This window comes from Streptomyces uncialis, assembly GCF_001905345.1.
GTDB lineage: Bacteria > Actinomycetota > Actinomycetes > Streptomycetales > Streptomycetaceae > Streptomyces > Streptomyces uncialis.
The window spans coordinates 346,029-403,699 of the sequence record NZ_LFBV01000006.1; the positions used below are offsets into that span (position 1 = coordinate 346,029).

Annotated in this window: 46 protein-coding genes and 1 pseudogene (2 of these 47 cut by a window edge); 16 read left to right on the forward strand and 31 right to left on the reverse strand. The window is 71.5% G+C overall.

What is annotated here, in order from left to right:
* The 12 genes from AB852_RS24020 to AB852_RS24075 all read right to left on the reverse strand — a co-directional run.
* Nucleotides 1-1,112, reverse strand: partial view of an ATP-binding protein gene (locus tag AB852_RS24020; RefSeq protein WP_178391096.1) — the 5' portion only. It extends 646 nt beyond the left edge of the window; 1,112 of the gene's 1,758 nt are visible here — the first part of the coding sequence; it begins with the start codon at nt 1,110-1,112; its stop codon lies beyond the left edge, outside the window.
* A 627-nt stretch (nt 1,113-1,739) separates the two neighbouring features.
* Complete coding sequence (locus tag AB852_RS24025; protein ID WP_073792246.1) at nt 1,740-4,562, reverse strand: DEAD/DEAH box helicase; 2,823 nt, start codon at nt 4,560-4,562, stop codon at nt 1,740-1,742.
* A gap of 402 nt (nt 4,563-4,964) precedes the next feature.
* Entirely contained in the window at nt 4,965-5,924 is a 960-nt protein-coding gene (tatC, locus tag AB852_RS24030) for a twin-arginine translocase subunit TatC (protein ID WP_073792247.1), read from the reverse strand.
* 48 nt (nt 5,925-5,972) lie between these two features.
* Nucleotides 5,973-6,260, reverse strand: coding sequence for a Sec-independent protein translocase subunit TatA (tatA, locus tag AB852_RS24035; protein WP_073792248.1), 288 nt, complete (start codon nt 6,258-6,260; stop codon nt 5,973-5,975).
* 326 nt (nt 6,261-6,586) lie between these two features.
* Complete coding sequence (locus AB852_RS24040) at nt 6,587-6,787, reverse strand: hypothetical protein (RefSeq protein WP_073792249.1); 201 nt, start codon at nt 6,785-6,787, stop codon at nt 6,587-6,589.
* Nucleotides 6,788-6,797: 10 nt separating this feature from the next.
* The gene (locus tag AB852_RS24045; protein ID WP_073792401.1) at nt 6,798-7,061 is read right to left on the reverse strand and encodes a CpXC domain-containing protein; all 264 of its coding nucleotides are present in this window, start codon (nt 7,059-7,061) and stop codon (nt 6,798-6,800) included.
* A gap of 89 nt (nt 7,062-7,150) precedes the next feature.
* Nucleotides 7,151-8,122 (reverse strand): helix-turn-helix transcriptional regulator, encoded by a 972-nt coding sequence (locus tag AB852_RS24050; RefSeq protein ID WP_107499335.1) that lies wholly within the window; start codon nt 8,120-8,122, stop codon nt 7,151-7,153.
* 71 nt (nt 8,123-8,193) lie between these two features.
* Nucleotides 8,194-9,171, reverse strand: coding sequence for a helix-turn-helix transcriptional regulator (locus tag AB852_RS24055; protein WP_073792251.1), 978 nt, complete (start codon nt 9,169-9,171; stop codon nt 8,194-8,196).
* A gap of 134 nt (nt 9,172-9,305) precedes the next feature.
* Nucleotides 9,306-9,677, reverse strand: coding sequence for an FKBP-type peptidyl-prolyl cis-trans isomerase (locus AB852_RS24060; protein ID WP_073792252.1), 372 nt, complete (start codon nt 9,675-9,677; stop codon nt 9,306-9,308).
* Nucleotides 9,678-9,734: 57 nt separating this feature from the next.
* Entirely contained in the window at nt 9,735-10,733 is a 999-nt protein-coding gene (locus tag AB852_RS24065; RefSeq protein ID WP_073792253.1) for an FKBP-type peptidyl-prolyl cis-trans isomerase, read from the reverse strand.
* A gap of 218 nt (nt 10,734-10,951) precedes the next feature.
* On the reverse strand, nt 10,952-12,313 hold the full coding sequence (pafA, locus tag AB852_RS24070; protein WP_073792254.1) for a Pup--protein ligase: 1,362 nt from the start codon (nt 12,311-12,313) through the stop codon (nt 10,952-10,954).
* A 9-nt stretch (nt 12,314-12,322) separates the two neighbouring features.
* Nucleotides 12,323-13,582 carry an MFS transporter gene (locus AB852_RS24075; protein ID WP_073792255.1) on the reverse strand — a complete coding sequence of 420 codons (1,260 nt, stop codon included), beginning with the start codon at nt 13,580-13,582 and terminating at the stop codon, nt 12,323-12,325.
* Nucleotides 13,583-13,900: 318 nt separating this feature from the next.
* Here AB852_RS24075 and AB852_RS24080 point away from each other — a divergent pair, with 318 nt between their 5' ends.
* On the forward strand, nt 13,901-14,884 hold the full coding sequence (locus AB852_RS24080) for a LacI family DNA-binding transcriptional regulator (RefSeq protein WP_073792402.1): 984 nt from the start codon (nt 13,901-13,903) through the stop codon (nt 14,882-14,884).
* A 142-nt stretch (nt 14,885-15,026) separates the two neighbouring features.
* On the opposite strand, the gene prcA is transcribed toward AB852_RS24080, so the two are convergent.
* The 6 genes and pseudogenes from prcA to arc all read right to left on the reverse strand — a co-directional run bounded on the left by prcA (nt 15,027) and on the right by arc (nt 21,016).
* The gene (gene prcA, locus AB852_RS24085) at nt 15,027-15,845 is read right to left on the reverse strand and encodes a proteasome subunit alpha (protein WP_073792256.1); all 819 of its coding nucleotides are present in this window, start codon (nt 15,843-15,845) and stop codon (nt 15,027-15,029) included.
* Between the two features lie 51 nt (nt 15,846-15,896).
* On the reverse strand, nt 15,897-16,742 hold the full coding sequence (prcB, locus tag AB852_RS38770; RefSeq protein ID WP_073792403.1) for a proteasome subunit beta: 846 nt from the start codon (nt 16,740-16,742) through the stop codon (nt 15,897-15,899).
* A pseudogene (locus AB852_RS38775) lies at nt 16,694-16,880 on the reverse strand (endonuclease domain-containing protein); the annotation flags it as partial. The gene prcB and the pseudogene AB852_RS38775, both read right to left, overlap by 49 nt.
* Before the next feature lie 259 nt (nt 16,881-17,139).
* Nucleotides 17,140-17,358 carry a ubiquitin-like protein Pup gene (locus AB852_RS24100; protein ID WP_073792257.1) on the reverse strand — a complete coding sequence of 73 codons (219 nt, stop codon included), beginning with the start codon at nt 17,356-17,358 and terminating at the stop codon, nt 17,140-17,142.
* Nucleotides 17,359-17,506: 148 nt separating this feature from the next.
* The gene (gene dop / locus AB852_RS24105) at nt 17,507-19,018 is read right to left on the reverse strand and encodes a depupylase/deamidase Dop (protein ID WP_342634489.1); all 1,512 of its coding nucleotides are present in this window, start codon (nt 19,016-19,018) and stop codon (nt 17,507-17,509) included.
* 231 nt (nt 19,019-19,249) lie between these two features.
* The gene (arc, locus tag AB852_RS24110; protein WP_073792259.1) at nt 19,250-21,016 is read right to left on the reverse strand and encodes a proteasome ATPase; all 1,767 of its coding nucleotides are present in this window, start codon (nt 21,014-21,016) and stop codon (nt 19,250-19,252) included.
* Between the two features lie 483 nt (nt 21,017-21,499).
* Here arc and AB852_RS24120 point away from each other — a divergent pair, with 483 nt between their 5' ends.
* Nucleotides 21,500-21,808, forward strand: coding sequence for a ferredoxin (locus tag AB852_RS24120; protein WP_073792260.1), 309 nt, complete (start codon nt 21,500-21,502; stop codon nt 21,806-21,808).
* Nucleotides 21,809-21,868: 60 nt separating this feature from the next.
* On the opposite strand, the gene AB852_RS24125 is transcribed toward AB852_RS24120, so the two are convergent.
* From AB852_RS24125 to AB852_RS24135, 3 genes are all read right to left on the reverse strand, one after another.
* Nucleotides 21,869-22,450: a hypothetical protein gene (locus AB852_RS24125; RefSeq protein ID WP_073792261.1), complete on the reverse strand. Its 582-nt coding sequence runs from the start codon at nt 22,448-22,450 to the stop codon at nt 21,869-21,871.
* A gap of 348 nt (nt 22,451-22,798) precedes the next feature.
* Nucleotides 22,799-23,701 carry a tRNA (adenine-N1)-methyltransferase gene (locus AB852_RS24130; protein ID WP_073792262.1) on the reverse strand — a complete coding sequence of 301 codons (903 nt, stop codon included), beginning with the start codon at nt 23,699-23,701 and terminating at the stop codon, nt 22,799-22,801.
* A gap of 82 nt (nt 23,702-23,783) precedes the next feature.
* Nucleotides 23,784-25,595 (reverse strand): site-2 protease family protein, encoded by a 1,812-nt coding sequence (locus AB852_RS24135; protein WP_073792263.1) that lies wholly within the window; start codon nt 25,593-25,595, stop codon nt 23,784-23,786.
* Between the two features lie 108 nt (nt 25,596-25,703).
* Here AB852_RS24135 and AB852_RS24140 point away from each other — a divergent pair, with 108 nt between their 5' ends.
* Complete coding sequence (locus tag AB852_RS24140) at nt 25,704-26,666, forward strand: RecB family exonuclease (protein ID WP_073792264.1); 963 nt, start codon at nt 25,704-25,706, stop codon at nt 26,664-26,666.
* A gap of 14 nt (nt 26,667-26,680) precedes the next feature.
* The gene (locus tag AB852_RS24145; RefSeq protein WP_073792265.1) at nt 26,681-27,352 is read left to right on the forward strand and encodes a response regulator; all 672 of its coding nucleotides are present in this window, start codon (nt 26,681-26,683) and stop codon (nt 27,350-27,352) included.
* Nucleotides 27,353-27,447: 95 nt separating this feature from the next.
* On the opposite strand, the gene AB852_RS24150 is transcribed toward AB852_RS24145, so the two are convergent.
* The 4 genes from AB852_RS24150 to metH all read right to left on the reverse strand — a co-directional run bounded on the left by AB852_RS24150 (nt 27,448) and on the right by metH (nt 35,609).
* Nucleotides 27,448-29,028 (reverse strand): ABC transporter substrate-binding protein, encoded by a 1,581-nt coding sequence (locus AB852_RS24150; protein ID WP_073792266.1) that lies wholly within the window; start codon nt 29,026-29,028, stop codon nt 27,448-27,450.
* Between the two features lie 26 nt (nt 29,029-29,054).
* On the reverse strand, nt 29,055-30,659 hold the full coding sequence (locus AB852_RS24155) for an ABC transporter substrate-binding protein (RefSeq protein ID WP_073792267.1): 1,605 nt from the start codon (nt 30,657-30,659) through the stop codon (nt 29,055-29,057).
* A gap of 475 nt (nt 30,660-31,134) precedes the next feature.
* Complete coding sequence (locus tag AB852_RS24160; protein WP_073792268.1) at nt 31,135-31,833, reverse strand: HAD family hydrolase; 699 nt, start codon at nt 31,831-31,833, stop codon at nt 31,135-31,137.
* A gap of 254 nt (nt 31,834-32,087) precedes the next feature.
* The gene (gene metH, locus AB852_RS24165; RefSeq protein WP_073792269.1) at nt 32,088-35,609 is read right to left on the reverse strand and encodes a methionine synthase; all 3,522 of its coding nucleotides are present in this window, start codon (nt 35,607-35,609) and stop codon (nt 32,088-32,090) included.
* 476 nt (nt 35,610-36,085) lie between these two features.
* Between metH and AB852_RS24170 the strand changes: the two genes are divergently transcribed.
* The 9 genes from AB852_RS24170 (at nt 36,086) to AB852_RS24210 (ending at nt 47,075) form a co-directional block, all read left to right on the forward strand.
* A complete protein-coding gene (locus AB852_RS24170) occupies nt 36,086-36,853 on the forward strand; it encodes an IclR family transcriptional regulator (protein ID WP_073792270.1) in 768 nt (255 codons plus the stop codon).
* A 526-nt stretch (nt 36,854-37,379) separates the two neighbouring features.
* On the forward strand, nt 37,380-38,150 hold the full coding sequence (locus AB852_RS24175) for an MIP/aquaporin family protein (RefSeq protein ID WP_073792271.1): 771 nt from the start codon (nt 37,380-37,382) through the stop codon (nt 38,148-38,150).
* 93 nt (nt 38,151-38,243) lie between these two features.
* Nucleotides 38,244-39,827 carry a glycerol kinase GlpK gene (gene glpK, locus AB852_RS24180; protein WP_073792272.1) on the forward strand — a complete coding sequence of 528 codons (1,584 nt, stop codon included), beginning with the start codon at nt 38,244-38,246 and terminating at the stop codon, nt 39,825-39,827.
* Between the two features lie 66 nt (nt 39,828-39,893).
* Nucleotides 39,894-41,513 (forward strand): glycerol-3-phosphate dehydrogenase/oxidase, encoded by a 1,620-nt coding sequence (locus AB852_RS24185; protein WP_073792273.1) that lies wholly within the window; start codon nt 39,894-39,896, stop codon nt 41,511-41,513.
* 161 nt (nt 41,514-41,674) lie between these two features.
* The gene (locus AB852_RS24190; RefSeq protein WP_073792274.1) at nt 41,675-42,733 is read left to right on the forward strand and encodes an LLM class flavin-dependent oxidoreductase; all 1,059 of its coding nucleotides are present in this window, start codon (nt 41,675-41,677) and stop codon (nt 42,731-42,733) included.
* A 101-nt stretch (nt 42,734-42,834) separates the two neighbouring features.
* Nucleotides 42,835-43,539, forward strand: a complete 705-nt coding sequence (locus tag AB852_RS24195; RefSeq protein ID WP_073792275.1) for a FadR/GntR family transcriptional regulator — start codon at nt 42,835-42,837, stop codon at nt 43,537-43,539.
* A gap of 106 nt (nt 43,540-43,645) precedes the next feature.
* Complete coding sequence (locus AB852_RS24200; RefSeq protein WP_073792276.1) at nt 43,646-44,986, forward strand: PAC2 family protein; 1,341 nt, start codon at nt 43,646-43,648, stop codon at nt 44,984-44,986.
* Between the two features lie 406 nt (nt 44,987-45,392).
* On the forward strand, nt 45,393-45,743 hold the full coding sequence (locus tag AB852_RS24205) for a YciI family protein (protein WP_073792277.1): 351 nt from the start codon (nt 45,393-45,395) through the stop codon (nt 45,741-45,743).
* A 3-nt stretch (nt 45,744-45,746) separates the two neighbouring features.
* Nucleotides 45,747-47,075 carry an RNA polymerase sigma factor gene (locus tag AB852_RS24210; protein WP_073792278.1) on the forward strand — a complete coding sequence of 443 codons (1,329 nt, stop codon included), beginning with the start codon at nt 45,747-45,749 and terminating at the stop codon, nt 47,073-47,075.
* Between the two features lie 497 nt (nt 47,076-47,572).
* Here AB852_RS24210 and mshC read toward each other — a convergent pair whose 3' ends face one another.
* The 4 genes from mshC to AB852_RS24230 all read right to left on the reverse strand — a co-directional run bounded on the left by mshC (nt 47,573) and on the right by AB852_RS24230 (nt 51,079).
* A complete protein-coding gene (gene mshC / locus AB852_RS24215; protein WP_073792279.1) occupies nt 47,573-48,802 on the reverse strand; it encodes a cysteine--1-D-myo-inosityl 2-amino-2-deoxy-alpha-D-glucopyranoside ligase in 1,230 nt (409 codons plus the stop codon).
* A gap of 49 nt (nt 48,803-48,851) precedes the next feature.
* Nucleotides 48,852-49,724 carry an SCO1664 family protein gene (locus AB852_RS24220; RefSeq protein ID WP_107499328.1) on the reverse strand — a complete coding sequence of 291 codons (873 nt, stop codon included), beginning with the start codon at nt 49,722-49,724 and terminating at the stop codon, nt 48,852-48,854.
* On the reverse strand, nt 49,688-50,278 hold the full coding sequence (locus AB852_RS24225) for a DUF3090 domain-containing protein (protein WP_073792281.1): 591 nt from the start codon (nt 50,276-50,278) through the stop codon (nt 49,688-49,690). The genes AB852_RS24220 and AB852_RS24225 overlap by 37 nt, the downstream gene beginning before the upstream one ends.
* Nucleotides 50,279-50,371: 93 nt before the next feature.
* Complete coding sequence (locus tag AB852_RS24230) at nt 50,372-51,079, reverse strand: histidine phosphatase family protein (protein WP_073792282.1); 708 nt, start codon at nt 51,077-51,079, stop codon at nt 50,372-50,374.
* Nucleotides 51,080-51,136: 57 nt separating this feature from the next.
* On the opposite strand from AB852_RS24230, the gene corA reads away from it, so the two are divergent.
* On the forward strand, nt 51,137-52,135 hold the full coding sequence (gene corA / locus AB852_RS24235; protein WP_073792283.1) for a magnesium/cobalt transporter CorA: 999 nt from the start codon (nt 51,137-51,139) through the stop codon (nt 52,133-52,135).
* Nucleotides 52,136-52,301: 166 nt separating this feature from the next.
* Here the strand turns inward: corA and AB852_RS24240 are convergent, their stop codons facing one another.
* Together AB852_RS24240 and AB852_RS24245 are read right to left on the reverse strand one after the other, a co-directional pair.
* Nucleotides 52,302-53,090 carry a ferritin-like domain-containing protein gene (locus AB852_RS24240; RefSeq protein WP_073792284.1) on the reverse strand — a complete coding sequence of 263 codons (789 nt, stop codon included), beginning with the start codon at nt 53,088-53,090 and terminating at the stop codon, nt 52,302-52,304.
* A 218-nt stretch (nt 53,091-53,308) separates the two neighbouring features.
* Nucleotides 53,309-54,364, reverse strand: a complete 1,056-nt coding sequence (locus AB852_RS24245) for an LLM class F420-dependent oxidoreductase (protein WP_073792285.1) — start codon at nt 54,362-54,364, stop codon at nt 53,309-53,311.
* A gap of 207 nt (nt 54,365-54,571) precedes the next feature.
* Between AB852_RS24245 and AB852_RS24250 the strand changes: the two genes are divergently transcribed.
* Together AB852_RS24250 and AB852_RS24255 are read left to right on the forward strand one after the other, a co-directional pair.
* Nucleotides 54,572-55,555: an aldo/keto reductase gene (locus AB852_RS24250; RefSeq protein WP_073792286.1), complete on the forward strand. Its 984-nt coding sequence runs from the start codon at nt 54,572-54,574 to the stop codon at nt 55,553-55,555.
* A protein-coding gene (locus AB852_RS24255; protein WP_073792287.1) for a helix-hairpin-helix domain-containing protein crosses the window boundary here: on the forward strand, nt 55,552-57,671 show its 5' portion. 454 nt of this gene lie beyond the right edge of the window; the window shows 2,120 of its 2,574 coding nt (coding positions 1-2,120); it begins with the start codon at nt 55,552-55,554; its stop codon lies off the right edge, out of view. The genes AB852_RS24250 and AB852_RS24255 overlap by 4 nt, the downstream gene beginning before the upstream one ends.

Genomic DNA, 57,671 nt, shown 5'->3' on the forward strand with positions numbered 1-57,671 from the left:
ACGAGTACGGCGCGGACACCGCCGTACGCGGACTGCCGCAGCGAGACCTGCATATGGAACATCTGCGAGAGCCTGCCGACGACGGCCATCCCGAGGCGGGGCGTCTCGCCGAGGTCCTTGAGGTCGATACCGGCCTGCGCCTGGGCGACCATCCGCTCGGCCCGCAGCCGGGCCTCCTCGCTGAGGCTGACCCCGCCGTCCTCGATCTCGATGGCGATACCGGTCTGCACCTCGACGGCGGTGACATGCACCCGTGTGTGGGGCGGCGAGTAGCGGGTGGCGTTGTCGAGGAGTTCGGCGGCGGCGTGGATCAGGGGCTCCACATGGGTGCCCTTGATGGCGACCTTGGCGATGGAATGCAGGTCCACGCGCCGGTATTCCAGGATGCGGGACATGGCGCCGCGCAGCACGCTGAACAGCGGTACGGGCTTGGGCCACAGACGTCCCGGCCGGGCGCCGCCGAGTACCGCGATGGAGTCGGCGAGACGGCCGATCAGCGCGGTGCCGTGGTCGATGCGGAGCAGGTCGTCGAAGACCTCGGGGTTGCGCCCATGGTCCTCCTCCATCTCCCGCAGTTCGGCGGCCTGCTGATGGACGATGGCCTGGACCCGGCGGGCGATGTTGACGAAGGCACGCTGGGTCGCCTCCCGCATGGCCTCCTCGTTGTCGACGATCGTCAGGACGTCCTTGAGCAGGGTGCGCTGGGCGTCGGGGAGGTCGCGGTAGGCGGGGTCGGCGTCGACGACCGCGCGCATCACCTCGGCGGGCGACTCGCCCTGACGCAGCCGGAACAGCGCGTCGGGCAGGAGCTGGCTGCCGAGGTGGATCAGTTCGGCGTCATGGGCGGCGATCCGCCCTTCCAGACAGTCGATCTGGCGGGCGTGCTCGACACGCTGGGCCTCCAGCCGCCGTCCGCGCCGTACGGTCTCGGCGCCGATCGCGGCCACCAGCACGGTGCCGATCACCCCGCACAGGACGACGACCAGCCGGGCCGGTTCCGTGACCGCGGCCACACAGCCCCCGGTCACCGCGGCCATCAGGACGGTCGGCAGCACCTGGACGCGGAGACGCGGGACTTCTCGGCCACCGGGAGGCGCTTGAACACTCACCATGTATGCCCTCTAAGACAGTCGACTCGTGGAGTTGTCGGGGATTGCGGGGAACTTCGCGGTTTCGTAGCGGTCAGGGATGTTTCCAGTGTGATTTCCGGGTGCTGGACGTGCGGGAGCGTCCGGGATGATTCCCACCAACGGGAAGCCCGGGAACAAACGCCCGATTTCGTCTCAACTCAGCGCGCTGCGGGCGAGCTTAGTCCGGCCGCATCTTCGCTGTGTCATATTCCGCAAGCACCTGAAACCAGGCCGCCCACCCCGCTAGACTCGCCTCTTTTACACACAGGGCCATCACACACACACGCCGAGTGATCACCCGCACCCGACGAACAACGCACCGGGGCACCCCCAGGGGCGCGGGGAACCGCGCGACGAAGGCGACCCGCACCCGAGGAGCAACGAACCGGCGCAGCATCCAGGGGCGCGAGGAACCCCGCACCCACGGACCACCCACACAGGAACAAGCACGCCCAGGCATGGAACCCCGAAGGCGCAAGCGAAGGCGACCCGCAGGCGACGGACCCACCCACCAACGCCGAACCCCCGGAACGCAAAAGGTGGCCCGCCCGCCCCGCACAAGGGGACGACCGGGCCACCGACACCGTGGGGTGACCCCACGGCAGGGGGTCACCCCACCGACGAGTACGCCACCACACCCCGCAACAGGCCGTCCACGGCCTTCCGCGCGTTCCGGGCGACCGTCGTGGACCCCTCCGTACCGCTCACGGGAGCGGCCGCGGAGATCTGCCCGAGGACGTCGATCACCTGCTTGCACCACCGGACGAAGTCCCCCGCGGGCATGTCGGCCTCGCGCAGCACCTCGTCCAGCCCCTTGTCGGAGGCCCACATGTACGCGGCCCAGGCGAACCCGAGATCCGGCTCGCGCTGACCCACGCCCTCCGTCTGGTTGATCTTGAAGTCCTCCTCCAGGGCGTCGAGCCTGCCCCAGATGCGGACCATCTCGCCGAGTGCCTCCTTGGCCTTCCCGGAGGGCACCTTGGGCGCCAGCGCGTCGTCCCCCGACCGGGACTCGTAGACCAGGGCGGACGCGCACGCGGCCAGCTCCGCCGGGGAGAGGCCCTCCCAGACCCCGGCCCGCAGGCACTCACTGGCGAGCAGATCGAGTTCGCCGTAGAGCCGGGCGAGCCGCTTGCCGTTCTCGGTGACCTCGTCGCCCCGCAGATAGTCCAGCTCGGTGAGCAGCTTGACGATCCGGTCGAAGGTACGGGCGATGGTGTTGGTGCGACCCTCGATCTTGCGCTCCAGCTGGGTGGTGTCCCGCACCAGCCGGTGGTAGCGCTCGGCCCACCGCGCGTGGTCCTCGCGGTCGGAGCAGCCGTGGCACGGGTGCGCGCGGATCTCCGTGCGCAGCCGGGCGATCTCGCGGTCGTCCGCGGCGGCGGCACGCTGCTTGTGGTGCCGGTCCGGCACGATGTGCCCCGCCTTGCTGCGCAGCGCGGACGCCAGGTCGCGACGGGACTGGGGCGAGCGGGCGTTGAACGACTTCGGGATGCGCATCCGCTCCAGCGGCTCGACCGGTACCGGGAAGTCCATCGCGGCGAGCCGCTTGACCTGCCGCTCCGCGGTGAGGACCAGCGGGCGGGGACCGTCCTGGTGGTCGAAGCCGCGGTGGCCGTGGGAACGCCCGGCCGGCAGCCCCGGGTCCAGGACCAGGGCGAGACCCGCGTACTTGCCGGTCGGCACATGGATGACATCGCCCGGCTTGAGCTTCTCCAGCGCCCCGGCCGCGGCGGCCCGCCGCTGGGAGACCCCGTGCCGGGCCAGCTCCGTCTCCCGGTCCCCCAGCTGGCGGCGCAGCCGGGCGTACTCCTCGAAGTCGCCGAGGTGGCAGGTCATGGAGGCCTTGTAGCCCTCCAGCCCTTCCTCGTTGCGCTGCACCTGGCGGGAGATCCCGACCACCGAGCGGTCGGCCTGGAACTGCGCGAACGACGTCTCCAGGAGCTCCCGCGAACGGTGCCGGCCGAACTGGTCGACGAGGTTGACGGCCATGTTGTACGAGGGGCGGAAGCTGGAGCGCAGCGGATACGTACGGGTACCGGCGAGACCGGCGAGGTGCTCGGGGTTCATCCCGCGCTGCCACAGGACGACGGCGTGGCCCTCGATGTCGATACCGCGGCGGCCGGCGCGGCCGGTGAGCTGGGTGTACTCGCCGGGGGTGATGTCGGCGTGCTGCTCACCGTTCCACTTGACGAGCTTCTCCAGCACGACGGACCGGGCGGGCATGTTGATGCCGAGGGCGAGGGTCTCCGTGGCGAAGACGGCCTTGACCAGGCCCCGGACGAAGAGTTCCTCCACGACCTCCTTGAAGGTCGGGAGCATGCCGGCGTGATGCGCCGCGATGCCCCGCTCCAGGCCCTCCAGCCACTCGAAGTAGCCGAGGACATGGAGATCCTCGTCGGGGATGGAGGAGGTGCGGGCCTCGACGATCTCCCGGACCTTCGCACGGGCCTCGTCGTCGTTGAGCCGCAGTCCCGCGTGGAGGCACTGCTGGACGGCGGCCTCGCAGCCCGCGCGGCTGAAGATGAAGGTGATGGCGGGCAGCAGTCCGCCGGCGTCGAGGCGTTCGATGACCTCGGGGCGGCCGGGTGTCCAGACCCGGGAGCGCTGCCGGCGGTCGCGCTCGCGGTCGGCCTCGCGGATGTTCTTCCCACGGCGTTTGTCGCGGCCCCAGGTGGGTCGGGCCGACTCCATCCGCGCCATCCGGGTCAGATCGGGGTTGACGGCCCGCTTGCGGCCCTCGCCCTCCTCGAAGAGGTCGTACATCCGGCGCCCCGCGAGCACATGCTGGAACAGGGGTACGGGGCGGTGCTCGGAGACGATCACCTCGGTGTCACCGCGGACCGTGTCCAGCCAGTCGCCGAACTCCTCGGCGTTGGACACCGTCGCCGACAGGGAGACCAGGGTCACCGACGGGGGGAGATGGATGATCACTTCCTCCCAGACCGCGCCCCGGAAGCGGTCGGAGAGGTAGTGCACCTCGTCCATGACCACATAGCCGAGGCCCAGCAGGGACTGCGAACCCGCGTACAGCATGTTCCGCAGCACCTCGGTGGTCATCACGACCACCGGCGCGTCGGAGTTGACGCTGTTGTCACCGGTGAGCAGACCGACCTTGTCGGCGCCGTAGCGCTTGGCGAGGTCGCTGTACTTCTGGTTGGACAGTGCCTTGATGGGCGTGGTGTAGAAGCATTTCTTGCCCTGCGCGAGGGCGAGGTGCACGGCGAACTCGCCGACGATCGTCTTGCCTGAGCCGGTGGGCGCCGCGACAAGCACGCCCTTGCCCGCTTCAAGTGCCTTGCACGCCTCTGTCTGGAACGGGTCCAGATCGAATTCGTACATGTCACGGAAGGCGGCGAGCGCGGTGGCCTGCTCGGCGGCGCGCAGTCGTGCCGCCGCGTACCGCTCGGCCGGGGAGAGATCCTCTGTCATCGTGCTTTCGAGATTACCCGCCACCTCTGACAGAGGGCGATCATTATCGGGAAAGCGGTATCCGCGCTGGTCAGCGCGGCGGCCCCAGCGGCCCCCGGGGCCACCGGCGCCACCCTGGACGCCCCGGAAACCCGCGCGGACGGCCTCCCGGGCACGCCGAGGAGCGTCCGCGCGGTCGCGCCGACGGGGTCCGTACCCATGACGGTCCGTACCCGGGACGCGGTGCCACCGAACACGGTGGCCGGAAGACGGTGGCCCCGGAACGCGGAAGCGGCCGGTCGCGCCGTACGGGCGCCCCGGCCGCGTCACGCGGTGGGATCGGCGAGCGGAGTGGTCTCGCCGGTCGGGTGTCCCCCAGGCACGATCAGGTCCGATGCCGGGGCACTACGTCAGGTCCGGGCCTCAGGTGACGTCGTCGTAGCCGTTGATCCGGTCCCGGTCGGTGGACGCCTGCCGGGGCAGGCCCCGGGCGGCGCTGACCGGCTCCACGTCGTCCACGGATTCCGGGGTGAGGTCCAGGTCGGACGCCTCGTCGTCGTCGGGGCCCGCGGCCTCGATCCTCGCCTTGCGCTTGTCGTTCAGCAGGGAGAAGCCGGTGGCGCTGAAGTACAGCACCCAGATCGGCGCGGCGAGCGCCATCATGGTGAGCGGCTCGGTGCTGGGGGTGGCGACCGCGGCGAAGACCGTGATGCCCATGATCATCGCCCGCCACCAGCTGAGCATGCGCTTACCGGTGAGCACCCCGGTGAGGTTGAGCATGATCAGGACCAGCGGGAGCTCGAAGGACAGCCCGAAGACGATCACCATGCGGGTCACGAGGTCGAGCAGGTCGTCGAGCGGCAGCTGGTTGTCGACCGACGCCGGTGAGAACTCCAGCAGCACCTCGGCCATGGTGGGAAGGCTGGAGTACGCGAAGTACGCGCCGCCGAGGAAGAGCGGGACACCGAGACCGACGAACGCGAGCGAGTACTTGCGCTCCTCGCGGTGCAGACCGGGGGCGATGAAGGCCCACAGCTGGTAGAGCCAGACCGGGGTCGACAGGACGACACCGGCCATCAGGGAGACCTTGAGCGCCAGGGTGAACGGCGTCAGCAGACCGTTCAGCGTGATCCGGGCGCAGGTGTCCTCCTTGTTCTCCAGCTTCTCCGCGATCTCGGCGAAGCTGTCGTCGCAGCCCACCGAGCGCAGCACCGGTTCGGTGATGAACTCGATGATGTCCTTGTAGAAGAAGGCGGCGACGATGGTGACGACCAGGATGGCCACCACACTCTTCGCCAGCCGGTTGCGCAGCTCACGCAGGTGCTCCACGAGGGGCATACGCCCCTCGGGGTCCTTTTCCTTCTTGCGGGCAGACTTGAGCAACCCACGTCCTCATCTCGTGCGGCGGGCCGGTGGTCTTCCGGCCGTGGGTCAGCGCTGCGTGGTGTCCGTGGGCTCGTTCACCGGGCGGGAGCTGGTCACATCGCCCGGGGCGGCCTGGATGGTGCGCGGCGCCGTGACGGGCTGCTCCTTGTTCGCGGGCTCCGCCGGGGCGGGCTGCTCGCCCTCCGACTTCATCGCCTTGGCCTCGCTCTTGAGGATGCGGGCCGACTTGCCGAGGGATCGCGCCATGTCGGGGAGCTTCTTCGCACCGAACAGCAGCAGGATGATGACGAGGATCAGAGTGATCTCGAGCGGGCCGATCCGTCCACCGAACATCTACGTATACCTTCTCACCGAGGCGGCCTTGGGCGGTTGCTGCCCGACCGGCCGGACCGATGTCCGGCCGCCGTGCTGGCAGCGATCGTAACGCTCGGGGGTGAACGAGAGGCAATCCCCGTACGTACTCCCGGTTGCCGGCCCGCGCCTCGCTCTCCGGACCGTGTCAGCAGCCTACCCGCACACCCTCCGCCCCCGACAGGTCAAGACCACGGGTTGATCAGCGGTATCTCCGGCTTCGCGTCTTCCGGACGGCCTCCGGGGGTGCCCCGGAGCCCGGTACGGGCCGGGGAAGTGCCCGGGGAGTGTGCCCCGGGACGGCCCGGTCAGCGCCGCAGATCGCTCCCGGCCCGCGCGGCGCCCTCGGCGGCCCGCTCCAGATCCTCGGCGGCGCCGCCGACGAGCCGGGCGGCCTCGCTGACCTGGCGGCCCAGCCGGTCCGCGGCCACGAAGACCCGGACGGCGAGCACACCGAGGACGAGCAGACCGAGGAAGCCGACAGCGATCGCGAGCATGGCCCAGAACATGTGCCCGAGCCTAGACGGTCGAGTGCAGACGCAGGGTCCGCACCCCACCGCGGATGAGGAGTTCGACGATGCGCTCGCCCGCCGGCTTGCGCACACCGGCGCCGCACTCGGGGCAGGTGAAGGAGTAGAAGGTGGTGTTCGCGGAGCCGCCGATCGCCAGCCGCAGAGCGGGGGCGGACAGTTCGAAGCGGGCCCGGCAGTCGGGACAGCCCGCCTTGAAGACCATGGGCGTCACCCGCTCCAGACTGGAGATGTCCGGGATGTCGGAGGACATATCGGCGGCCGGGCCACCGGGCGGGACGGAACCGGACGGGACGGCGGCGGACGGGGCGGAACCAGGTGGGACGGGGCCGGGCGGCACGGTCACGGTCGCTCCCGCCGGTCGTCGGACACGTCGGCCGCGTCGTACCCGTCGTATGCGGCGAGCGCCTCCCGGGCCGCGTGCCGGGCGCTGTCGGCGAGCTCCTTCGGGGCGACGATCCGTCCGTCCCGGCCGAGCCGCAGGGCGAGCCGCCGCAGGGAGGCCGGTTCCGGGGTGCGCAGGGTGATCCGCAGTCCGCCGTCCCCGAGTTCCTCCGCGCTGTCGTGCGGGTAGTACTCCGCCACCCAGCGGCCTCCGGGGCCCACCTCGATCACCACCTCGGGGTCCTCGGCGGCGGGCTGCACCAGAGCCTGGGAGAGGTCCCGCAGCTCTATCTCGGGCGGCGCGGACGGCTCGTCCAGGACCTTGATCTCCGCGACCCGGTCCAGCCGGAACGTGCGCCGCGCCTCGGAGCGGCGGCACCACGCCTCCACATAGGTGTGACCGACGCTGACCAGGCGGATGGGGTCGATCTCGCGTTCGGTGACCTCGTCGCGGGCGGGAGAGTAGTACTTGATCCACAACCGGCGGCGCTCGGAGATCGCCCGGTCCACATCAGCGAAGACACCGCCCTCGGACTCGAAGGTGACCGAGAGCCGGTTGCTGGGCCCAGCCGCTTCCCCGGCGGCGGTCTCCACCTTGGCGGTGGCCCGCAGCAGGGCCTGCCGGTCGCTCTCCCGCAGTCCGGGCAGGGTGGCCACCGCGCGGGCGGCGACGAGCAGGGCGGTCGCCTCGTCGGCGGAGATCCGCAGCGGGGCCGCGGCCTCGGCGCTGAGCGCGCCCGGGTTGCGCCACCAGATGCGGTCGCCGTCGGTGTCGATGTCGAGGAGGTCACCGCCCCGGAAGCTGGTCCCGCACATGGGCAGCACGTCGAGGTCGGAGATCAGCTCGTCCTCGGTGATCCCGAAGGCACGGGCGACGTCCTCGACCCGCGCTCCCGGGCGCTCCCGCAGATAGGTCACCAGCGACAGCATGCGGCGGGTCTGGTCGATGGCGTTCACCGGGCGCGCGGGCCTGGCGGGTTTCGCTGCCACGGTCGTCTCTCCTACCCCTTGGCCACGGCACGCAGCCGGTCGACCACATCGGCCCGCAGCTCGGCGGGTTCCAGGACCACCACGTCGGGTCCGAACTCGACCAGCCACGCGTCCAGCCCGTGCCCGTACGGAATCTCCAACTCGTCCCACCCGTTCCCGAGTTCCCGGACGTTCTCCGCCTTGGCCCGGAGGGGGTACCCGGACCCGGCGCGCAGCCTGATCCGCGCGCTGCGGTCGGCGCTCTCCCCCGCCCAGCTGGCGACGGTCTCCCGGACGGTGACGACATCGGGGACGGGGACGCGGTAGGCGCCCGCGCGGCTGCGGACCCGCCCGGTGATCCGGGACAGCCGGAACACCCGCTCCGCGCTCCGGTCGCGGTCCCAGCCCGCGAGGTACCAGTGGCCGCGCCAGCACTCCAGGGCCCAGGGCTCCACCTGGCGGGGCTCGGGCCGGGCCGCGTTCGCCTTGCGGTAGTCGAACTGGACGGGCCGCCGGTCGCGGCAGGCCAGCATCAGCGGTTCGAACGCGGCCTCGTGGACAGGGATGCGCGGCTCCAGGGCGCCATGGCCCTCGTAGGGGTCGACCTCCTCGGGGAGTCCCGCCGCGCGCAGCTTCTGGAGCGCGCCGCTGGCGGCCCCGGCGAGCCGGGCCTGCTGCCAGACCTTGGCGGCGAGCCCGAGGGCGGCGCCCTCCTCGGCGTCGAGGGAGAGGGGCGGCAGCCGGTTGCTGTCACGGCGCGCCTGGTAGCCGACGTCGCCGTCGACGCTCTCCACGGTCGCGATGACCAGGCCGAGCTCGCGCAGATCGTCCTTGTCGCGCTCGAACATCCGGTTGAACGAGTCGTCGGAACCGGGTCCGCCGTCACCGGGGCCGAACGTCTCGACGTACGCCTCGATGGAGCCCCGCAGTTCCCGCTTGCTGAGCGGCCGCCGTGTCCCGAGAAGACACAGCGCCAGATTCATCAGCCGCTCGGCCTTGGAGATGGCCATCGACGCCTTACGTCCTCTCGTTCGCCCCACCCGCCCGTCGACCGTACCGCCCCGGGGTGTCGCGGGAAAAGCCGAGGGCCCACGCCCGGAGGCGTGGGCCCGCTCCTGATCGGATGTGATCAGTTCCGGCGTTCTCAGACCGAGATCAGGTCACACACGAAGATCAGCGTCTCGCCGGGGGCGATCCGGCCGCCCGCGCCACGGTCACCGTACGCGAGGTTCGCCGGGATGGTCAGCTTGCGGCGACCACCGACCTTCATGCCCTGGATGCCCTGGTCCCAGCCCGCGATGACCTGGCCGGCGCCGAGCTTGAACTGGAGCGGCTGACCGCGGTCCCAGCTGGCGTCGAACTGCTCACCGGTGGAGAAGGCCACGCCCACGTAGTGGACGGAGACGGTGTCGCCGGCCTTGGCCTCGGTGCCGTCGCCCTCCCAGACCTCGACGATGTCGAGGGCGGTGGGGGCCGGGCCTTCGGGGAAGTCGATCTCGGGCTTCTCGATGCTCACGTCAATTGCTCCTGCTCAGGATGGATCAGCAACCCGCACAGTGTGCCATCCCCGCTGTCACATCTTCGCGAGGATGTCGACGGAGAAGACCAGGGTGGAGTCCTTCTTGATCGGCGAGTCCTTCGGCGGGTTGTCCCCGTACCCGAGGGCCGGCGGGACGACGATCAGCACACGGCTGCCGACCTTCTTGCCGGTGAGCCCCTGCGCCCAGCCCTTGACGACCTGCTGGAGCGAGAACTGGGTGAGCTGCCCGCGCTTGTAGGAGGAGTCGAACTCCTTGCCGTCGGCCCACAGCACGCCCTTGTACTGGACGAGGACCTGGTCGTCGGCCTTCAGCTCGGCGCCGTCGCCCTCGATGACGTACTCGGACACCAGCTTCGTGGGCGCGGCCGTCTTCGGCACGTCGATGGAGGGGGCCTTGCCGTCGGTGTCGGTGCCGACCTTCGGCAGGGCCTTGTCGTCCTGCGCGGCCGTGTCGCCCTTGGCGGAGCTCTTGCCGTTGAACGAGTCCACGATGTCGACGACGAACACCAGCGTGTCGGTGCCCTTGATACCGGCCTGCGGATTGCCCTGCTCGCCGTAGCCGAGCGCCGGGGGGAGGACCAGCTCGACCCGGGAACCGGCCTTCTTGCCCACCAGCGCCTGGTCCCAGCCGGGGATGACCTGGCCGACACCGATCTGGAAGACCGCGGGCGCGCCCCGGTCGTAGGAGTTGTCGAAGACCTTCGCCGTGTCCCAGATCTGACCGAGGTAGTTCGCCTGGAGGAAATCGCTCTTGGCGACCGTCACCCCGTCGCCCTGGACGACCGTCTTGACGGCGAGGTCCGACGACGGCTTGCCGGTGCCCTTGGCGACGGTCGGCTTCTCACCGAACTTGGTGCCCTTGGTGATGTCCGGGACGGGACCGGACACGATCTTCGCGGACGGGGCGGCCGAGTTCGCCGGCGACGGGCTGGAACTGCTGCTGGCGCTGCTCTTGTCGGGCTTGTCGTCACCGCATCCGGCGAGTGTCAGCAGTCCGGCGGGAACAGCGAGAAGGAGAGAGCGTCGGCGCACGGTGGGGGCCTCGTATCGGTCGATCTTGCGGATGGCGTGCGCGCCACCTTACTGAGGTTCCTCCGCGCCCCGGCGCTCCGGCCCGCGGCCGGAACGGACCGGTCCCGAAGGGTCGCCCCGGGGCCGCGGAGCCACCACGGGAAGGGGCGCCGTACGGGAAAACGTACGACGCCCCTGGAGCGTTCCGGCGGCGGACCTGCCGCCGGGCCGCGATCCGCTCACATTCCGGCGATCAGCTTCTCCACCCGCTCGTCCACCGAGCGGAACGGGTCCTTGCACAGCACGGTGCGCTGCGCCTGGTCGTTGAGCTTGAGGTGCACCCAGTCGACGGTGAAGTCCCGGCGCTGTTCCTGGGCGCGGCGGATGAAGTCACCGCGCAGTCGGGCGCGGGTGGTCTGCGGGGGCACCGACTTGCCCTCGAAGATCTTCATGTCGTTGCAGATACGGGCTGCCCGGCCACGCTTCTCCAGCAGGTAGTACAGGCCGCGGCGGCGGTGGATGTCGTGGTAGGCGAGGTCTATCTGGGCGACCCGGGGGTGGGACATGGTGATGTTGTTCTTGGCCCGGTACTGCTCGATGAGCTGGTACTTCATCACCCAGTCGATCTCGGTGGAGATCTTGTCCAGGTCGTCGTTCTCGATGGAGTCCAGGGTGCGGCCCCAGAGCTCCAGGACCTGGTCGACCGTGCCGGTGCGGATGCCCCGGCGCTCGACGAAGTCGACGGCCTTCTCGTAGTACTCGCGCTGGACGTCCAGCGCGGACGCCTCGCGCCCGCTCGCGAGCCGGACCTTGCGGCGGCCGGTGATGTCATGGCTGACCTCGCGGATCGCCCGGATCGGGTTCTCCAGGGTCAGGTCCCGCATCACCGTGCCGGCCTCGATCATGCGCAGCACAAGGTCCGTGGCGCCGACCTTGAGGAGCATGGTCGTCTCGGACATGTTGGAGTCGCCGACGATGACATGGAGCCTGCGGTAGCGCTCCGCGTCCGCGTGCGGTTCGTCGCGGGTGTTGATGATGGGGCGGGAACGCGTCGTCGCGGAGCTGACGCCCTCCCAGATGTGCTCGGCGCGCTGGCTGACGCAGTACACCGCGCCACGCGGGGTCTGGAGCACCTTGCCCGCGCCGCAGAGCAGTTGGCGCGTGACGAGGAACGGGATGAGAATGTCCGCGAGCCGGGAGAACTCGCCGTGCCGTGACACCAGATAGTTCTCGTGGCAGCCGTAGGAGTTTCCCGCCGAGTCCGTGTTGTTCTTGAAGAGATAGACGTCGCCTGCGATTCCCTCCTCGTGCAGACGGCGTTCGGCGTCGACGAGCAGTCCTTCGAGAATCCGCTCACCGGCCTTGTCGTGAGTGACCAGCTCGGTCACATTGTCACATTCCGGGGTGGCGTATTCCGGATGTGATCCGACATCGAGGTACAGGCGGGCGCCGTTGCGCAGAAAGACATTGCTGCTCCGGCCCCATGACACGACACGGCGGAAGAGGTACCGCGCCACCTCGTCAGGAGACAGGCGGCGCTGTCCCCTGAACGTACATGTGACGCCGTACTCGTTCTCCAGCCCGAAAATGCGGCGGTCCATGACTGAACATTACGCCTGATGCCCTGTACTGAAACCGGGTTGGGCCGCACCGTTCCGATCATTTTCCGATGACCCGGTGACCCGCGCCGTGTCCACGGGAGCGGCGAGGACCCGGTGGGTGGCCGTCAGGACGACCAGCGCGGCGGCCCCGACGAGGGCCGGGACGGCGAACGCCCAGCGGGTGCCGCCCCACTCCACGACCGGGCCCGCGACGGCGGTTCCGGCGGACGCGCCGACCGTGAAGGTGGTCACGAGCCAGGAGAACGCCTCCGTCACGGTCCCGCGCGGGGCGTGCCGGTCCACCACCACGAAGGCGCAGGCGATGGCGGGTGCCAGGAACACTCCCGCGAGCGCGCACAGCAGCGTCATACCGACCGGTCCGGGGACCAGGACCAGCGGTACGTAGCACAGGGTCAGGAACACCGTCAGGACCCGCAGCCGCACCTCCGGCGCCCCGGTCCACCGGCGTGAGCCGTACACCGTGCCGCCGATGAGCGCGCCGAGTCCCAGGGCGGCCATCAGCCAGCCGTACACGGCGTCACCGCCGTGCCCGTCCGCGTAGGACACCCCGGCGACGGTGATGGAGCCGAGGGCGGCGCCGATGAACAGGAACACCCCCAGCAGGGCCAGCAGTCCGGGTGAGCGCAGGGCGCCGAGCCAGTGGGCCTCGCGCGGCGCCGAGCGCCACGCGCGCGAGGGCTTCGACACGACCACGGAAAGGGCGCCCAGCACCCCGACGGCATTGATGACCAGCAGGGCGGTCTGCGGGGACCACAGCGACACGCACAGGGTCACGAGCAGCGGTCCGATGGTGAACATCACCTCCTGGGCGATGGCGTCCATCGCGTACGCGGTGTGCACCTGGTCCTCGCGGCGCAGCACGTTCGGCCACAGCGCCCGCAGCCCGCCCTCCAGGGGCGGGGTGAAGAGGCCGGCGGCGGCGACGGCGGTGTACGCGAGGGCGAGGTCATCGGGTCCGGTGAACGCGAAGACGGCCATCGCGAGGGCCGACGCGAGCGCGGCGGGCAGCTGTACGCGCGGCTGGCCGCGCAAGTCCACCAGCCGTCCCAACAGGGGCTGCCCGACGGCGTTGGTGAGTCCGTAGACGGCCGCCAGGGCCCCGGCGAGGCTGTAGCTGCCGCCCGCGTCACGGATGAACAGCACGATCGCGATGGGGGCGGTGGCGTTCGGCAGCCGCCCCACCAGGGTGCCGGTCAGCAGCCGTCCGGCGTGCCGTGTGCGGAGGATCTCCGCGAATCCCGAGGCCATGCGTGCCCTCTCCTCAGAAGTGTTACGTATAACGAAGCCCGTCATACGTACCATGGCCCCACCCGCCGGTCCACCCCGTGGACCTCGGTGAAAGCGGCCGTGGCGACAAAGCGGCCACCCGGTCCCCGCGCGTCGCCGGGCCCGGTGGGCGGCACAGTGGAGGCAGCGTTGGACACCGGCGGACCAGGCCCGGACGGCGACGGGACGGCGCGCCCCGCGGGCGGCGGGCCGCGGCCACCGGCCACCGGCTCCCTCGTCGGCACACCCCCGCCCGGCCCCTCCGCGGCGGGCCGGGGCACCCGCCCGACCAGCCGGGACGTGGCACGGGCCGCCGGTGTCTCGCAGGCCGCCGTCTCGCTCGTCCTCGGGGACAAATGGCGCGGCCGGGTCGCGGAGACCACCGCCGAGCGGGTGCGCACCGCCGCGCGGGACCTCGGCTACCGGCCCAACCTCGCCGCGCGGACCCTGCGGCTCGGCAGGACCCGTACGGCACTGCTGGTGGTGCCCGCCCTGACCAGCGAGTTCTTCGCCGGGGTGTACGCGGGCGCCGCCCGGGTCGCCGCCGAGCACGATTTCGGCGTGATCCTCTACCCCTCCCCCATCGGGACGGGCCCGGCCCCCGACCCGTTCGCGTCCGCGCGGACCGCCCTCGACGGGGTGATCGCGTCGTCCATGTCGGCGGGGACCCTCACGGCCATCCGCGGCGACGAGCTGCCGCTCGTGATGCTCGACTCCGACCCGGGCGGCGGCCCCGGCGCCACCACGGTCAACCTCGACATGGCCGACGGGCTCCGCCAGGTGGCCCGGCATCTCCTCGCCCTCGGGCACCGCGACTTCCTGCATCTCGCCGCGGACATCGACTCCTGGACCTTCCACCAGCGCGCCGACGGCCTCGCCGACGCCCTCGGCGGCTCACGGGCGGCCCTCCGGACGATCGCCGCCCCGCTGCGGGTGGACGCGGCCCGCGACGCCGCGACGGCCGCGCTGCGCCTTCCGGGGCGGCGGCCCACCGCCGTCGTGTGCGACGACGACGTCCTGGCCGTCGGTGTCCTCAAGGCGGCCCGTGCGCTGGGCCTGCGGGTCCCCGGTGACCTCTCCGTCGCCGGTGTCGACGATCTGACCCTGGCGACGGCCGTGGAGCCCGAGCTGACCACGGTCCGGCTCCCCGCCGAGGACGTCGGCGCCCATGGGATGCGCGCCCTGCTGGCCGTCCTGGACGGTCACCGGCCGCCGTCCACCACGCTGCCCGTCGAGCTGGTCGTCCGCGCCTCGACCGCACCGCCCCCCGGCCGGTCCGGCTGACGGCGGGCAGCGGCCCGGACACCGGCTCAAGGGCACGACGAAGACCCCGGCCGGCGGCTGCCGACCGGGGTCCGGTACTGCATGTGCTCCCGCTGTTCCCGCGCGCGGGAAGGCGCTAGTCCTTCCCGCGCGCGGGAAGGCGCTAGTCCTTCGGGTCCGTGCCGTCGGCCGACGGGGAACCGGTGTCCCCGGAGCCGCCGGTGCCCTCGGTGCTGTCCGCGTCGTCCTGGGCCGCGCCGGCGTCCGGGGCGGAACCGTCCGCGCGTTCCGCCAGCAGCCGGGAGAGCCGACTGCCGACGATCCGCTGGAACTTGCGCTTCTGGGGGCGCGTACGGTCCAGGACCGCCACCTCCAGCCGCTCCGCGGGGATCTCCCGCTCCGTGCCGTTGGTGTCTCTCGACAGGGCCTGCACGGCGAGTCTCAGCGCCGCCGCCAGGGACATACCGTCCTCATGGCGCTGGTCCAGATACGTGCTGATCTGTTCGGCGTTGCCGCCGACCGCGACCGAGCCGTGCTCGTCCACGATCGAACCGTCGTGCGGCAGCCGGTAGATCTGGTCACCGTCGGGGGAATCCCCCACCTCGGCGACCACCAGTTCCACCTCGTACGGCTTCTCCGCCGAACTGGAGAAAATCGTGCCGAGGGTCTGGGCATAGACATTCGCCAGACCACGGGCGGTCACATCGTCACGGTCATAGGTGTATCCACGCAGATCGGCATAACGCACACCGCCGATCCGGAGATTCTCGTACTCGTTGTACTTACCGGCGGCGGCGAAACCGATCCGGTCGTAGATCTCGCTGAACTTGTGCAGCGCGCGGGACGGGTTCTCACCGACGAAGACAATGCCGTCGGCGAACTGGAGGACGACCAGGCTGCGGCCCCGGGCGATGCCCTTGCGCGCATACTCCGCCCGGTCGGCCATGGCCTGCTGGGGTGAGACATAGAACGGCGTAGACACCGGCTGTCCGTCCCTTTCTGTGAGTATCGATCAACGGTTTCGGCCGGCGGTTCAGAGCAGGGCGGCCCGCGGGCCGTCGGGCTGCTCCATACGCCGCTCCAGGATCGAGCGGGCGATCTCGGAGGACTCGGCCTCCGTCAGCCTGCGGAATCCGTCGTCGGTGATCACGGTGACGATCGGGTAGATCCGCCGGGCCACGTCCGGCCCACCGGTCGCCGAGTCGTCGTCGGCCGCGTCGTACAGCGCCTGCACCACGAGCGTGGTGGCCTGCTGCTCGGTGAGGTCCTCGCGGTAGAGCTTCTTCATCGACCCGCGCGCGAACAGCGAACCCGAGCCGGTGGCCGCGTAGCCGCGCTCCTCGCTCCGGCCGCCCGTCACGTCGTACGAGAAGATACGGCCCTTCTCGCGGTCCACGTCGTACCCGGCGAACAGCGGCACCACGGCCAGGCCCTGCATGGCCATACCGAGGTTGGAACGGATCATCGTGGAGAGCCGGTTCGCCTTGCCCTCCAGCGAGAGGCGGGTGCCCTCCACCTTCTCGAAGTGTTCGAGCTCCAGCTGGAACAGCTTCACCATCTCGACCGCGGGACCGGCCGAACCGGCGATACCGACGGCGGAGTACTCGTCCGCCGGGAAGACCTTCTCCATGTCGCGCTGGGCGATCAGATTGCCCATCGTGGCCCGCCGGTCACCGGCCAGCACCACGCCGCCCGGGAAGGTCACGGCGATGATCGTGGTGCCGTGCGGCGCCTCGATCACACCCTGGATCGGGGGCAGGTTCCGCCCGCCGGGGAGCAGCCCGGGCTGGTGGTCGGAGAGGAAGTCCACGAAGGACGACGATCCAGGCGTCAGGAAGGCCGCTGGTAGACGCCCGGTGCTACGACTGTTGGCTTCCACGGGATTCCCTCCAAAATAGGCGGCAGCCCGACGAACAGCGTCGGGATCATCTCCCAACTTGCCGATGGCCGAATTGCAGTTGAAGCACGGTACGCCACGGACCCTACCCGTCGCGGGGCACTGATCCACATGAGTGGCGGAGGTCGTCGGACGATCATCCGCCGGCCCCGCCGGACGGCACGCGCCCCACCGGGAGCGGCGACGGCCGAGCCGGACCGCCGGGAGGTGCCACGCGTACGGCACGGGACGGCTGCCGCGCCCCGGCCGGGGCGCGCGAGCGGCGCCCCGGAAGGGACCACGAGCCCGTGGTGGGGTGCCTCGTGGACGGGTGCGGGCACCCCACCCCGGACCTCCCGGGTACGGGAGCGGCAGCGGCTCCCGTACCCGATGGTGCGAACTACTGTCCGCCCTTCTGCACAAAGCTCCGGACGAAGTCCTCGGCGTTCTCCTCAAGCACGTCGTCGATCTCGTCCAGGACCGAGTCGACATCGTCGCTCAGCTTCTCCTGGCGCTCCTTGAGGTCCTCGGAGACCTGCGCGTCCTGCGCCTGCTCCTCGGTCTCCTCACTGGTTCGTGTGGCCTTCTGCTGTCCGCCGCCGGTGTCCTTGGTCGCCATCAACCCTCACCCCGCTCGGTTCGCCCGACTCAGTTCGATCGGTCAAGATCAGACCCTACAAGCAGGGTCCGACTTCGGCCCCCGTGTTTCCTGCACCGTCGGGGGCCCCTTTCCATGATTCCCGGTGGCGGTCCCTTTCAGCCCCGGGTCAGCCGCCGGACAGGACTTTGACGAGATCCTCGGCCGTACGGCAGCGGTCGAGCAGCTCTTTGACGTGATTACGCGTTCCGCGTAGCGGTTCCAGTGTGGGGACCCGCTGGAGCGAGTCCCGGCCGGGCAGGTCGAAGATCACGGAGTCCCAGGAGGCCGCCGCCACGTCGTCGGCGTACTGCTCCAGACAGCGGCCCCGGAAGTACGCCCGGGTGTCCTCCGGGGGCTTCGTACGGGCCCTCTCGACCTCCGTCTCGTCCAGCAGCCGCCGCATCCTGCCGCGGGCCACCAGACGGTTGTACAGGCCCTTGTCGGCCCGTACGTCGGCGTACTGGAGGTCGACCAGATGCAGCCGCGCCGCGTCCCAGTCCAGGTCGTCCCGCCGGCGGTAGCCCTCCATCAGCTCACGCTTGGCGACCCAGTCCAGCTCGCCCGAGAGGCTCATCGGGTCGTTCTCCAGCCGGTTCAGGGTGTCCTCCCAACGGCTGAGGACATCCTTGGTCTGCTCGTCGGCGTCGGACCCGAAACGCTCCTCCACGTACTTGCGCGACAGCTCGTAGTACTCCATCTGGAGCTGTACGGCGGTGAGCGTCCGGCCGCTGCGCAGCGTGATGAGGCGTCGCAGTCCGGGGTCGTGCGAGACCTGGTGCAGGGTGCGCACCGGCTGGTCCACCGCGAGGTCCACGGCGATGAAACCGTCCTCGATCATGGACAGCACCAGCGCGGTGGTGCCGAGCTTGAGGTAGGTGGAGATCTCCGAGAGGTTGGCGTCGCCGATGATCACATGGAGGCGGCGGTACTTCTCCGCGTCGGCGTGCGGCTCGTCGCGGGTGTTGATGATGGGCCGCTTGAGGGTGGTCTCCAGCCCCACCTCGACCTCGAAGTAGTCGGCGCGCTGACTGAGCTGGAAGCCGTGCTCGTGCCCGTCCTGGCCGATCCCGACCCGTCCGGCGCCGGTGACGACCTGCCGGGAGACGAAGAACGGCGTCAGATGGCGCACGATGTCCGAGAAAGCGGTCTCCCGCTTCATCAGATAGTTCTCGTGCGTGCCGTAGGACGCGCCCTTGTTGTCGGTGTTGTTCTTGTAGAGATGGATCGGCTGGGCACCGGGGAGCTGGGCCGCGCGCTCCGCGGCCTCCGCCATGATGCGCTCACCGGCCTTGTCCCACAGGACGGCGTCCCGGGGGTTGGTGATCTCCGGGGAGCTGTACTCGGGGTGGGCGTGGTCGACGTAGAGCCGCGCCCCGTTGGTCAGGATGACGTTGGCGAGCCCGATGTCCTCGTCGGTGAGCTGGCTGGAGTCGGCGGACTCACGCGCGAGGTCGAAGCCCCGGGCGTCCCGGAGCGGGTTCTCCTCCTCGAAGTCCCAGCGGGCCCGGCGTGCCCGGTGCATCGCCGCCGCGTAGGCGTTCACGATCTGGGACGAGGTGAGCATGGCATTGGCATTGGGGTGGCCGGGGACCGAGATCCCGTATTCCGTCTCGATGCCCATTACTCGCCGTACGGTCATGCGGCCCTCCTTGCCCGGCGGCGCCCCCGGGCGGGGGCGGCGCTCAAGTACCGCTGGTGCTCCGGTGCGTGTGCGGTGCCCGTCCCCGCACTGCGCGACGCGGCGGTACCCGAGAGCCTATGACGCCTCCGCGCTGGTGGGGAGATCATTCCGGTCATTGCCGTGTCGCGGTGCGGCGGCCTGGGGGACAGCCGGCCGCGGGTACCCACGGGCACCCGCGGCCGCCCTGTCCTAGAGGTACTGGCCGGTGTTCGCCACCGTGTCGATGGAGCGGCCGGTGTCGGCGCCCTGCTTCCCGGTGACAAGGGTGCGGATGTAGACGATCCGCTCGCCCTTCTTGCCGGAGATCCGGGCCCAGTCGTCCGGGTTGGTGGTGTTCGGGAGGTCCTCGTTCTCCTTGAACTCGTCCACGCACGCCTGGAGGAGGTGGGCGACCCGGAGGCCCTTCTGCTTGTGTTCGAGGAACGCCTTGATCGCCATCTTCTTGGCGCGTCCGACGATGTTCTCGATCATGGCGCCGGAGTTGAAGTCCTTGAAGTAGAGGACCTCCTTGTCACCGTTGGCGTAGGTGACCTCCAGGAAGCGGTTCTCCTCGGTCTCCGCGTACATCTGCTCCACGGCTGTCTGGATCATGCCGTGGACGGTGCCCCCGCGGTCGCCGCCGTGCTCCCCGAGGTCGTCGGAGTGCAGCGGGAGCCGCGCGGTCAGGTACTTGCCGAAGATGTCCTTGGCGGCCTCGGCGTCGGGGCGCTCGATCTTGATCTTCACATCGAGGCGGCCGGGACGCAGGATCGCGGGGTCGATCATGTCCTCACGGTTGGAGGCGCCGATGACGACCACGTTCTCCAGGCCCTCCACACCGTCGATCTCGGCGAGGAGCTGCGGGACGATGGTGTTCTCCACGTCCGAGCTGACGCCCGATCCACGGGTGCGGAAGAGGGACTCCATCTCGTCGAAGAAGACGATGACGGGGGTGCCCTCGCTGGCCTTCTCACGGGCCCGCTGGAAGATGAGACGGATCTGCCGCTCGGTCTCCCCGACGTACTTGTTGAGGAGCTCCGGGCCCTTGATGTTGAGGAAGAAGCTCTTGCCGGTGGCCTGGCCGGTGACCTCCGCGACCTTCTTCGCGAGGGAGTTGGCGACGGCCTTGGCGATCAGTGTCTTGCCGCAGCCGGGCGGGCCGTAGAGGAGGACGCCCTTGGGCGGGCGCAGTTCGTGCTCCTTGAACAGGTCGGGGTAGAGGTAGGGGAGCTCGACCGCGTCGCGGATCATCTCGATCTGGTTGCCCAGACCGCCGATCTGCTCGTAGCCGATGTCCGGGACCTCTTCGAGGACCAGTTCCTCGACCTCGCTCTTCGGCACGACCTCGTAGACGTAGCCGGAGCGGGGTTCGAGCAGGAGGGCGTCGCCGGGGCGGATGGTGATGTCGAGGAGGGGTTCCGCGAGGCGCACGACGCGCTCCTCGTCGGTGTGCCCGACCACCAGGGCGCGTTCGCCGTCCTCCAGGATCTCCTTGAGGGTGACGATGTCGCCGACGCGCTCGTAGGTCATGGCCTCGACCACGTTGAGCGCTTCGTTGAGCATGACTTCCTGGCCGCGCCTGAGCCCGTCGAGCTCGACGCTCGGGCTGACGTTCACCCGGAGTTTGCGGCCGCCGGTGAAGATGTCGGCGGTACCGTCCTCGTTGGCCACGAGGAAGACACCGAAGCCGGCGGGCGGCTGTGCGAGCCGGTCGACCTCTTCCTTGAGGGCCACGATCTGGTCGCGGGCCTCACGGAGCGTGTTCGCGAGCCGTTCGTTCTGCGCGGACACGCCGGCCAGGTTGGTCTGAAGCTCGACGATCCGCTCTTCGAGAATCCTCGTGTGCCGCGGAGAGTCGGCGAGCTTGCGTCGCAGGACGGCGATCTCCTGCTCAAGATAAGCGATCTGACCGGCCGGGTCATCGGACCCTCGACCCGGGCGGATGCCGCGGTTCATGTCGTCGTCGTGGGCTGCCACGGTCCTCACCTCCTCCAAGGGGAGCTGGACGCTTCCTGACCCTACCTGGGTGGGTGTCGATTGAAACCCCTAGATCACAAAGACCGTGGGGGTGTGTCCGATCTTCACCCTTGCGCTCTCCCTCACGCCAGGGGGATACCCAAGGAACCACGTCTGAAAGCGGCCGCGTATGCCCGGGAAGTGTTCAACACCCAACAGGGCGCGGCCGACTTGTGACGTGGTCGCCCCCTTCGACGGCCGGATCGGGGCACGGTGTGTGACGGCCGACACATGTACAGGGTGGGTGTTCCGTCATGGTTTTCGGCCAGGAGGGCGGGTTGCGGGACGGACTCCGCCGTGACGCTGCGTATGCCGCCTACGGGCTCCGTGGTGCCGGCACCGGCGGTTGTATCGTCGAGTCGTCCGGCACGAGCGGGACGCGGGACGGTGGCCGGCACGGCCGCTGTCCGGCAGGCGCACATTCATGGGTCAGGAGACACGACGGTGGGGCAAGAGGACCGGTCCGGCGCACAGGACGGCGCGGATCTGGAGGTGTGGATCGACCAGGATCTGTGCACGGGCGACGGCATCTGTGTGCAGTACGCCCCGGAGGTCTTCGAGCTGGACATCGACGGGCTGGCGTATGTGAAGGGCTCGGACGACGAGCTGCTCCAGCAGCCCGGGGCGACGACCCGGGTGCCGCTGCCGCTGCTGCGGGACGTGGCGGACTCCGCGAAGGAGTGCCCCGGGGACTGCATCCATGTCCGCCGGGTCGCCGACCAGGTCGAGGTGTACGGCCCGGACGCCGCCTGACGCGCGGTACGCGCGCGGGGTGCCGCGGGCCCCTTCGGCGCGCGGGTCGGCCCGCGCGGGTCAGACGCTGCGGGCGTCCGCCGGGTCGGAGGCGATGAAATGGCCGTCCCGCCATTTCCAGGTGGTGCGGCGGCGTTCGTCGGGGCAGCAGTTGGGTATGTCGGACGAGGAGTAGCCGAGGAGCGTCGCGGCGACGGCCGAGCCGCGTATCGCGAGGTCCATGACATTGAGCCGGTCCTTGGGCGCGACCAGGGTGGCGACGACCCGGGGGGCGGTGTCGGGGCGGGTGGAGCGGGTGATCACGTAGACGCCGTTGGGCGGGGTGCCCATCGACGAGTCGCAGCGGACGACCGCGACGGTCTCGGGGGTGCCGTCGCCGTCGAGGTCACCGGCGGCCGTTCTGACGACGACGGCCCGTACGGGCCCGCAGTCGATCGGGAACGTCACGTCGGCGGCGTCGGGGGCGGGCCCGGGAGCCCTCTTGGCGACGGCCTCGGGGCCGTCCTTCTGGACCGCGGTCGCCGCGTCGGGCTGGACGAAGGACGAGCCCGCGACGACGGCGGCGAGGGCCGCCGCGGTGGCCACCCAGTGGATGGGGCGTGTGTGCGTGTGCGCCAGTTCCGGAACGGCGGGTTGCTGCACGAGGAGTGTCTCCTGTGAGGGCTGTGCCGGTGGGGTGGCCAGCATCGTGCCACACCGCGCGGGGACAGGGAACGGCGGGGCCGGGGTTGGGCCGGGTCCGGCGATTCCCGCCGGGCCCGCGACACGGATCGCCGGACCCCGCCCGGGTTCCCGGGCCAACGAAAAGGCGCCTTCTCCGAGTTCCCGGAGCGTTCCGGGAACTCGGCGAAGGCGCCGGTGCGTTGAAGGCGGTACGGACCCCGGTCCGGCCGCGCGGGGCGTCCGGACACCGGTCCGTGGGCCGGTGCGCTCCGGTCCGCGAGGGCCGAAGGGGGTCGGGTGTACCGGGCGCGACGGGTCGCGCCGGGATCAGCGGGGGGTGCCGCCGTCGGCGTTGGGTCCGGTGTAGTCGTCACCGTAGGAGCCCTTGGAGGGGCGGCGGCGGCGCATCGGCGGCTCGACGCCGTCCGCGAGGCGGCGGGCGGTGAGGAGGAAGCCGGTGTGGCCGATCATCCGGTGGTCCGGGCGGACCGCGAGACCCTCGATGTGCCAGTTGCGGACCATCGACTCCCAGGCGGTCGGCTCGTTGAAGCAGCTGATCTCGCGGATGGACTCGACGGTCCGGGCGAGCTGGGTGGTGGTCGCCACGTAGCAGCAGAGGATGCCGCCGGGGACGAGGGCCTTGGAGACGGCCTCCAGGCACTCCCAGGGCGCCAGCATGTCCAGGATCACCCGGTCGACATCCGTGTCGGACAGATTGTCCTGGAGGTCGCCGACCGTGAGCTGCCAGGCCGGGTGGGGGGCGCCGAAGTAGCGCTCCACGTTCGCCCGGGCGATGTCCGCGAAGTCCTCGCGGCGCTCGTAGGAGTGGAGCATGCCCTGGTCACCGATGGCACGCAGCAGGAAGCTGCTGAGCGAGCCGGAGCCGACGCCCGCCTCCACGACGCGCGCGCCGGGGAAGATATCGGCGAAGGCCAGGATCTGACCCGCGTCCTTGGGGTAGACGACGGCCGCGCCTCTGGGCATGGACAGGACATAGTCGGGGAGCAGGGGGCGCAGCGCCAGATAGGCGACGTTTCCGGTGGTGCGGACAACGCTGCCCTCGGGGGAGCCGATCAGCTCGTCGTGCGGGAAGGAACCTTTGTGGGTATGAAAGTTCTTTCCGGCTTCGAGCGTGAACGTGTAGTGGCGTCCCTTGGGGTCGGTGAGCTGGACCTGGTCCCCGACCTCGAAGGGCCCGCGGCGGCGGGCGGCACCGGTCGGTTCGGACATGTGACCAGCCTACCGGTCGCCGGCAGACGCTCGGACCACGGCGGTCCGCGCCGCGGCGCGGACCGCCCGGGGCGGGGCCTGGTCAGCTGGGGCGGGCCATGGCCTTGACGAAGGCGCGTTCCACGTCGGCCGCGGACAGCACGCCGTAGATCTCGCCGGAGTCCTCGGTGACGAGGTACTCGGTCGCGGGGGTCGCGCGCAGGACGTCGAGCAGTTCCTCGCCGGCCAGCTCCGCGGAGACGCGCATCCCGTCGGTCAGCTCCTGGGCGAGCCCGCTCACGGCGACCCAGGGGCGCCGGTGCTCGGGCACCCCGACGATCGCGGCCTCCCTGACCACGGCGACGGGTTCCCCGTCGGGGGCGACGACGACGAGCGCGCGGGCCCCGGCGTCGTTGGCGCGGCGCAGGGCCTCGGACAGCGGGGTGGCGCTCTCCACGGGGACGGCCCGCCGGGTGAGGGTGCGGGCCCGCAGCTCGGGCAGGTGCTCACGCAGCCGGGCCACCCGCAGGCTGTTGCCCGCGCCGGTCCAGATGATGGCGGCGAGGATCGCCGCGAGCAGCGCGTCCGTGACGGTGTCCATGCCGTTGACCTCGGAGGCGGGGCCGAGGACTCCGGAGTGGGTGAGCAGCGGCAGCCCGATCAGCACGGCGACGGCGAGGGCGCGGCCCACCCACGCGGCGGCGACGGTGCCGCTCATGGGGTTGCCGGTGATCTTCCAGACGACGGCGCGCAGCATCCGGCCGCCGTCCAGCGGCAGCCCGGGGAGCAGGTTGAACGCGGCCACGATCAGGTTGGAGATCATCAGTCCGGCGAGCAGCACCCCCGGTACGGTGCCGGGTTCGACGAGCAGCATCCCGCCGTAGAAGAGGGCGGCGAGGACGAGCGACAGGAGCGGGCCGACGAACGCGAGGACGAACTCGCGGCCGGGCGTCTCGGACTCCTTCTCGATCTCGGAGACCCCGCCGAAGAACTGGAGCTGGATCCGGCGGACGGGCAGCTTGAAGCGGAGCGCGGCCACGGTGTGGGCCAGTTCATGGACGAGCACCGAGGCGTAGAACGCGACGGCGAAGAAGAGGGAGACCAGGTAGCGCAGTCCGCCGAGTTCCGGGAGCACCCGGTCCAGCTGGCCGCCGAAGACCCAGGTGATCAGTGCGGCGACGAGGAACCAGCTCGGGGCGACGTAGACCGGCACCCCGAAGGGGCGGCCCATGAGGATGCCGCCACCGGGTTCCTTGGGCCGCCGCGCCTTGCCGGGGCCGGGGGCCGGGGCGGGGGCGTCGCCCGAGCCGAACGGCTGGTGTCCGTGGGAGCCCGGGGTGTGCGCGGGCGGCGGACCGCCGACGGGAGCGTCCTGGCCGTCGTGGGCCGGGCGGTCCGGGTCACCGCTGTGGGCGTAGGGGTGCTGGGGGGCGCGGACGTGCGGCTTGGTGAGGGAGGTCCGGGCGGGCCGGTCGTCGTCACCGGCCGGAGGCGGGGTCACGTGGGCGCCGGGAGCGTCCGGGGCGGCGGGTGTGCCCGGGGCCTCCGGAGTGGCGGGGGCGTCCGGAGCGGCCGGGGCACCGGGGGTGCCGGGAACGTCCTGGGACGGGGTGGCCGGGGCGCCGGGAGCATCCGGGCCTGCGGCGACGTCCTGGGGCGGCATGTCCGGGGTCGCGGTGCCGCGGGGTGGGCGTGGTGCGCCGGGGGCCGGTGCGGCGTCCCCGGCGGGGGCGTCGGGGGCCGGTGGACGCTCCTCGGCGGATCGGTGGCCGGGCGTGCCGTCAGCCTGTGCGTCGCCGCGCGCGACACCGTCCCGGGGGTCCGGGGTGGTGTCCCGGTCCTCCGGATCCGGGCGGTGCCCGGCCCCGGATTCGCTGTCCGGCTGCGGCTGACCGCTCCCGCCGCTCTCGTCCACGGTTTCCTCTCGTTCGGCGTTCCCTCACTCCCGATCATGCAGGGCGGAGGGGTCTGCCGTCGATGGTATGCGGATCGGTGTCGGTGGCGGGTCGTAGGGTCTGTCCTCATGGAGACCCGTACCGGCGATGCCGTGGCACCCACACGTCCGGCGTCGCTGTCGCCGTCGCGCGCGAGCGACTTCATGCAGTGCCCGTTGCTGTACCGCTTCAGGGTGATCGACAAGCTGCCCGAGAAGCCGAGTGCCGCGGCGACCCGCGGGACGCTCGTGCACGCCGTACTCGAAAAGCTGTTCGACGCACCGGCCGCCGAGCGGACCGCGCCCCGCGCCAAGGCCCTGATCCCCGGCCAGTGGGACCGGCTGCGGGAGGCCAGACCTGAGCTGGCCGGCCTCTTCAAGGACGATGCCGGCGGCGCCGCGGCCGGGTCGGACGCGTCCGCCGCCGCGGCGGAGGACGGGGGGCCCGTCGAGGCCGCGCGGCTCGCCCAGTGGCTGACGGAGGCCGAGCAGCTGGTGGAGCGCTGGTTCACGCTGGAGGACCCGACCCGGCTGGAGCCCGCCGAGCGGGAGCTCTTCGTGGAGACGGAGCTGTCGTCGGGCCTCAAGCTGCGCGGGATCATCGACCGGGTGGATGTCGCGCCCAGCGGTGAGGTCCGGATCGTGGACTACAAGACGGGCAAGGCGCCGCGTCCGCAGTACGCCGACGGCCCGCTGTTCCAGATGAAGTTCTACGCGCTCGTCGTCTGGCGGCTGAAGGGTGTGGTGCCGCGCCGTCTCCAGCTGGTGTACCTCGGCAGCGGCGACATCATCACGTACGACCCCGTGATCGCCGATCTGGAGCGGGTCGAGCGCAAGGTCCTCACCCTGTGGGAGGCGATCCGGGCGGCGACGGAGAGCGGTGAGTGGCGCCCCCGGCCGACGAAGCTGTGCGGCTGGTGCGACCACCGGGCCGTGTGCCCGGAGTTCGGCGGCACTCCCCCGCCCTATCCGCTGCCGGTCGTGCCGCCGCCGGCCGAGCCCGGGGCGCCGGGGGCGGCGAGCCCGGAGCAGGGCAGAATGGGCGGGGACTAGCGAAGGAGACTTACGTGGCCATCCGTGTCCTACTGGTCGACGACCAGCCGCTGCTGCGCACCGGCTTCCGGATGATCCTGGAGGCAGAGGCGGACCTCGCGGTCGTCGGCGAAGCCGGAGACGGCCTCCAGGCTCTCGACCAGGTACGCGCGCTTCAGCCCGATGTGGTCCTCATGGACATCCGGATGCCCCGGATGGACGGTGTCGAGGCGACCCGCCAGATCACCGGTCCCGGCCGGGACGGTCCGGCGAAGGTGCTCGTCCTGACGACGTTCGACCTCGACGAGTACGTCGTCGAGGCGCTCAGGGCGGGGGCGAGCGGGTTCCTGCTGAAGGACGCCCCGGCGAACGAGCTGGTGCAGGCCATCCGTGTCGTGGCGGCGGGTGAGGCGATGCTCGCGCCGAGCATCACCCGGCGGCTGCTCGACAAGTACGCCGACCATCTGCCCTCGGGTGACGAGCCCGTGCCGGACACCCTGCACACGCTCACCGACCGGGAGGTGGAGGTGCTGAAGCTGGTGGCGCGCGGACTGTCGAACGCGGAGATCGCGGCGGACCTGTTCGTCAGCGAGACCACCGTGAAGACCCATGTGGGGCATGTGCTGACCAAGTTGGGCCTGCGGGACCGGGTGCAGGCGGCCGTGTACGCCTATGAGAGCGGACTGGTCCGGCCCGGGGCGCAGTAGCCCCCCGGCCCGCGACGGCAGCGCGCCGGCCCGGGTCCGAAGCCTTGGCTTCGGACCCGGGCCGGCGCGCTTGTGGTGCCCCCGGTCGGTCGGGGTCAGCCCTTGCTGATCTCCCAGAAGCGGAAGACGGTCGACGCGTCGAGGCACTTCTCCAGCCCGTAGACCCTGTCACGGACCACCGCGTACTGCTTCGCCTGCCACAGCGGGATGATCGGTACATCCCGGGCGACCGCGTTCTGGAGCTTGGCGTAGTCGCCGCTGGTCGCCGAACGGTCGTTCTCGGCGGCCGTCGCGGGGATGATCTCCTCCGTGATGACGCGGTTCACGTACTCGTTCTCCAGGACGTTGCCCTTGCCGAAGAACGGCTGGGTGAAGTTGTCCGGGTCCGGGTAGTCGGGCACCCAGCCCTTGACGTACACCCCGTACTCGCCCGCGGCGATGCCCTTCTCGTACTCGGCGAACTCGACGGAGCGCACCTTGGCGTCGAAGAGCCCGCTGGCGTTGAGCTGTTCGGCTATCGCCCGGAACTCCTTGTCGGTGGACGGGCCGTAGCGGGACGGCGTCGACCACAGGGTGATGTCCACCTTCTCGGTGATGCCCTCGTCCCGGAGTGCCTTCTTGGCCTTCTCCGGCTCGGGGCGCGACCCGTACTCGTCGAAGAAGGCCGTGTTGTGCGCCGTGATACCGGCCGGGATGATCGAGTAGAGCGGCGCGGCGGTGGAGTCGTAGACCTGCTGGACCAGGGCTTCCCGGTCGATGAGGTACGCCATCGCCTTGCGTACGCCGTCCTTGCGGGTGACCGGGTGCTTCATGTTGAGGACCAGGTGCTGGACCTCGGCGCTGGTGCCGGGGACGATGTCGATCCCGGATCCGGTGCTGGTGTCGCGCTCGATCTCCGCGATGTCCTGGGCTTCGAGGCCGCGGTAGGCGACATCGACGTCCTCGGCGAGGAGCGCCTTCTTCAGGGCCGGCTGGTCACCGTCGAAGAGACGCAGGACGACACGGGAGTTCTTGATCTCCGCGGGGCCCTTGTAGGAGCCGCTGCGGGAGAACTCGGCGCGCTCCTTGGAGAACGAGTCGAGCTTGTAGGGGCCCGAGCCGACGGCCTTTCCGTCGGTGCGGAGCTTGTCGGCGGGGTACTCGCGGCGGTCCACGATCGATCCCGCGCCGGAGGCGATCTTGCTGGGGAAGGTGGCGTCGGGGACGTTGAGGTGGAAGACGACCGTCCGTTCGTCGGGTGTCTCGACCTTTTCGAGCATCGGGAACATGATCGCCGGGCCCGCGTCGTCGTTGATGCGCAGGGTCCGGTCGAAGGAGAACTTCACATCGGCGGAGGTGAGTTCGTTGCCGTTGCTGAACTTGAGGCCGTCACGCAGGGTGCAGGTGAACACCTGTGTCCGGGTGTCCGTGAACCCGCACTTGCGCGCCGCCTCCGGCTCCGGCTCGGTGCTGCCGACCGGGAAGCTCAGCAATGACTGGTACACGTTGTTGAACAGCAGCCACGACCCCGGGTCGTAACCGGAGGCCGGGTCGGTGGTCTGGACGTCGTCGGACATGCCTACCACTACCGAGGCTCCACTGCCGGAGTCGCCGTCCTCCGTACCGCAGCCGGTCAGCGTGGCGGCGGCCAGTCCTGTCGCTATGGACAGGACCGACCACTGGGTGCGCTTATTCACGATCTACCTTGTCGGTCCAAGGGAGATCAGCCGCTGACTCCCCGGCTGAGCTCCCACAGCTGAAGGTTCGACGAGGAGTCGAGTGCCCATTCGACTCCCTGGATGTCGTCGCGCGCGGCGACGTACTGCTTGCCCTGCCACAGGGGCAGGACGGGTACGTCGTCGGCGACGATGTTCTGGATCTCCTCGATGCTGTCCGACGCGATCAGCCGGTCTGCCTCCCGGCGCGACTGGGGGATCAGGTCGTCACGGATGGCGCTGTTCACATAGGGCAGCGCGAGGAAATTGCCCTCGTCGAGGAAGGGGGCGAGGAAGTTGTCGGCATCGGGGAAGTCAGGGAACCAACCGAGGCCGTAGACCGCGTATTTGCCGTCGAGCCCATCAGCACGGAAGTCGGTCCACTTCGTGCCCTTGATCTCGACCTTGAAGAGACCACTGCGATCGAGCTGCGTCTTCAGCACCTCGAACTCCTTCTTGGTGCCGGAGCCGTAGTGGTCGGTGGTGTAGTTCAGGGTGAGCCTGACCGGTGTGGTCACACCCGCCTTGCTCAGGATCTGGCGTGCCTTGTCGGCGCTGGGGGCGCCGTACTTGTTGAAGAACGCGTTGGAGTGTCCGGTGATGTTGGCCGGAACGAGGGAGAAGAGGGGTTCGGCCATCTCGCCGTACACCGTGGAGGCGAGCTGACCGCGGTCGATGATCTGGGCCATGGCCTGGCGGACGGCTTTGTCGCGCACGACCGGCGCCTCGGTGTTGAAGCCGAGGTAGCGGATCTCCAGCCCGGGGGTCGCGGTCAGCTTGACGTCCCCCGTCGTAGCGCTGGAGAGCTTCTCGACCTGTGCCGGGGTCATGGTGCGGGTCATGAGATCGATGTCGCCCTTGTCGAGTGCGGCGCCCATGGCGTCGGCGTCGGCGAAGGGACGGAGTTCGATGCTGTTGTTCTTGGGGGTGAGCTGGCCCGTGTAGCGGTCGTTCTTGGTGAACACGGCCTTGGCGATCGTGTCGCCCTTGACCTCGGCCCGCAGGGTGTAGGGGCCGGAGCCGTCGACCTTGAACCCGGTGCGGAGCTTGTCCCGGGGGTACTCCTCGGGGTGGACGATGCCCGCGACAGGGGTGGCGAGCTTGTACGGGAAGGTCGCGTCAGGGGTCCTCAGATGGAAGATGACCTTCTTGTAGCCCTGGGTCTCGATGGTGTCGACGGTGCTCAGCAGGCCCGAGACGCCCGTGGACGCCTTGATGCCGAGGACCCGGTCGATCGAGTACTTGACGTCGGTCGCGGTGATCGCGTCGCCGCTCGCGAACTTGAGACCGTCCCGCAGGGTGCACTCGTAGCGCTCGTTGCCGCTGTCGGTGAAACCGCACTCCTTGGCGGCCTCCGGGACCGGCTCGCCGCCGCCGCGGGGCATGGTCATCAGGGTCTGGAGGGTCTGCCGGAGCAGGTTCCAGGAGCCCGCGTCGTAGGCGTACGCCGGGTCGAGAGGTGCCGGAGCTTCCTTGGAGGCCGTGTACGAGTCGGTGGTGCCGACCGTGATCGCGCCGCCCGCCCGGCCGCCGTCGTCGGACCCGCCGCACGCGGCGAGCACCGGGGCGAGCAGACCGATCACGGCCGGCAGCACCAACGTCTTGCGGTTCATGGGCGGGATTCTCCAGAGCTGTTGATCCCATGACACCGGCGACGGGGGTGTGAGGGCGGTGTCCGGGGTTCCGGCGATGTTCTCGCCACGAGATTAGTGCGGCTGCCGACGGGGCCCCGACCGGGCGGCCCATGACCGTCCATCACGCTCCGGAACGGGGCGCGGACACACCGAAAGACCGATGGAGGAAGGTATCCGTCCACGCTTTCACCAATCGGGACACATAGCCCCGACTCCGTCCCGTACCGGGGCGGTACCGGCACGGGGCGGGCCCCCTGTCGACCCCCCTCGGGGTGGCAAAGCTCACACGGGAGACTTGAGTGCGGAGCGTCCGGGGCCGCGTGGGGTGAGACGCAATTCACCCGAACCGGGCGGCGGGGCCGCACAGTTGGCGGGTCACGGGTACGGAGGAGCACCCCGCCGGACGGGATGCCCACGAGGGGCGGGGCCGCTGATCAGACGCGGTGCGGGCCGGTCAGTTCAGACTCATCAGACCGTGCAGGAACGGCAGGTTCACCTGCTCCAGCGAGGTCACCACGGTCCGCCCCGGGCTCGCCTCGATCGGTGCCACGGAGGGCACCGCGACGACCCGGCAGCCGGCCGCCTCGGCGGCCGTGACCCCGGTGACGGTGTCCTCGACGACGGCGCAGCGCGCGGGTTCGGCGTTCAGCCCGGCCGCGGCCAGCAGATACGGGTCGGGGAACGGCTTCGTGCGCTCCACCTCGTCCCCGGCGACGGTCAGGGCGAAGTTGGCGTGGCCGAGCGAGTGCAGGACGCGGTCGATGATGCGGCGGTGGGACGCGGAGACCAGGGCGGTGGGGACGCGGTGGGCGGCCAGTTCCGCGAGCAGCCGGGCGGCGCCGGGCATCAGGGGCAGGGCGCGGCCGATACGGCGCTCGAACTCGTCGTTGAGCAGGACGGTGAGCTCCGCGAGGGTGATGTCCGCGCCGGTCGCCGTGATGAGGAAGCCCGCGCTGCGGGTCATGGGGCCGCCGACCACGACCTGCTGCCACGCGTCGTCCAGCCGGTGCCCGAGCCCGGCGAAGACCGCGACCTCGGCGTCCCACCAGAAGCCCTCGGTGTCCACGAGGGTGCCGTCCATGTCGAGGAGGACGGCCTGGAGCGGGGAGCCGTCGGCGGATCTGGTACCGAGGGCGGGAACCGTACTGGTCATCCGGGCACACCTCCATGAGGGACGAAGAGGCCGACCGCCGCTCCCGTGGGAACAGCAGCCGGCCTGCGCTGGACCGACCAGTGTACGACTTGACGGCCGGAATGGCTCTGCGAACGGTGCGGCTTCCCGGCGGGCGGGGCCGCGCCCGTCACGGTGCCGGTCCGGGGCGGGCGGGCGCCCGGGACATCCGGGGCCGGGCCGTCACGAGGGACTGCCGGGGCAGGTGGCCACGGGTGACCGCCCGGCCCCGGTGGTCACCGTGCGTTGAAGTACTTCGCCTCCGGGTGGTGGATGACGATCGCGTCCGTGGACTGCTCGGGGTGGAGCTGGAACTCCTCGGAGAGGACCACCCCGATCCGCTCGGGGTCCAGCAGCCGGGCGATCTTCGCGCGGTCCTCCAGATCGGGGCAGGCGCCGTAGCCCAGCGAGAAACGGGCACCCCGGTACTTCAGGGCGAACATGTCCTCGACGTCGGAGGGGTCCTCGGCGGAGTAGCCCAGCTCGGAGCGGACCCGGGCGTGCCAGTACTCGGCGAGGGCCTCCGCGAGTTGGACGGAGAGACCGTGCAGCTCCAGATAGTCGCGGTAGGCGTTGGCCTCGAAGAGTTCGGCGGTGGCCTCCCCGATCCGGGAGCCCATGGTGACGACCTGGAGGCCCACCACATCGGTCTCGCCGGACTCCTCGGGGCGGAAGAAGTCCGCGAGACACAGCCGGCGGCCACGGCGCTGGCGGGGGAAGGAGAAGCGGGTGCGCTCGTTGCCCTCGTCGTCCAGGATGATCAGGTCGTCGCCCTTGGAGACGCAGGGGAAGTAGCCGTAGACGACGGCCGCCTCCAGCAGGTTCTCCGTCTGGAGCTTGTCGAGCCAGCCGCGCAGCCGGGGGCGGCCCTCGGACTCCACGAGCTCCTCGTACGTGGGGCCGTCGCCCTTGCGGTTCTGCTTGAGGCCCCACTGGCCCTTGAACAGGGCGCCCTCGTCCAGCCAGGAGGCGTACTCCTTGAGCTGGATGCCCTTGATGACCCGGGTGCCGAGGAAGGGCGGGGTGGGCAGCGGGTTGTCGGTGGACACGTCCGAGCGGACGGTGCCCTCCTCGGGCTGCTCCTCCACGGCGGGCGCGGCGGTGGCGCGGACCCGGCGCTGCTTCAGCTCGGGCAGGGTCGCGCCGGGCACCCCGCGCTTGACGGCGATCAGGGCGTCCATGAGGCGCAGGCCCTCGAAGGCGTCACGGGCGTAGCGGACCTCGCCCTGGTAGATCTCGTGGAGGTCCTGCTCGACATAGGCGCGGGTGAGCGCCGCGCCGCCGAGGATGACGGGGTAGTCGGCGGACATCCCGCGCTGGTTCAGCTCCTGGAGGTTCTCCTTCATGATCACGGTGGACTTCACCAGGAGGCCGGACATGCCGATGACGTCGGCGCGGTGCTCCTCGGCGGCGTCCAGGATCGCGGAGACGGGCTGCTTGATGCCCAGGTTGACGACGTTGTAGCCGTTGTTGGACAGGATGATGTCGACGAGGTTCTTGCCGATGTCGTGGACGTCGCCGCGGACGGTGGCGAGCACGATGGTGCCCTTGCCGTCGGCGTCCGTCTTCTCCATGTGCGGTTCGAGGTAGGCGACCGCGGTCTTCATCACCTCGGCGGACTGGAGGACGAACGGCAGCTGCATCTGGCCGGAGCCGAACAGTTCGCCGACGACCTTCATCCCGTCCAGCAGGGTCTCGTTGACGATGTCGAGGGCGGGGCGCTCGGTGAGGGCGGCGGCGAGGTCGGTGTCCAGGCCGTTCTTCTCACCGTCGATGATGCGGCGCTTGAGCCGCTCGTCGAGGGGCAGCGCGGCGAGCTCCTCGGCCTTGCCCTCCTTCATCGACTTGGTGTCGACGCCGTCGAAGAGTTCGAGGAGGCGCTGAAGGGGGTCGTAGCCCTCGGCGCGCCGGTCGTAGATGAGGTCGAGGGCGACCTTGACCTGCTCCTCCTCCAGCCGGGCGATGGGCAGGATCTTCGACGCGTGCACGATGGCCGAGTCGAGTCCGGCCTTGACGCACTCGTCGAGGAAGACGGAGTTGAGGACGAGCCGGGCGGCCGGGTTGAGGCCGAAGGAGATGTTCGACAGACCGAGGGTCGTCTGGACGTCCGGGCGGCGCCGCTTGAGTTCCCGGATGGCCTCGATCGTGGCGACGCCGTCCTTGCGGGACTCCTCCTGACCGGTGCAGATGGTGAAGGTCAGGGTGTCGATGAGGATGTCCGACTCGTGGATGCCCCAGTTGCCGGTGAGGTCGTCGATGATGCGTTCCGCGATGGCGATCTTCGTCTCGACGGTACGGGCCTGGCCCTCCTCGTCGATGGTGAGGGCCATCAGGGCGGCGCCGTGCTCCTTGGCCAGCGCGGTGACCTTGGCGAAGCGGGACTCGGGGCCGTCGCCGTCCTCGTAGTTCACGGAGTTGATGACGGCCCGGCCGCCGAGCTTCTCCAGGCCCGCGCGCAGCACCTCGACCTCGGTGGAGTCGAGGACGATGGGCAGGGTGGACGCGGTGGCGAAGCGTCCGGCCAGCTCGGCCATGTCGGCGACGCCGTCCCGGCCGACGTAGTCGACACAGAGGTCGAGCATATGGGCGCCCTCGCGGATCTGTTCGCGGACCAGCTCCACGCAGTCGTCCCAGCGGCCGTCGAGCATCGCGGTGCGGAACTTCTTCGAGCCGTTGGCGTTGGTGCGCTCGCCGATCGCGAGGTACGCGGTGTCCTGCCGGAACGGCACGGTCTGGTAGAGGGACGCGGCGCCGGGCTCGGGGCGGGGCTCACGGCCGGGCGGGGTGAGGCCGCGGACGCGTTCCACGACCTGGCGCAGATGCTCGGGGGTGGTACCGCAGCAGCCGCCGACGAGGGACAGTCCGTACTCGCGGACGAACGTCTCCTGGGCGTCGGCGAGTTCGGGGGCACCGAGCGGGTAGTGGGCGCCGTTCTTGCCGAGGACCGGCAGTCCCGCGTTGGGCATGCAGGACAGCGGGATACGGGAGTGCCGGGCGAGATAGCGCAGATGCTCGCTCATCTCGGCGGGGCCTGTGGCGCAGTTGAGACCGATCATGTCGATCCCGAGCGGCTCCAGGGCCGTGAGCGCCGCGCCGATCTCCGAGCCGAGGAGCATGGTGCCGGTGGTCTCGACGGTCACCGAGCAGATCACCGGCAGATTGGCGCCGGTGGCCTCCAGGGCACGGCGGGCGCCGAGCACGGCGGCCTTCGTCTGGAGGAGGTCCTGGGTGGTCTCCACCATGAGGGCGTCGGCGCCGCCCTCGATCATGCCCTCCGCGTTGCTCTGGTAGTAGTCGCGCAGGGTGGTGTACGCGGCGTGGCCCAGGGTGGGGAGCTTGGTGCCGGGGCCCATGGAGCCGAGGACCCAGCGCTGCTGACCGGTCGACGCGGTGAACTCGTCCGCGACCTCACGGGCGATCCGGGCTCCGGACTCGGACAGTTCGTGGACCCGCTCGGGGATGTCGTACTCGGCGAGCGCGGCGAAGTTGGCGCCGAAGGTGTTGGTCTCCACGCAGTCGACACCGACGGCGAAGTACTCCTCGTGGACCGACCGGACGATGTCCGGGCGGGTGACGTTGAGGATCTCGTTGCAGCCCTCAAGGTCTTCGAAGTCCTCAAGGGTCGGGTCCTGTGCCTGGAGCATCGTGCCCATCGCGCCGTCGGCGACGACGACTCTGGTGGCGAGTGCTTCGCGCAGGGCGTCGATGCGGGTACGGCTGTCAACGGGCGCGGTCGGCGGGGTCGGCGACGAGGCCATGTAAGGGCTCCCTGGTTGCGACGGCTGTCGGCTTTGCGGCTCCTCCGGGAAGGCGCACCCGCCCAGGGTAGCGGGGCCGCCGCCCGGTGCGCCCGTAGCGTCCAGGGGGCGGACCGGTTCGTGGCGGTTCGCCCCGCGACCGCCCCGGGCGTACGGGCCCGGTCCGGTCCCGCGGGTGCGCGGGGCGGCGGGGCGCGCGGGGTCGTGCGCGCTGGGCCGGGTGAGCGGTCCCGCTGGGCCGCCCGGGTGGTTTCGCACCGCGCGGGCGGCCGGGGGCGGCGGATGCGGGGGCCGTTCGCCGGGGCGGCGCGGACGGCGACGGCGGCGAATGTGCCCGGAGCGGCGCCGCGGGTGGAAACATACGCTCACCGCCCGGAGGCAATCGGTCGGCAAGGACCGATACTGTTCAGCATTGCCGAACGCCCTACGGCATGTGGTCGGCGTGGAGCACCCAGAGGACGCAAGGAGGCGCGGCGATGGCGAAGAACATCCAGTCGCTCGAACGGGCCGCGGCGATGTTGCGTCTGCTCGCGGGCGGTGAGCGGCGGTTCGGCCTGTCCGACATCTCCTCCTCGCTGGACCTCGCGAAGGGCACCGCGCACGGCATCCTGCGGACCCTCCAGGCGGAGGGCTTCGTCGAGCAGGACCCCGCCTCGGGCCGCTATCAGCTGGGCGCCGAACTGCTGCGCCTGGGCAACAGCTACCTCGATGTGCACGAGCTGCGGGCGCGCGCCCTGGTGTGGGCGGACGACCTGGCCCGCTCCAGCGGGGAGAGCGTCTACCTGGGGGTGCTCCACCAGCACGGCGTGCTGATCGTGCACCATGTCTTCCGCCCGGACGACAGCCGTCAGGTGCTGGAGGTGGGGGCGATGCAGCCGCTGCACTCCACCGCGCTGGGCAAGGTCCTCGCGGCGTACGACCCGGTGGCGCACAGCGAGGCGCTGGAGGCCGACCGCAAGTCGTTCACGGCGCGGACGGTGAGCGAGCCGGACGCCTTCGAGGAGACCCTGGGGCTCACTCGCGCGCGCGGGTACGCGTCCGACGTCGAGGAGACCTGGGAGGGCGTCGCGTCGGTCGCCGCCCCCATCCACGACCGGCGCCGGATGCCGGTCGGCTCGGTGGGGATCACCGGTGCCGTGGAGCGGGTGTGCGGCGAGGACGGCGAGCTGCGGCCCCAGCTGATCGCGGCGGTACGCGCGTGTGCGCGGTCCGTCTCCCGCGACCTGGGCGCGGGCCGCTTCTAAAGCCTGCCGGCGGCCGGGCGGGCACTCGTCCGGTTCCCGGCCGCCCGTCCGGTCCTGGCCCGCCGCGCCCATACCGCACCGCACCTCCGCCGGGGTGCCCTGGTCCGGGGTGCGCCGGGCCCTTCCGCGCCCGCGCCGCCCCGCGTAATCCGCCACCCCGCCGATCCGCCACCCCGCTGATCCGCCGCCCCGGGTTCCGCGCTGCCCGGCGACGGCTTCGGCCGCTTCCCGCCGTCGTCCTGCCGTGTCGTGCCGCGTCCTGCCGTCAGTTCTTTCGCGCGCTCGTACGCCCGCGCGCGCGAGGCGGGCCCGCCAAGGGTGCGCCCGGGGCCGATCGGGGCCGTCGGGGGCCGCCCGGGGCCGATCGATAGGCGGCCGCGATCAGTAACGATCGTGTTCTCGATTACACAACCCTTGACTCGCCGGTAACCCCAGGGAAAGACTCCCGTCCATCGGTCGGCATTGTCGAACACCTAACGGCAATACGCGCTAGAGTGTGGCGACACAAGCAACAAAGGAGTCGCGGGTGTCCACCTCCGACATCTTCATCGGCGAGACCATAGGAACCGCCGTCCTCATCCTGCTCGGCGGCGGGGTCTGCGCCGCCGTCACGCTGAAGCATTCCAAGGCCCGGGGCGCGGGCTGGCTGGCCATCACCTTCGGCTGGGGCTTCGCGGTCCTCACCGCGGCCTATCTGGCCGGCGGCGTCTCCGGCGCCCATCTGAACCCGGCCGTCACCCTCGGACTCGCCGTGGAGGGCGGGACGGAATGGGCCGATGTCCCGGTCTACCTGGGCTCCCAGCTCCTCGGCGCCATGATCGGCGCCGTACTTGTGTGGATCACTTACTACGGGCAGTTCCGGGCCCATCTGACCGACCCCGAGATCGTCGGCACTCCCCCGGCTTCCGGTGACAGCGGCCCCGGCCCGGTGCTCGGGATCTTCTCCACCGCTCCGGAGATCCGCAACGCGGTGCAGAACGTCACCACCGAGGTCATCGCGACGGTCGTCCTGGTCCTGGCGATCCTCACCCAGGGCCTCAACGACGAGGGCAACGGCCTCGGCGTCCTCGGCGCCCTCATCACCGCCCTGGTGGTCGTCGGTATCGGTCTGTCCCTGGGCGGCCCCACGGGGTACGCGATCAATCCGGTGCGCGATCTGGGCCCCCGTATCGTCCACGCCCTGCTCCCCCTGCCCCACAAGGGGGGCTCCGACTGGAGCTACGCGTGGGTGCCGGTGGTGGGTCCGCTGATTGGCGGGGTACTCGCGGGCGGTATCTACAACATCGCCTTCACTTAAGGTCACCGCCGACCACCGCCGCGCACCACGACCCGCGCGCCCCACCGGCCCGAGCGACCCGCTCGCGGCCCCGGAATCCCCAGGAGCAGACCCGTGACCGACGCCACCACCTCCAGCGCCCCCGCCCAGGGCGAGGGCGCCCACTCGCACGGCACCGGCCCGTTCATCGCCGCGATCGACCAGGGCACCACGTCCAGCCGCTGCATCGTCTTCGACCGTGACGGCCGGATCGTCTCGGTCGACCAGAAGGAGCACGAGCAGATCTTCCCCAAGCCGGGCTGGGTCGAGCACAACGCCACCGAGATCTGGACCAACGTCCAGGAGGTCGTGGCCGGAGCGATCCGCAAGGCCGGGATCACCCGGGACGACGTCCTGGCCATCGGCATCACCAACCAGCGCGAGACGACCCTGCTGTGGGACCGGAACACCGGTGAGCCGGTGCACAACGCGATCGTCTGGCAGGACACCCGTACCGACGGGCTCTGCAAGGAGCTCGGCCGCAACGTCGGCCAGGACCGCTTCCGCCGCCAGACCGGGCTGCCGCTGTCGAGCTACTTCGCCGGGCCCAAGGCCCGCTGGCTGCTCGACAACGTCGAGGGCCTGCGCGAGCGCGCCGAGGCGGGCGACATCCTCTTCGGCACCATGGACTCCTGGGTCATCTGGAACCTGACCGGCGGGACCGACGGCGGCCGGCACGTCACCGACGTCACCAACGCCTCCCGCACCATGCTGATGAGCCTGCACACCATGGAGTGGGACCCCTCCATCGCCGCCTCCATCGGGGTGCCGATGGAGATGCTCCCCGAGATCCGCTCGTCGTCCGAGGTCTACGGCGAGGTCAAGGGCGGCTCGCTCGGCGAGCTCCTCGGCGGTATCCCGGTCGCCTCGGCGCTCGGTGACCAGCAGGCGGCCCTCTTCGGCCAGACCTGTTTCAGCGAGGGCGAGGCCAAGTCGACGTACGGCACCGGCACGTTCATGCTGATGAACACCAGCAACAAGATCATCAACTCGTACTCGGGGCTGCTGACCACCGTCGGCTACCGGATCGGCGACCAGGAGCCCGTCTACGCGCTGGAGGGGTCGATCGCGGTCACCGGGTCGCTCGTGCAGTGGATGCGCGACCAGATGGGGCTGATCAAGTCCGCCGCCGAGATCGAGACGCTGGCGTCCTCCGTCGAGGACAACGGCGGCGCGTACTTCGTCCCCGCGTTCTCCGGGCTGTTCGCCCCGTACTGGCGCTCCGACGCGCGCGGTGTGATCGCGGGCCTCACCCGGTACGTCACCAAGGCGCACATCGCGCGCGCCGTCCTGGAGGCCACCGCGTGGCAGACCCGGGAGATCACCGACGCGATGACCAAGGACTCCGGTGTCGAACTGACCGCGCTCAAGGTCGACGGCGGAATGACCTCCAACAACCTGCTGATGCAGACCCTCTCGGACGTCCTGGACGCACCCGTGGTGCGCCCGATGGTCGCCGAGACCACCTGCCTCGGCGCGGCCTACGCCGCCGGCCTCGCCGTCGGCTTCTGGCCGGACACCGACGCGCTGCGCGCCAACTGGCGCCGGGCCGCCGAGTGGACACCCCGCATGGACGCGGACAAGCGGGACCGCGAGTACAAGAGCTGGCTCAAGGCCGTCGAGCGGACCATGGGCTGGATCGAGGACGACGAGAGCTGACAGGACAGCGGCGCCGCCGACCCACCGGCGGCGCCGAGCACGAGAGCTGACGAGGAGCACCACACCATGACCACCCAGCCCAGCAGCCCCGCCTACCCCACGCTCGGGCTGCATCCCTCCGCCGGTTCCCACCCGGGCCGCGCCGAGACCCGGGAACAGCTGTCCAGGGCCACGTACGACCTGCTGGTCGTCGGCGGCGGCATCCTGGGCATCTCCACGGCCTGGCACGCGGCCCAGTCGGGGCTGCGGGTGGCACTGGTGGACGCCGGTGACTTCGCGGGCGCCACCTCGTCGGCCTCGTCCAAGCTGCTGCACGGCGGGCTGCGCTACCTCCAGACGGGAGCCGTGAAGCTCGTCGCCGAGAACCACTTCGAGCGGCGCGCGGTCTCCCGTCAGGTGGCGCCCCATCTGGCGAACCCGCTCACCTTCTATCTGCCCGTGTACAAGGGCGGACCGCACGGCGCCGCGAAGCTCGGCGCGGGTGTCTTCGCGTACTCGGCGCTGTCGGCGTTCGGGGACGGCGTCGGCCATCTGCTGTCGCCCGCGCGGGCCCAGCAGGACGTGCCGGAGCTGCGCACGGAGAACCTGAAGGCCGTCGCCGTGTACGGGGACGGGCAGATGAACGACTCCCGGATGGCCCTGATGACGGTCCGCGCGGCCGTCGAGGCCGGGGCCGTCGTCCTCAACCACGCCGAGGTCACCGGACTGCGCTTCACCCGGGGCCGGGTCACCGGAGCGGAGCTGAAGGACCGTCTCGACGGCACGGAGTTCGGGGTCGACGCACGGCTGGTGCTCAACGCGACCGGCCCCTGGGTGGACCACCTCCGGCGGATGGAGCACGCGGGCGCCGACCCGTCGATCCGGCTGTCCAAGGGCGCGCACGTGGTCCTCAAGCGGACCTCGCCGTGGAAGGCGGCCCTCGCCACCCCCATCGACAAGTACCGCATCACCTTCGCCCTGCCCTGGGAGGACATGCTGCTGCTGGGCACCACCGACGAGGCGTTCGAGGGCGACCCGGCGGACGTGTCCGCGACGGAGGGCGACATCACCCAGATCCTCGACGAGGCCGCGTTCTCCGTCCGTGACCAGCAGCTCGACCGCGATCTGATCACCTACTCGTTCGCGGGGCTGCGGGTGCTGCCCGGCGGTCCGGGTGACACCTCCAAGGCCAAGCGGGAGACCGTCGTCAGTGAGGGCCGGGGCGGGATGCTGTCCGTCGCGGGCGGCAAGTGGACGACGTTCCGGCACATCGGGCGCACCATCGTGAACAAGCTCGCCGTGCTGCCCGGACGGCCGCTCGGCGAGGACATGGAGCCCATGTCCTCGCTCCCGAAGCGGCTGCCGCTGCCGGGCGTCGCCAACCCGCAGGCGGTCGCGCACCGGCTGCTGGTGGACGGCGGGACCCCCGGCCCCCGGATGGCCGCCGACACCGCGAAGCACCTGGCCACCCACTACGGCTCGCTGTCCTTCGAGATCGCGCGGCTGGCCAACGAGGACCCCGCGCTGGCCGCGCGCGTCCACCCGGACGCGCCCGAGATCTGGGCCCAGGTCGTCTACGCCCGCGACCACGAGTGGGCCGAGACCGCGGACGACGTGCTGCGCCGCCGCACCACCCTGACCATCCGCGGCCTGGCCACCGACGAGGTCCGCGCCGGGGTGGAGAAGATACTCGGCGGCGACCGCTAGGAAGACGTCCGGGGACAGCGGCCCCCGCGCACGACGACGGTCAGGGCGGTCGGGAAGGCCTGTACGGGCTTTCCCGACCGCCCTGACCGTCTCCCGGACCCCTGGGACCCCTGCCACATCACGTACACACGCCCGCAACGTCCCGCGGCGACAGTGGTCGTATGAAGTTCCAGGTGCTCTCCATCGTCGGCCACGCGCCGCACCCGCTGACCGGTGAACTCCTCTCCCCCGCCGACCGGTTCGACGAGGTGCTGGACGCCGGGGTGGCCGCCGAACGGCTCGGCTTCGACGCCTACGCGATCGGGGAACGGCACGCGGGCGCGTTCCTGTCCTCCAGCCCCACCGTGCTGCTGGCGGCGCTCGCCGCGCGGACCAGCCGGATCAGGCTGCTCACCGGGGTGACCGTGGTCGCGATCCTCGACCCCGTACGGGTCGCGGAGGACTACGCCACCCTCGACCAGCTCTCCCGGGGCCGGATCGAGCTCGTCATCGGCAAGGGCGCCGAGGCGGGCCACTTCGACCTGTTCGGACTGGACGAGGAACGGCAGTGGGACCTCCAGAAGGAGAAGTACGAACTGCTGCGCCGGCTGTGGCGGGAGGAGGGCGTCGACTGGGCGGGCGAGTTCCGGCCCGCGCTGAAGAACGTCACCACCGTGCCCCGCCCCTACGCGGGCCCCCCGCGCGTCTGGCACGGCTCCGCCACCAGCCTCAACTCCCCCGAACTCGCCGCCCGGCACGGCGATCCCCTGTTCACCGCCAACGCCGTCCAGCCGCGCGCGGCGTACGTCCGGCTGATCGACCACTACCGCGAACGCTTCGCGGCGTACGGGCACGACCCCGCGCGCGCCCATGTGGCGGCGGGCTCCGGCGGACTGCTGATAGCGGACACCCATGAGCGGGCCGTGTCCCGGTACAAGGAGCTGTACGAGGCCCGGGTGCGGCAGAACTTCAAGCCCCGGCTGGAGGGGAAGGCGGGCTACAACACGCCCTTCCGGACCATCGAGGACGCCATCGCGGACGGCCCCCAGCTCATCGGATCGCCGCAGCAGATCATCGACAAGATCCTCGGCTACCACTCCGCGTACCGGCACGACCTCCAGTCGGTCACCGTGGACGGCTTCGGTCTCTCCCGGGGCGAGCAGATCGAGACGCTGGAACGATTCGCCGAGGAGATCGCCCCGGTGGTCCGCCGGGAGGCCCCTTCCACGCTGTGGGAATGACCGCGCGGCCCGGCTCGTCGCGGGCCGCGCCACGGTTCTGTCCACGTCGTCCCCACACCCTGGCCGTCCACCGCGCGGGACGGCCGCGAGGCGAGGTCCCCATGGCGGTCACCGACGTGGCCATCGAGAAGATCAAGAGCATGATCGTCACCGGTGCGCTGCGACCCGGGGACCGGTTGCCCCCGGAGAGTGAACTGGCGGGCGCGCTCGGTCTCTCCCGCAACTCGCTGCGCGAGGCGGTCCGGGCGCTGTCCCTGATCCGGGTCCTCGACGTCCGGCAGGGCGACGGCACCTATGTGACCGGCCTCGGCCCGGAGCTGCTGCTGACGGCGGTGGGGTTCGCCGTGGACCTCCACCCGGCCCACACGGCCCCCCAGTTCCTGGCCGTGCGCCGCATCCTGGAACCCGCCGCGGCGGCGCTGGCGGCGGCCCGGATCACCGAGCCCGAGCTCGACGCCCTCCACGCGCTGCTGGACGTCCCGGCGGACACCGTGCCGGAGGCGGAACTGCTCGCCCGTGACCTGGAGTTCCACCGGAGGATCGCCCGCGCCGCGGGGAACCCGGTGCTCTGCGCGCTGCTCGACGCGCTGTCCAGGACCGCTCCCCGGCCCGGCCCTGCCGCCACCGGCCACGGCGTGGCCGCGGACGCCCTGCGCGAACACCGGGCGATCCTCGCGGCCCTGCGGGAGCGGGACGCCGAGGCGGCCAGGTCATGGGTCTCCGTCCACCTGGCGCCGGTGGCTCAGGAGCCGGGTTCCGCTTCCGTGACGGGCTCCCTCCCCGGAGCGGGTGTCACGGGCCGTTGACCGGGGCAGTGTCCGTTCACTCCCCCGTGCGAGGGGGCTGCGGAGGGCCCCCTCGATGGCCGTAAGGTTGGGGCGTACGTGACGGCTTGTCGGAAGGAGGCGCTGGGTGATCGAGCTCGACGGGGTACCCGAGCTGATCGACCCGGTCATGGTGGCCGCGTTCGAGGGCTGGAACGATGCGGGCGACGCAGCCTCCGCCGCGGTCGCGCATCTCGACAGGGAGTGGAAGGGCGAGGTGTTCGCCGCACTCGACGCGGAGGACTACTACGACTTCCAGGTCAACCGTCCCACGGTGTGGCTGGACGGCGGCGTCCGGAAGATCACCTGGCCGACGACGCGGTTGTCCGTGGTCCGGGTGGGCGGTGAGAAGCCGCGGGACCTGGTGCTGGTGCGGGGCATAGAGCCGTCGATGCGCTGGCGGTCGTTCTGCAACGAGTTGCTGGGCTTCGCCCATGAGCTGGGCGTGGAGCTGGTGGTCATCCTCGGCGCGCTGCTCGGCGACACCCCGCACACCCGTCCGGTGCCGGTCAGCGGGGTCACGTCCGATCCCGATCTGGCCCGCACGATGGATCTGGAGGAGACCAAGTACGAGGGCCCCACGGGCATCGTCGGCATCCTCCAGGAGGCGTGCACCCACGCGGGCGTCCCGGCCGTGTCGCTGTGGGCGGCGGTGCCGCACTACGTGTCCCAGCCGCCGAACCCGAAGGCGACCCTGGCGCTGCTGAACCGCCTGGAGGACCTGATCGACCTGCGCATCCCGCTCGGTGAGCTGCCCGAGGACGCGCGCGCCTGGCAGCTCGGTGTGGACCAGCTCGCCGCCGAGGACACCGAGGTGGCCGAGTACGTCCAGACGCTGGAGGAGGCGCGGGACACGGCGGAGCTGCCGGAGGCGACCGGGGAGGCGATCGCGCGCGAGTTCGAGCGCTATCTGCGCCGCCGGGACGGTGGCGGTCCCGGGCCCGCGGGGCCCGGCGCGGCCACCGCGCCGGGGCTGGCAACCGACGGCGGCGAGACCACGTCGTACCTGCGGGAGCCGTCCGGTGAGCGGGTCCGCCAGCCCCGCCCCCAGCGCGCGGCCGACCCGGGCCCGGACACGTCCGACGCCCCGGAGGCGGAGACGGACGCCCAGGACAGCGGGCAGTCCGCGCCGGAGACGGCCGGGGGCACCGCGCGCCGGAAGGCCGCACCGGACAGCGATGTCGAACCTGACACCGATGTCGCGGACACCGGCGCCGCGGAGGAGGCCACGGAGGACGGCGAGACCGCCACCGCCGAGGACACGGAAGGCTCCGGCGACGCGGGCGACGGTGGCGACGCCGAAGGTGCGGACGGCTCGGACGGCGGCCGTGACTCCGAGGGGGCCCAAGGCTCCCCGGGCACGGGTGGCGCCGGAAAGCGGGACAAGGGCCCCGGTGCGGGTCCGGGCCCGGCCCCGGAGCTGGGCTGAGCCCACCGGGGCGCACCGGCGGTACAGCGATCGACGCGGGCCGCCGCACCGGGACAGCCTCCCGGTGCGGCGGCCCGCGCCCTGTGTTCCTGGCCGCGCACGTGTTCCGGCCCGTGCCCTGGTTCCGGCCCGTGGCGTGTTCCGGCCTTCCCCGGGGGCGGGCGAGCGAGGCCGGTCGCGCTGGGCGGCCCGCCCCCGAGGAAGGCCGGTCGTATGAGGCCGGTCGCCGGGTCCGGGATGCGCGGGGTCGTCCGGCCCGGGGGCGCGGCGTCGGGGCCCGGGATGCCCGTACCGTTCCCGGACGGAAGAATTTTCTTCCGGGTGTCGATCGGGCCCGGTCCCGTTCGTCGTCATGGTGCGCGGCGGTCGCCGCACATGAACGGGACACATGACAGGAGTACGGACCATGAAGTACATGCTGCTGATCCAGGCCGGCGCGGTCGACGCACAGGGCGGCGCCGCCGGGTGCGAGGTCTCCGACTGGATCGCCTACGACAAGTCGGTACGGGACGCGGGTATCCATGTCTCGGGCGAGTCCCTGGCCGACCTGGTCACCGCCACCACGGTCCGGGTCTCCGAGGACGGCGAGCGGACCGTGACGGACGGCCCCTTCGCGGAGAGCCGTGAGGTGCTCGGCGGGTTCTACGTCATCGACGTACCGGACCTCGACACCGCGCTGGACTGGGCGGCCCGCTGTCCGGGGTCGCGGGGCACCGGCGCGGTCGTGGTGCGGCCGATCGCGGACTTCGGGGTCTGAGTCATGGCCGCGCCGGAGTCCTGGGACCACGGAGGTCCGACGGCCGCCGACGAGGCGGTGGCATCGGTGTTCCGCGAGGAACACGGACGGCTGCTGGCCTCGCTCGTGGCGCGCTTCGGGGACCTGGACCTGGCGGAGGAGGTCACCTCGCAGGCGCTGGAGGCGGCGCTCGTACGCTGGCCGGTCGACGGGGTGCCGACCCGGCCCGGCGCGTGGCTGCTGACGACGGCACGGCGCAAGGCCGTCGACCGGTTGCGCAGGGACCAGGCGTACGCCGCCCGGCTCGCCGTCCTCCAGGTGGAGGCCGACCGCGCGGCCCCGGCGCCCCCCGCCGACGCGGGCGGCGGGCTCCCCGACGAGCGGCTGACGCTGTTCTTCACCTGCGCCCACCCCGCCCTGCCGGCCGAGGCCCGGGGAGCGCTCACCCTGCGCTGTCTGGCGGGGCTGACCACCCCCGAGGTCGCACGGGCCTATCTGGTGCCGTCCGCGACCATGGCGCAGCGGATCGTCCGGGCGAAGCGGAAGATCCGTGAGGCGCGCATCCCGTTCCGGGTGCCGGGCGCCGACGAGCTGCCCGCGCGGCTGCCCGGGGTGCTCCAGGTGCTCTACTCGATCTTCACCGAGGGGTACACGGCCAGCTCGGGCCCCGAGTTGCAGCGGCTGGACCTCGCCGAGGAGGCGATCCGGCTGACGCGGGTCCTGCGTCGGCTGCTGCCCGCGGAGCGGGAGGTCACCGGGCTGCTCGCGCTGATGCTGCTGGTGCACGCGCGCAGGGCGGCCCGGACGGCGCCGGACGGGGCGCTGGTGCTGCTCGCGGACCAGGACCGCGGGCGCTGGGACCGCGCGATGATCGACGAGGGTCTGGCGCTGGTGCCCGCGGCGCTGGCGGCGGGGCCGCCGGGGCCGTACGGGGTGCAGGCGGCGATCGCCGCGCTGCACGACGAGGCGCCGGATCTGTCCGCGACCGACTGGCCGCAGATCGTGGCGCTGTACGACGTGCTGCTGGCGCTGGCGCCGTCGCCGGTCGTCGCGCTGAACCGGGCGGTGGCGGTGGCCATGCGGGACGGGCCCGCGGCCGGGCTGGCGCTGCTGGACGCGCTCGCCGACGAGCCGCGGCTGCGGGGGCATCATCCGTATCCGGCGGCGCGGGGCGATCTGCTGCGGCGGCTCGGGCGACTGCGGGAGGCCGGGGCGGCCTATCGGGTGGCGTTGGCGCTCGCTGGGACGGAGCCTGAGCGGGCGCATCTGCGGGGCAAGCTTGCGGCCATCGGGGCGACCGGTCGGTCCGGGCCGCCTGATCCGTCCGGGCCGCCTGGCCCACCCGGTCCGTAGGGTCCGTCCGGTCCGTCCGGTCCGTCCGGCGCGGCTTAGGCGCTCGGCTCGGGCCTGGGTTGGCTGTGCTGGGCGCACTCCGGGTCGTGCGGGTCGCTCGTGGGGTGCGCAGTTCCTCGCGCCCCTGGGGTTCCTGTGCCGGGCGTACCTGTTCCTGTGCGGGTACTCCGTGGGTGCGCAGTTCCCCGCGCCCCTGAGGTTGCCTGTGCTCGGCGTACTCCGGGCCGTGCGGGTCGCTCGTGGGGTGCGCAGTTCCTCGCGCCCCTAGGTTTCCTGTGCCGGGCGTACCTGTTCCTGTGCGGGTACTCCGTGGGTGCGCAGTTCCCCGCGCCCCTGAGGTTGCCTGTGCTCGGCGCACTCCGAGCTGTGCGGGTCGCTCGTGGGGTGCGCAGTTCCCCGCGCCCCTGGGTTGCCTTTGCTCGGCGTACTCCGGGGTGTGGGGTAGGTCCCGGCCTCTTCGGGGGGAGAGGCCGGGAGCTACTGGCTCGGGGGGAGGGTTAGAGGGCCACTCCCAGTAGGGCGTCCACGGCGCGGGAGACCACTCCGGGTGCGCCCTCGTCCTGGCCGCCGTCCGCCGTCTGGCGGTCGGCCCAGCGGTCGACCGCGGCGAGGGCCGTGGGCGCGTCCAGGTCGTTCGAGAGGGCCGCGCGGATCTCCTCGACGAGGTCGTCGGCGGGCGGGCCGTCGGGGCGGGAGACTGCCGCGCGCCAGCGGGCGAGGCGGGCCACCGCCTGCTCCAGCGCGGAGTCCGTCCACTCCCAGTCGGCCCGGTAGTGGTGGGCGAGCAGGGCGAGCCGGATCGCGGCGGGGTCGACGCCCGCGCGGCGCAGGGCCGAGACGAAGACCAGGTTGCCCTTGGACTTCGACATCTTCTCGCCGTTCAGGGCGACCATCCCGGCGTGGACGTACGCCTTCGCGAAGGGGTGCTCGCCGGTCAGCGCCTGGGCGTGCGAGGCGCCCATCTCGTGGTGCGGGAAGGCCAGGTCGGAGCCGCCGCCCTGGATGTCGAAGCCCATCCCGAGATGGTCGAGGGCGATGGCCACGCACTCGATGTGCCAGCCGGGCCTGCCCCGGCCGAGGGAGCCGCCGTCCCAGTCGGGCTCGCCCTCCCGCGCGGCCTGCCACAGCAGCGGGTCGAGCGGGTTCTTCTTGCCGGGCCGGTCGGGGTCGCCGCCGCGCTCGGCGGACAGCAGCCGCATGGCGGCGGCGTCGAGCCGGGAGACCTCCCCGAAGTGCGGGTCGGACTCGACGGAGAAGTAGACGTCGCCTTCGAGTTCGTAGGCGGCGCCCGCGTCCCGGAGGCGTTCCACGAGCGGGACGATGCCCGGTATGGCCTCGACGGCTCCTATGTAGTGCCGCGGCGGGAGCATCCTGAGGGCGGTCATGTCCTCGCGGAAGAGGGTGGTCTCGCGGTCGGCGAGCCCCGCCCAGTCGACGCCGTCACGTGCGGCGCGTTCCAGTAGGGGGTCGTCGATGTCCGTCACGTTCTGGACGTAGTGGACCTGGCGCTTGGTGTCGAGCCACACGCGCTGCACGAGGTCGAACGCGTTGTAGGTCGCCGCGTGACCCAGATGGGTCGCGTCGTACGGCGTGATGCCGCAGACGTAGATACGGGCGACGGGACCGGGGTCGAGAGCGACGAGGCCGCCGGTCGCGGTGTCGTGGATCTTGAGGTCGCGGCCCTGTCCGGGCAGGGCGGGTACCTCTGAAGCGGGCCAGGCATGCATGTCTTGAGCGTAACCGGACGGTGCGTCCGGTACACCGGTGGCCAGGTGTTTAAACCGGCGGCCAGGGGATCGCGGGCCATTCGCCGCCCGGTTTGGGATGGATACCGGCGGCCAGGAGGGCGGCCACCCGCGCGCGGGTGGCGGCGATCTCGGTCTCGGTGAGCAGGGTGGTGAGCCGGGCCGCGAGGGCCTGTCCGGGCTCCAGGGCCGCTTCGAGGGCCGTCAGGGCGGTCAGCGCGTCCTCGGGGAGGGGTTCGCCCGCCCAGCCCCACAGCAGGGTGCGGAGCTTGTCGTCCGTGTGGAATGTCACTCCATGATCGATGCCGTAGAGGCGTCCGGCGGCGGTGGGCAGCAGATGGCCGCCCTTGCGGTCGGAGTTGTTGATCACGGCGTCGAGGACGGCCAGCCGGCGCAGCCGGTCGTCGTCCGCGTGCACGAGCAGGGCGGTGCGGCCGCCGCCGACGTCGGCGAAGCCGATGGCCTTCCAGCCGGGCCCCGGTTCCTCGGTGTCGAGGAGGGCGAGCAGTCCCGTACCGGGGTCGTCGCCCGTACCTGGGCCGTCGGGGGTGCCGGGGACGGCGAGGGTCGCGGCCGAGCCCTCGATCCACAACTGGCACATGCCCTCGCCGTAGGGTCCGGCGCGCAGCACGGTGGGCGGGACGAGTCCCCAGCCGAGGGCCTCGGACACCTCGTAGGCGGCGACCTCGCGCTGGGCGAGGGTGCCGTCGGGGAAGTCCCACAGGGGGCGCTCCCCGGCGATGGGCTTGTAGGCGCAGTGGACCCGCTCGCCCTCGTGCTCGACGGTGCAGTACAGGACCGCGTTGGACGCCTCCTGGACCCGGCCGCGGACCGTCAGCTCACCGTGGGTGAGCAGGTCGGTGACGGTCATGCGCCGCGGCGGTATCCGTTCTGGCGCGGACATACGTGTCCTTCCGGGTCGAGCGGCAGGCTGCACAGCGGGCAGGGCGGACGGCCCGCGTTGACGACGTCCAGGGCGCGTTTGGCGAAGGCCCTGGCCTGGACGCCGCTGAGCCGGACCCGGAGCATCGGGGGGCCGTTCTCCTCGTCCTGGAGGAGGCGTTCCTCGGCCTCGGCCAGATCCTCGTCGGACTCGGCGTCCAGCTCGACGAGGGCCTGCGCCTCGACGATCATGCGCTGTTCCTCGCCGTCCCAGGCGAGGGCCATGGTGCCGACCCGGAACTCCTCCTCGACGGGGGTGTCCAGGGGCGCGGTGTCGGAGATCTCCGTGGGTGCCATCGCGGGGACGGAGGCGCTGCCGCCGCTGCGGCGGACGACCTCGTCGAGGAGTTCGTCCATGCGCTCGGCCAGCGCGGCGACCTGGGTCTTCTCCAGGGCGACACTCGTGACGCGGGTCCCGGAGGAGGCCTGGAGGAAGAAGGTACGGCGCCCTGGCAGTCCGACCGTACCGGCCACGAAACGCTCCGGCGGGTCGTAGAGGAACACCTGACGCGACACGTCCGGATCTCCCTTGGGATCGACGGGTCGATCAAGGGATCGCCCGGGTTCACTGGCTTGGTTCCGACCGCTTCACCCTACTGCGGTCGGCGATCACGGCGCGCCCGCTCCTCCCCCCACCTCGGCGGTGGCGGCGGACGCGTCGGTGGGGGCGGCGTCCGTGTCGTCCCGGGGCAGCAGCGACGCGAAGTCGCCGGTGTCCCCGAGGCGGACGAGGTAGGGCCGCAGCCGGGTGTAGCGGATCACGGTCACCGAGCAGGGTTCGACGGACACCCGCTGGAAGAGGTCCAGGTGGAGTCCGAGGGCCTCGGCGACGAGCGACTTGATGATGTCGCCGTGCGAGCACATCAGGTACGTGGCGTCATCGCCGTGCTCGTCGGCCACGCGCGCGTTCCACTCGCGGACGGCCTCGGCGGCGCGGGTGGACATGGCCCGCATCGACTCGCCGCCGGGGAAGGCGGCGGCGGAGGGGTGCTGCTGGACGATGTCCATGAGCGGCTCGTCGTTGAGCTCGGACAGTTTGCGGCCGGTCCAGTCGCCGTAGTCGCACTCACCGATCCGGTCGTCGGTGTGGTGGGTCAGTCCGGGCCGGGCGGCGAGCAGGGGCGCGACGGTCTCCTGGCAGCGCTGGAGCGGGCTGGTGACGACCGCGGCGACGGGGACGCCGTCCAGCCGGCCGGGGAGCGCGGCGGCCTGGGCGGAGCCGCGCTCGTCGAGGGAGATACCGGGCGTCCAGCCCGCGAGCAGGCCCGCGGTGTTGGCGGTGGAGCGTCCGTGGCGGACGAGGATCAGCGTGGGCATACCGACAGCCTAGGCGTGGGGGGTGTGCGCTCCTCGGGCGAGGGGAACACGTGCTGCGTGATCGTGGACTCTGCCATCTACCAGGACGGGCGCCGTATGGCGGGGCCCGCCGATCTCTCCGACGCGCTCGCGCGGGCCCGCGCCGAGGGTGACGCGTTCTTGTGGATAGGGCTGCATGAGCCGACGGAGGAGGAGTTCGAGCACGTCAGGACCGAGTTCGGGCTGCATCCACTGGCGGTCGAGGACGCCCTGAACGCCCACCAGCGCCCCAAGCTGGAGGTGTACGACGACTCGCTGTTCGTGGTGCTGAAGCCGGTGGTGTACGAGCCGGAGGGCGACACCGTGTCCTCGGGCGAGGTGATGCTGTTCCTCGGGGACTCGTTCATGGTGACCGTGCGCCACGGTGAGGGTTCGCCGCTCGGGTCGGTGCGGCAGCGTCTGGAAGCGGAGCCGGGGCTGCTGAAGCAGGGGCCCACGGCGGTGCTGTACGCGATCTCCGACGCGGTCGTGGACCACTATCTGGATGTCGCGACCGAGCTCCAGACGGACCTGGAGGAGCTGGAGGCGCAGGTCTTCTCACCGGAGGGCGGGCGGTCCCGGCACACGGCGATGCGGATCTACAACTTCAAGCGGCAGATCCTGGAGTTCCGGCGGGCCACGGTGCCCCTGGGGGCGCCGCTGGGGCGGCTGGCGGGCACGGGGCCCTTCGCGGCGGCGGTGCCGTTCGTGGCGGAGTCCGCACAGCCGTTCTTCCGCGATGTCAGCGACCATCTGACCCGGGTGAACGAGTCCGTGGAAGGGCTGGACCGGCTGGTGTCGGACATCCTGTCGGCGCATCTGGCGCAGATGAGCGTCCGGCAGAACGACGACATGCGCAAGATCTCCGCGTGGGCGGCGATGGCGGCCGTCCCGACGATGATCGCGGGCATCTACGGCATGAACTTCGACCATATGCCGGAGCTGCACTGGACGTGGTCGTACCCGGCGGTGATCGCGCTGATGGTGGGGCTGGAGATCGTCCTGTACCGGACGTTCAAGCGGCGCGGCTGGCTGTGAGTGACGCGGAGCGGGGGCGGCGAGCCGCGTGACCGGCTGGTGGCGGACGGCTGACGGCTGACGACGGCCGACCTGTGGCGGACGGCTCACGGCGGACGCCTTCTGGAGTGACGCCGCACGCGCGCGCGTGCGGCGTCCTCCGGATCACGGACCGTCCGTCATGGGTTCAGGCGAACTCGGGGGCGGCGGTCGCGGGACCGCCCAGCGCGTCGCGGCGTTCGGGCATCGCCAGGGACACCATGCGCCGCCAGCCGAAGGCGCGCTCGTAGGCGTACACCGCGTGGATACCGGCGGCGAGGGCCGCGCTCTTGGCCTTGGGCCAGCCGAGGATGCGGCCCATGTGTGCCATCACGGCGAGGCTGACGTCACGGTAGATCCGGATCTCGGCGAGCGCGCACTGTTCGAGGGTGCGCTGGATCGCACGGCCGTGTCCGGCGTAGGCGAACCTCAGCAGTTCCTCGTGGCAGTACGCGAGGTGGTTGTCCTCGTCGTTGGAGATCATCCTGACCGCGCGCCCGAGGTCGGGATGGTCGGCGAAGTACCTGCGCAGCAGCCGCATCTGTTCGGAGGCGCGCTGTTCGGTGACCCTGCTGTGGGCGAGGTAGGTGACGATGTCCTGGACGGTGAGCGGCTCGTCCCGGTGGAGCTTGTCGTGGGCGAGGCCGATGCCCCGGCGTTCCAGGAGCATCGTGTAGTCGGTGTCCTGGGGCACGTCGACGGGGGTCAGTCCGCGCTTCTTGATGAGCGCGTTGAAGATCCGCCCGTGCTTGTCCTCGTCGGCGCCGTGCCGGACGACCTTGGGCGCGATGTCGCGCTCGGTGACGGGCACGAGGGCCGCGATCCGGCCGTTCTCCCAGCCGCCCTGGGATTCCCCGCTGGCGGCGATGGAGCAGAACAGGCGGAACGACTCGTCGTTGTCGAGGATCTCCTGGAACAGGCTCTTGGCCGAGAGCATGACTGCCACCTCCGTGCAGGGGTCCGCGCACCACGAGTCAAATGCGGGACGGGCCGAACGGCAACAGCTCTGGGCGCCCACTCGGCCGAACGAAGGACCCCTCCACGCGCGCGGGGACCCGCCGGTGAGGGCGTAACCAGGAGCGCGCGGAGGCGTTGTACGGGGTGACGGCCGTGGCGGGGAAGACCCCCGAGCCCCCACCACGGCCGGGCCGGGGGTCAGCCGAGGCCGGCGTGCTCCAGGGCCTGCGACCCGGCCCGCAGCGCGGCGATCCGCTCCTCCAGGGTGAACCCGGCGGGGGCCAGTGTGAGGGTGGTGACCCCGGCCGCGGCGTACGCCTTCATCCGGTCCGCGATCCGTTCGACGGACCCGAGGAGCGTGGTGGAGTCGATCAGCTCGTGCGGGATCGCCGCGGCGGCGCCGACCTTGTCGCCGGACAGGTACTTGTCCTGGATCTCGGCGGCCTCGCGCTCGTAGCCCATGCGCTGGGCGAGCTGGTTGTAGAAGTTCTGCTTGCGGCTGCCCATGCCACCGACGTAGAGCGCGGTGTACGGGCGGAACGTGTCCGCGAGCGCGGTCACGTCCTTGTCGTCACCGAGGGCGAGCGGCAGCGTGGGGCAGACGTCGAAGCCGTCGAGTGTCAGGCCCGCCTTGTCGCGTCCCGCGCGCAGATGCCGGATCGCGGTGTCCTCCAGATGGTCGGCCGAGGAGAAGATCAGCAGGGCGCCGTCGGCGATCTCGCCGGTCTGCTCCAGGTTCTTCGGGCCGATCGCGGCGATGTACAGGGGGATGTGCTCGCGCTCGGGGTGGACGGTCAGCTTCAAAGGCTTGCCGGGGCCGCCGGGCAGCGGCAGTGTCCAGTGGGCACCCTCGTACGAGAGACGTTCGCGGGTCATGGCCTTGCGGACGATCTCCACGTACTCACGGGTACGGGCGAGGGGCTTGTCGAACTTCACCCCGTACCAGCCCTCGGAGACCTGGGGGCCGGAGACACCGAGGCCGAGCCGGAACCGGCCGCCCGACAGGGAGTCCAGGGTGGCGGCGGTCATCGCGGTCATCGCGGGCTGGCGGGCCGGGATCTGGAGGATGGCGGAGCCCACGTCGATACGTTCCGTCTGGGCGGCGACCCAGGACAGCACGGTGGGCGCGTCGGAGCCGTACGCCTCCGCGGCCCAGCAGACGGCGTAGCCGAGCCGGTCCGCCTCCTGGGCGACCGCGAGATTGTCCGCGTCCATTCCCGCGCCCCAGTAGCCGAGGTTGATCCCGAGCTGCATGGCCGATTCCCCTTACTGACGAGTAACGTGGCTGTGCGGCTGACCCTAGCGCGCGGCGGGCGATCCGTCAGGACCGGTGGGCGCCGCGCTCCCGTCCGTCCCCCGCCACCTGGGGAGTCACCCGTGGTGGGGACGGCCGTGCCGGTTCGGCGTGGGTTGTCCACAGGCTCCGCGCCGCCGGACATCCGGCCAGTAGTGTCAACGCCCATGGAGCAGAGGTATCTCGGCCGTACCGGCCTGCGTGTGTCCCGCATCGGGCTCGGCACCCTGACCTGGGGCCGCGACACCGACGAGAGCGACGCCGCCGACCTGTTGAAGCTGTTCTGGGACGCGGGCGGCTCCCTGGTCGACACGGCCGATGTGTACGGCGACGGGGAGGCGGAGTATCTGCTCGGGCGCCTGATAGAACGCCTCGTGCCGCGGCGGGATCTGGTGATCGCCACCAAGGCGGGCAGCGTGCCCGACCCGCAACGGCGCTTCGACGGCTCGCGCGGGCATCTGCTGAGCGCCCTGGACGCCTCCCTCGCCCGTCTCGGCACGGACCACGTCGATCTGTGGCAGCTCCACGCCTTCGACCCGACGACCCCGCTGGAGGAGACCCTTCAGGCCGTCGACATCGCCGTCAGCAGCGGCCGGGCACGGTACGCGGGCGTCTCCAACTACTGCGGCTGGCAACTCGCGAAGGCCGCCACCTGGCAGCTCGCCGCCCCCGGCACCCGGGCCCGGCTGGCGAGTACGCAGATGGAGTACTCGCTGCTCCAGCGCGGGGTGGAGCGCGAGGTGCTGCCCGCCGCGCTGGACCTGGGCGTGGGGCTGCTGCCCTCGTCCCCGCTCGGCCGCGGGGTGCTCACGGGGAAGTACCGGCACACCACTCCCCCGGACTCACGCGGCGCCTCCGAGCATCTGTCGCTCTTCGTGGAGCCGTACCTGGACAACGAGGGCGCCCGCATCGTGGACGCCGTGACGACCGCCGCCGACGGTCTCGCCGTCACCCCGCTCCAGGTGGCCCTCGCCTGGGTGCGGGACCGCCCGGGCGTGACGGCCCCGATCGTCGGCGCGCGCCACGCGCAGCAGCTCACGGCAGCGCTGTCAGTGGAGACCCTTAGTCTTCCTGACGAGATCCGCCGGGCCCTCGACGATGTGTCGGCGCCCATCCACCGCTATCCCGACCAGGACTGGAGCACGTTGTGAACACGGAGGCCGCGCACCCCCGGGCCGCAGGGCCCGCGCCGGAGACCGAGGCCGCGAGCGGGGCGGGCGGCCAGGACGGTGACGCGCCTGAACCCCGGGACGGGTCCGGTCCGGGGGCGCGGGGGAACGGCCTCGGTGACGACCAGGTCGGCCAGGGCGAGCAGGTAAGCCGGAGCGACCCTGATGGCCAGGGCGAGCAGGGGGACGGTCCGGCGAGCGGAGCGGCCGGCGCCCCCGGCGACGGGGAGGCGGCGGACATCACGGACGGCACGACGGACGACATGGCGGACGCGGTCGGGTCCGGCGACGACGCGGCCCCGGCGGACGGCGACAGCTCGGCGGGCACCAGCGGTGAGAACGGTGACGAGGCCGGTGAAGCCGGTGAAGCCACCGTCGTAGCCGTCGCAACCGGTACGGACGGCGAGAAGGCGGCGGAGGCCACCGAGGCCGAGGCCGAACTCGCCGCGCAGCGCGAGGTGCGTGAGCGGATCGAGCGGCGCAAGGCCGAGAAGGCGGGGCCCGTCGACAGCGGCGCCAAGCTGAGCGGGACCGCCGCCGAACTGCTGGCCGCCGTGCGCGCGGTCGAGAGCGGTGAGAAGCCCGCGAAGACCTTCGGCGAACCGGCCGCGGCCCCGCGCAGGCCCGCCGCGCCGCCCGTCGCACCCGCGCCGCGTCCGGTCGTGGCGCCGGGCCCCTCCGCGCCCGCTCCGCCGCCCGCGACCGTGGGCGGGATCGGTACGGTCCTGGCCGAGGGCGGGGCCCCGGAGTCGCTGGCCGGTGCGGTGGCCGCCACGCTCGGGGAGGACGCGGCCGAGCGGCTGCGGGACGATCCGTGGCAGTTGCTCCGGGTCCCCGGTGTCCGTCCCGAGCAGGCCGACAGCTTCGCCCGGGCCTGCCTCGGGCCCGACTGCGGCCCGGCCGACGAGCGCCGGGGCCGGGCCATCACCGTCTGGCTGCTGGATCAGGCGGCGCTGGCGGGACACACCGCGCTCGACGCGCCCGCGCTGAGCGCGGCGCTGGAGCAGCGGTCCGTTCCGGTGCCCGACTCCGCGGTGCAGAGCGCCATCGCCGAAGGCGAGGTGCTGGTCTTCCAGGACGTGTTGGACATCCCCGGCGCCACCCCCGGTGAGACACCGCGCCCGGCGGCCGAGGCCGGACCGGCGGGCGAGGGTCCCGAAGGAAACGACGGGACCGACGGGACCGACGCCGAGGAGGGCGAACCGGAGCGGCCGGTACGGGTCCTCATCGGGCTGGAGCGCTTCGCGCTGGCCGAGGAGAGCCTGGCCGACGGGCTCGCCCGACTGGTGAACTCACCGGTGGACGGCGGCGCGGGGCCCACGGAGCCGGAACCGGCCGCCGGAGCGGCGCGCGGCGCCGCCGCCGAGCTGATCCGCGCCTGCGCGACGCACGCCCTTGTGGCACACACCGGCGGCGAGGCCGCGCGCGCGGAGGTCGCCGCCCTGGTGACCGCGGAGCTGGCGCGGGGCCGACGGGTGATCGCGGCCACGCACACCGCGGACGGACGCGACAGGTTCGCCGCTCTCCTCGCGGCGGCCGGCGCCCCGGGGGGCGCTCAGGGCGTTCAGGGGGACGGGCCGGACCCGCGGGCCGCCGGGGTCGCGGTGACCGTCGCCGGGCTGCTGTCCGGTGCCGAGGGGCCGGGCCGGGACGGCGAGGGCGCGCTGGTCACGGATCTGCTGGTGGTGCTGGACGCGCCACAGCTGGACGTGGAGAGCGCCGCGATGCTCGTGGAGTCGCTGCCGGACGGGGCACGTCTGGTGCTGAGCGGTGATCCGGCCGTGCTGTGGTCGACGGGTCCCGGCCGGGTCTTCGCGGATCTGCTGGCGGCCCGGGTCTGCCCCCAGATCGCTTCCCGCACCCCGGACCCGGGCCCGATCGGTGAACTGATCTCCGGTATCGCGTTCGGTGAGCTCACCCAGGTCGAGGCCCCCGGCAAGGAAGTCATGATCGTCCCAGTCCGGGACCCGGGCGAGGCGGTGCACCGCACGGTCCAGCTGGTCGCCGACTCGATCCCCCGGGCCCTCGGGGTACCGGCCGAGCACACTCAAGTGATCACTCCGGGCCATGGGGGCGCGGTGGGCACCCGCGCCTTGAA

Bases quoted from the DNA above. Each gene is read 5' to 3' on its own strand.
- AB852_RS24025 (WP_073792246.1), bottom strand. From the start codon at position 4,562: ATGACAGAGGATCTCTCCCCGGCCGAGCGGTACGCGGCGGCACGACTG.
- tatA (WP_073792248.1), bottom strand. From the start codon at position 6,260: ATGTTCGGTGGACGGATCGGCCCGCTCGAGATCACTCTGATCCTCGTC.
- AB852_RS24040 (WP_073792249.1), bottom strand. From the start codon at position 6,787: ATGTTCTGGGCCATGCTCGCGATCGCTGTCGGCTTCCTCGGTCTGCTC.
- AB852_RS24045 (WP_073792401.1), bottom strand. From the start codon at position 7,061: ATGTCCTCCGACATCCCGGACATCTCCAGTCTGGAGCGGGTGACGCCC.
- AB852_RS24050 (WP_107499335.1), bottom strand. From the start codon at position 8,122: ATGCTGTCGCTGGTGACCTATCTGCGGGAGCGCCCGGGAGCGCGGGTC.
- AB852_RS24055 (WP_073792251.1), bottom strand. From the start codon at position 9,171: ATGGCCATCTCCAAGGCCGAGCGGCTGATGAATCTGGCGCTGTGTCTT.
- pafA (WP_073792254.1), bottom strand. From the start codon at position 12,313: ATGGACCGCCGCATTTTCGGGCTGGAGAACGAGTACGGCGTCACATGT.
- AB852_RS24075 (WP_073792255.1), bottom strand. From the start codon at position 13,582: ATGGCCTCGGGATTCGCGGAGATCCTCCGCACACGGCACGCCGGACGG.
- AB852_RS24100 (WP_073792257.1), bottom strand. From the start codon at position 17,358: ATGGCGACCAAGGACACCGGCGGCGGACAGCAGAAGGCCACACGAACC.
- dop (WP_342634489.1), bottom strand. From the start codon at position 19,018: ATGACCGTACGGCGAGTAATGGGCATCGAGACGGAATACGGGATCTCG.
- AB852_RS24130 (WP_073792262.1), bottom strand. From the start codon at position 23,701: ATGTCCGAACCGACCGGTGCCGCCCGCCGCCGCGGGCCCTTCGAGGTC.
- AB852_RS24140 (WP_073792264.1), top strand. From the start codon at position 25,704: ATGGAGACCCGTACCGGCGATGCCGTGGCACCCACACGTCCGGCGTCG.
- AB852_RS24155 (WP_073792267.1), bottom strand. From the start codon at position 30,659: ATGAACCGCAAGACGTTGGTGCTGCCGGCCGTGATCGGTCTGCTCGCC.
- AB852_RS24160 (WP_073792268.1), bottom strand. From the start codon at position 31,833: ATGACCAGTACGGTTCCCGCCCTCGGTACCAGATCCGCCGACGGCTCC.
- metH (WP_073792269.1), bottom strand. From the start codon at position 35,609: ATGGCCTCGTCGCCGACCCCGCCGACCGCGCCCGTTGACAGCCGTACC.
- AB852_RS24170 (WP_073792270.1), top strand. From the start codon at position 36,086: ATGGCGAAGAACATCCAGTCGCTCGAACGGGCCGCGGCGATGTTGCGT.
- AB852_RS24185 (WP_073792273.1), top strand. From the start codon at position 39,894: ATGACCACCCAGCCCAGCAGCCCCGCCTACCCCACGCTCGGGCTGCAT.
- AB852_RS24190 (WP_073792274.1), top strand. From the start codon at position 41,675: ATGAAGTTCCAGGTGCTCTCCATCGTCGGCCACGCGCCGCACCCGCTG.
- AB852_RS24195 (WP_073792275.1), top strand. From the start codon at position 42,835: ATGGCGGTCACCGACGTGGCCATCGAGAAGATCAAGAGCATGATCGTC.
- AB852_RS24205 (WP_073792277.1), top strand. From the start codon at position 45,393: ATGAAGTACATGCTGCTGATCCAGGCCGGCGCGGTCGACGCACAGGGC.
- AB852_RS24210 (WP_073792278.1), top strand. From the start codon at position 45,747: ATGGCCGCGCCGGAGTCCTGGGACCACGGAGGTCCGACGGCCGCCGAC.
- mshC (WP_073792279.1), bottom strand. From the start codon at position 48,802: ATGCATGCCTGGCCCGCTTCAGAGGTACCCGCCCTGCCCGGACAGGGC.
- AB852_RS24220 (WP_107499328.1), bottom strand. From the start codon at position 49,724: ATGTCCGCGCCAGAACGGATACCGCCGCGGCGCATGACCGTCACCGAC.
- AB852_RS24230 (WP_073792282.1), bottom strand. From the start codon at position 51,079: ATGCCCACGCTGATCCTCGTCCGCCACGGACGCTCCACCGCCAACACC.
- AB852_RS24240 (WP_073792284.1), bottom strand. From the start codon at position 53,090: ATGCTCTCGGCCAAGAGCCTGTTCCAGGAGATCCTCGACAACGACGAG.
- AB852_RS24245 (WP_073792285.1), bottom strand. From the start codon at position 54,364: ATGCAGCTCGGGATCAACCTCGGCTACTGGGGCGCGGGAATGGACGCG.
- AB852_RS24250 (WP_073792286.1), top strand. From the start codon at position 54,572: ATGGAGCAGAGGTATCTCGGCCGTACCGGCCTGCGTGTGTCCCGCATC.